This is a genomic window from Alteromonas sp. AWQ4_252 (assembly GCF_056158205.1).
In genome coordinates this window covers 2,306,178-2,363,848 of sequence record NZ_JBSWSV010000001.1, presented here as the reverse complement: position 1 = coordinate 2,363,848, position 57,671 = coordinate 2,306,178, and the positions used below count along the sequence as shown (strand labels likewise).

Annotated in this window: 51 protein-coding genes and 2 tRNA genes (2 of these 53 cut by a window edge); 34 read left to right on the top strand and 19 right to left on the bottom strand. The window is 46.4% G+C overall.

Annotated elements, in window-relative coordinates; translation table 11 throughout:
- Both fadJ and fadI read right to left on the bottom strand, forming a co-directional pair.
- Positions 1-1,820 carry the 5' portion of a fatty acid oxidation complex subunit alpha FadJ gene (gene fadJ, locus ACXACM_RS10470; RefSeq protein ID WP_474821583.1) on the bottom strand. The gene continues 340 nt to the left of window position 1, outside the view, so 1,820 of the gene's 2,160 nt are visible here — the first part of the coding sequence; it begins with the start codon at positions 1,818-1,820; the stop codon falls past the left edge of the window.
- Positions 1,820-3,130 (bottom strand): acetyl-CoA C-acyltransferase FadI, encoded by a 1,311-nt coding sequence (fadI, locus tag ACXACM_RS10465; RefSeq protein ID WP_474821582.1) that lies wholly within the window; start codon positions 3,128-3,130, stop codon positions 1,820-1,822. Before fadI ends, fadJ begins: the two co-directional genes overlap by 1 nt.
- Positions 3,131-3,509: 379 nt before the next feature.
- Between fadI and ACXACM_RS10460 the strand changes: the two genes are divergently transcribed.
- From ACXACM_RS10460 to ACXACM_RS10390, 15 genes are all read left to right on the top strand, one after another.
- Positions 3,510-4,466 (top strand): AAA family ATPase, encoded by a 957-nt coding sequence (locus tag ACXACM_RS10460; RefSeq protein WP_474824307.1) that lies wholly within the window; start codon positions 3,510-3,512, stop codon positions 4,464-4,466.
- 4 nt (positions 4,467-4,470) lie between these two features.
- Positions 4,471-5,418 carry a DUF58 domain-containing protein gene (locus ACXACM_RS10455; RefSeq protein WP_474821580.1) on the top strand — a complete coding sequence of 316 codons (948 nt, stop codon included), beginning with the start codon at positions 4,471-4,473 and terminating at the stop codon, positions 5,416-5,418.
- Positions 5,415-5,927: a DUF4381 domain-containing protein gene (locus ACXACM_RS10450; RefSeq protein ID WP_474821579.1), complete on the top strand. Its 513-nt coding sequence runs from the start codon at positions 5,415-5,417 to the stop codon at positions 5,925-5,927. The genes ACXACM_RS10455 and ACXACM_RS10450 overlap by 4 nt, the downstream gene beginning before the upstream one ends.
- Complete coding sequence (locus tag ACXACM_RS10445; protein ID WP_474821578.1) at positions 5,920-6,936, top strand: vWA domain-containing protein; 1,017 nt, start codon at positions 5,920-5,922, stop codon at positions 6,934-6,936. Before ACXACM_RS10450 ends, ACXACM_RS10445 begins: the two co-directional genes overlap by 8 nt.
- Complete coding sequence (locus ACXACM_RS10440) at positions 6,933-8,852, top strand: vWA domain-containing protein (RefSeq protein ID WP_474821576.1); 1,920 nt, start codon at positions 6,933-6,935, stop codon at positions 8,850-8,852. The genes ACXACM_RS10445 and ACXACM_RS10440 overlap by 4 nt, the downstream gene beginning before the upstream one ends.
- The gene (locus ACXACM_RS10435) at positions 8,852-10,582 is read left to right on the top strand and encodes a BatD family protein (protein ID WP_474821575.1); all 1,731 of its coding nucleotides are present in this window, start codon (positions 8,852-8,854) and stop codon (positions 10,580-10,582) included. Before ACXACM_RS10440 ends, ACXACM_RS10435 begins: the two co-directional genes overlap by 1 nt.
- A gap of 54 nt (positions 10,583-10,636) precedes the next feature.
- Positions 10,637-12,490: a DUF885 domain-containing protein gene (locus tag ACXACM_RS10430; RefSeq protein ID WP_474821573.1), complete on the top strand. Its 1,854-nt coding sequence runs from the start codon at positions 10,637-10,639 to the stop codon at positions 12,488-12,490.
- 130 nt (positions 12,491-12,620) lie between these two features.
- Positions 12,621-13,160 (top strand): sigma-70 family RNA polymerase sigma factor, encoded by a 540-nt coding sequence (locus ACXACM_RS10425; RefSeq protein WP_474821572.1) that lies wholly within the window; start codon positions 12,621-12,623, stop codon positions 13,158-13,160.
- The gene (locus ACXACM_RS10420; protein ID WP_474821571.1) at positions 13,153-13,860 is read left to right on the top strand and encodes a DUF3379 family protein; all 708 of its coding nucleotides are present in this window, start codon (positions 13,153-13,155) and stop codon (positions 13,858-13,860) included. Before ACXACM_RS10425 ends, ACXACM_RS10420 begins: the two co-directional genes overlap by 8 nt.
- Positions 13,861-14,012: 152 nt before the next feature.
- Positions 14,013-15,521, top strand: coding sequence for a sodium/proline symporter PutP (gene putP, locus ACXACM_RS10415; protein ID WP_474821569.1), 1,509 nt, complete (start codon positions 14,013-14,015; stop codon positions 15,519-15,521).
- 254 nt (positions 15,522-15,775) lie between these two features.
- Positions 15,776-16,690, top strand: a complete 915-nt coding sequence (cysD, locus tag ACXACM_RS10410) for a sulfate adenylyltransferase subunit CysD (RefSeq protein ID WP_474821568.1) — start codon at positions 15,776-15,778, stop codon at positions 16,688-16,690.
- A complete protein-coding gene (cysC, locus tag ACXACM_RS10405; protein ID WP_474821567.1) occupies positions 16,690-17,283 on the top strand; it encodes an adenylyl-sulfate kinase in 594 nt (197 codons plus the stop codon). The genes cysD and cysC overlap by 1 nt, the downstream gene beginning before the upstream one ends.
- On the top strand, positions 17,283-18,071 hold the full coding sequence (gene cysQ, locus ACXACM_RS10400; protein WP_474821565.1) for a 3'(2'),5'-bisphosphate nucleotidase CysQ: 789 nt from the start codon (positions 17,283-17,285) through the stop codon (positions 18,069-18,071). Before cysC ends, cysQ begins: the two co-directional genes overlap by 1 nt.
- A 4-nt stretch (positions 18,072-18,075) precedes the next feature.
- Positions 18,076-19,491, top strand: a complete 1,416-nt coding sequence (cysN, locus tag ACXACM_RS10395) for a sulfate adenylyltransferase subunit CysN (protein ID WP_474821564.1) — start codon at positions 18,076-18,078, stop codon at positions 19,489-19,491.
- Between the two features lie 17 nt (positions 19,492-19,508).
- Positions 19,509-21,233 carry an SLC13 family permease gene (locus ACXACM_RS10390; protein ID WP_474821563.1) on the top strand — a complete coding sequence of 575 codons (1,725 nt, stop codon included), beginning with the start codon at positions 19,509-19,511 and terminating at the stop codon, positions 21,231-21,233.
- A 104-nt stretch (positions 21,234-21,337) separates the two neighbouring features.
- On the opposite strand, the gene ACXACM_RS10385 is transcribed toward ACXACM_RS10390, so the two are convergent.
- Positions 21,338-22,531 (bottom strand): ABC transporter permease, encoded by a 1,194-nt coding sequence (locus ACXACM_RS10385; protein WP_474821561.1) that lies wholly within the window; start codon positions 22,529-22,531, stop codon positions 21,338-21,340.
- Positions 22,532-22,533: 2 nt separating this feature from the next.
- Positions 22,534-23,313: an ABC transporter ATP-binding protein gene (locus ACXACM_RS10380; RefSeq protein WP_474821560.1), complete on the bottom strand. Its 780-nt coding sequence runs from the start codon at positions 23,311-23,313 to the stop codon at positions 22,534-22,536.
- A gap of 252 nt (positions 23,314-23,565) precedes the next feature.
- Between ACXACM_RS10380 and ACXACM_RS10375 the strand changes: the two genes are divergently transcribed.
- Positions 23,566-24,270, top strand: coding sequence for a YIP1 family protein (locus tag ACXACM_RS10375; RefSeq protein ID WP_474821558.1), 705 nt, complete (start codon positions 23,566-23,568; stop codon positions 24,268-24,270).
- Here ACXACM_RS10375 and ACXACM_RS10370 read toward each other — a convergent pair.
- Positions 24,267-25,145, bottom strand: coding sequence for a DUF3025 domain-containing protein (locus ACXACM_RS10370; protein WP_474821557.1), 879 nt, complete (start codon positions 25,143-25,145; stop codon positions 24,267-24,269). The genes ACXACM_RS10375 and ACXACM_RS10370 overlap by 4 nt on opposite strands.
- A gap of 70 nt (positions 25,146-25,215) precedes the next feature.
- Here ACXACM_RS10370 and ACXACM_RS10365 point away from each other — a divergent pair, with 70 nt between their 5' ends.
- Complete coding sequence (locus ACXACM_RS10365) at positions 25,216-26,883, top strand: M28 family metallopeptidase (protein ID WP_474821556.1); 1,668 nt, start codon at positions 25,216-25,218, stop codon at positions 26,881-26,883.
- Positions 26,884-26,936: 53 nt separating this feature from the next.
- Here ACXACM_RS10365 and yjeH read toward each other — a convergent pair whose 3' ends face one another.
- Positions 26,937-28,193 (bottom strand): L-methionine/branched-chain amino acid transporter, encoded by a 1,257-nt coding sequence (gene yjeH / locus ACXACM_RS10360; protein ID WP_474821554.1) that lies wholly within the window; start codon positions 28,191-28,193, stop codon positions 26,937-26,939.
- A gap of 200 nt (positions 28,194-28,393) precedes the next feature.
- On the opposite strand from yjeH, the gene ACXACM_RS10355 reads away from it, so the two are divergent.
- Positions 28,394-28,813 carry an Lrp/AsnC family transcriptional regulator gene (locus tag ACXACM_RS10355; protein WP_474821553.1) on the top strand — a complete coding sequence of 140 codons (420 nt, stop codon included), beginning with the start codon at positions 28,394-28,396 and terminating at the stop codon, positions 28,811-28,813.
- Positions 28,814-29,133: 320 nt separating this feature from the next.
- Positions 29,134-30,807, top strand: coding sequence for an asparagine synthase B (asnB, locus tag ACXACM_RS10350; protein WP_474821552.1), 1,674 nt, complete (start codon positions 29,134-29,136; stop codon positions 30,805-30,807).
- Between the two features lie 61 nt (positions 30,808-30,868).
- Here asnB and ACXACM_RS10345 read toward each other — a convergent pair whose 3' ends face one another.
- Both ACXACM_RS10345 and queE read right to left on the bottom strand, forming a co-directional pair.
- Positions 30,869-31,744 (bottom strand): amino acid ABC transporter substrate-binding protein, encoded by an 876-nt coding sequence (locus tag ACXACM_RS10345; protein ID WP_474821551.1) that lies wholly within the window; start codon positions 31,742-31,744, stop codon positions 30,869-30,871.
- 5 nt (positions 31,745-31,749) lie between these two features.
- Positions 31,750-32,400 carry a 7-carboxy-7-deazaguanine synthase QueE gene (gene queE, locus ACXACM_RS10340; RefSeq protein WP_474824305.1) on the bottom strand — a complete coding sequence of 217 codons (651 nt, stop codon included), beginning with the start codon at positions 32,398-32,400 and terminating at the stop codon, positions 31,750-31,752.
- Positions 32,401-32,515: 115 nt separating this feature from the next.
- On the opposite strand from queE, the gene queC reads away from it, so the two are divergent.
- Complete coding sequence (queC, locus tag ACXACM_RS10335) at positions 32,516-33,184, top strand: 7-cyano-7-deazaguanine synthase QueC (RefSeq protein ID WP_474821549.1); 669 nt, start codon at positions 32,516-32,518, stop codon at positions 33,182-33,184.
- 49 nt (positions 33,185-33,233) lie between these two features.
- Here queC and ACXACM_RS10330 read toward each other — a convergent pair whose 3' ends face one another.
- The 3 genes from ACXACM_RS10330 to ACXACM_RS10320 all read right to left on the bottom strand — a co-directional run bounded on the left by ACXACM_RS10330 (position 33,234) and on the right by ACXACM_RS10320 (position 37,751).
- The gene (locus ACXACM_RS10330) at positions 33,234-34,160 is read right to left on the bottom strand and encodes a LysR family transcriptional regulator (RefSeq protein ID WP_474821548.1); all 927 of its coding nucleotides are present in this window, start codon (positions 34,158-34,160) and stop codon (positions 33,234-33,236) included.
- A 167-nt stretch (positions 34,161-34,327) separates the two neighbouring features.
- Positions 34,328-36,343: an excinuclease ABC subunit UvrB gene (gene uvrB, locus ACXACM_RS10325; RefSeq protein ID WP_474821546.1), complete on the bottom strand. Its 2,016-nt coding sequence runs from the start codon at positions 36,341-36,343 to the stop codon at positions 34,328-34,330.
- Positions 36,327-37,751 carry an MATE family efflux transporter gene (locus ACXACM_RS10320; protein WP_474821545.1) on the bottom strand — a complete coding sequence of 475 codons (1,425 nt, stop codon included), beginning with the start codon at positions 37,749-37,751 and terminating at the stop codon, positions 36,327-36,329. The genes uvrB and ACXACM_RS10320 overlap by 17 nt, the downstream gene beginning before the upstream one ends.
- A 1,035-nt stretch (positions 37,752-38,786) precedes the next feature.
- Between ACXACM_RS10320 and ACXACM_RS10315 the strand changes: the two genes are divergently transcribed.
- The 9 genes from ACXACM_RS10315 to nth all read left to right on the top strand — a co-directional run bounded on the left by ACXACM_RS10315 (position 38,787) and on the right by nth (position 45,557).
- Positions 38,787-38,863, top strand: a tRNA-Asn gene (locus ACXACM_RS10315).
- 20 nt (positions 38,864-38,883) lie between these two features.
- Positions 38,884-38,960, top strand: a tRNA-Asn gene (locus ACXACM_RS10310).
- 133 nt (positions 38,961-39,093) lie between these two features.
- A complete protein-coding gene (gene rsxA / locus ACXACM_RS10305) occupies positions 39,094-39,675 on the top strand; it encodes an electron transport complex subunit RsxA (RefSeq protein WP_474821543.1) in 582 nt (193 codons plus the stop codon).
- Positions 39,675-40,244, top strand: coding sequence for an electron transport complex subunit RsxB (rsxB, locus tag ACXACM_RS10300; protein ID WP_474821542.1), 570 nt, complete (start codon positions 39,675-39,677; stop codon positions 40,242-40,244). The genes rsxA and rsxB overlap by 1 nt, the downstream gene beginning before the upstream one ends.
- A 5-nt stretch (positions 40,245-40,249) precedes the next feature.
- Positions 40,250-42,397, top strand: a complete 2,148-nt coding sequence (gene rsxC / locus ACXACM_RS10295; RefSeq protein WP_474824303.1) for an electron transport complex subunit RsxC — start codon at positions 40,250-40,252, stop codon at positions 42,395-42,397.
- Between the two features lie 3 nt (positions 42,398-42,400).
- Positions 42,401-43,474 carry an electron transport complex subunit RsxD gene (gene rsxD / locus ACXACM_RS10290; protein WP_474821541.1) on the top strand — a complete coding sequence of 358 codons (1,074 nt, stop codon included), beginning with the start codon at positions 42,401-42,403 and terminating at the stop codon, positions 43,472-43,474.
- Complete coding sequence (gene rsxG / locus ACXACM_RS10285; protein ID WP_474821539.1) at positions 43,471-44,118, top strand: electron transport complex subunit RsxG; 648 nt, start codon at positions 43,471-43,473, stop codon at positions 44,116-44,118. Before rsxD ends, rsxG begins: the two co-directional genes overlap by 4 nt.
- Positions 44,111-44,803 (top strand): electron transport complex subunit E, encoded by a 693-nt coding sequence (locus ACXACM_RS10280; protein WP_474821538.1) that lies wholly within the window; start codon positions 44,111-44,113, stop codon positions 44,801-44,803. Before rsxG ends, ACXACM_RS10280 begins: the two co-directional genes overlap by 8 nt.
- A 55-nt stretch (positions 44,804-44,858) precedes the next feature.
- Entirely contained in the window at positions 44,859-45,557 is a 699-nt protein-coding gene (nth, locus tag ACXACM_RS10275) for an endonuclease III (RefSeq protein WP_474821536.1), read from the top strand.
- Positions 45,558-45,619: 62 nt separating this feature from the next.
- Here nth and ACXACM_RS10270 read toward each other — a convergent pair whose 3' ends face one another.
- Entirely contained in the window at positions 45,620-46,414 is a 795-nt protein-coding gene (locus tag ACXACM_RS10270; protein ID WP_474821534.1) for an SDR family NAD(P)-dependent oxidoreductase, read from the bottom strand.
- 213 nt (positions 46,415-46,627) lie between these two features.
- Here ACXACM_RS10270 and ACXACM_RS10265 point away from each other — a divergent pair, with 213 nt between their 5' ends.
- A complete protein-coding gene (locus ACXACM_RS10265; protein ID WP_474821533.1) occupies positions 46,628-47,548 on the top strand; it encodes a LysR family transcriptional regulator in 921 nt (306 codons plus the stop codon).
- Here the strand turns inward: ACXACM_RS10265 and ACXACM_RS10260 are convergent.
- Positions 47,545-48,042, bottom strand: a complete 498-nt coding sequence (locus tag ACXACM_RS10260) for a retroviral-like aspartic protease family protein (RefSeq protein ID WP_474821532.1) — start codon at positions 48,040-48,042, stop codon at positions 47,545-47,547. The two genes, ACXACM_RS10265 and ACXACM_RS10260, sit on opposite strands and share 4 nt — an antisense overlap.
- Before the next feature lie 312 nt (positions 48,043-48,354).
- Here ACXACM_RS10260 and ACXACM_RS10255 point away from each other — a divergent pair, with 312 nt between their 5' ends.
- Positions 48,355-48,714 carry a hypothetical protein gene (locus tag ACXACM_RS10255; RefSeq protein WP_474821530.1) on the top strand — a complete coding sequence of 120 codons (360 nt, stop codon included), beginning with the start codon at positions 48,355-48,357 and terminating at the stop codon, positions 48,712-48,714.
- A gap of 193 nt (positions 48,715-48,907) precedes the next feature.
- Positions 48,908-49,912: a glycerophosphodiester phosphodiesterase gene (gene glpQ, locus ACXACM_RS10250; RefSeq protein ID WP_474821529.1), complete on the top strand. Its 1,005-nt coding sequence runs from the start codon at positions 48,908-48,910 to the stop codon at positions 49,910-49,912.
- A gap of 35 nt (positions 49,913-49,947) precedes the next feature.
- Here the strand turns inward: glpQ and ACXACM_RS10245 are convergent, their stop codons facing one another.
- Complete coding sequence (locus ACXACM_RS10245) at positions 49,948-50,409, bottom strand: CreA family protein (RefSeq protein ID WP_474824301.1); 462 nt, start codon at positions 50,407-50,409, stop codon at positions 49,948-49,950.
- Positions 50,410-50,486: 77 nt separating this feature from the next.
- On the bottom strand, positions 50,487-51,350 hold the full coding sequence (locus ACXACM_RS10240) for a flagellar protein MotY (RefSeq protein ID WP_474821527.1): 864 nt from the start codon (positions 51,348-51,350) through the stop codon (positions 50,487-50,489).
- A gap of 219 nt (positions 51,351-51,569) precedes the next feature.
- Between ACXACM_RS10240 and rnt the strand changes: the two genes are divergently transcribed.
- Positions 51,570-52,205: a ribonuclease T gene (rnt, locus tag ACXACM_RS10235; protein ID WP_474821526.1), complete on the top strand. Its 636-nt coding sequence runs from the start codon at positions 51,570-51,572 to the stop codon at positions 52,203-52,205.
- Positions 52,206-52,233: 28 nt separating this feature from the next.
- Here the strand turns inward: rnt and ACXACM_RS10230 are convergent, their stop codons facing one another.
- Positions 52,234-52,839: a peroxiredoxin gene (locus ACXACM_RS10230; RefSeq protein WP_474821524.1), complete on the bottom strand. Its 606-nt coding sequence runs from the start codon at positions 52,837-52,839 to the stop codon at positions 52,234-52,236.
- 203 nt (positions 52,840-53,042) lie between these two features.
- Here ACXACM_RS10230 and ACXACM_RS10225 point away from each other — a divergent pair, with 203 nt between their 5' ends.
- Positions 53,043-53,237, top strand: a complete 195-nt coding sequence (locus ACXACM_RS10225) for a (2Fe-2S)-binding protein (RefSeq protein WP_474821522.1) — start codon at positions 53,043-53,045, stop codon at positions 53,235-53,237.
- Between the two features lie 14 nt (positions 53,238-53,251).
- Here the strand turns inward: ACXACM_RS10225 and ACXACM_RS10220 are convergent, their stop codons facing one another.
- The 3 genes from ACXACM_RS10220 to ACXACM_RS10210 all read right to left on the bottom strand — a co-directional run.
- A complete protein-coding gene (locus tag ACXACM_RS10220) occupies positions 53,252-56,140 on the bottom strand; it encodes a TonB-dependent receptor plug domain-containing protein (protein WP_474821521.1) in 2,889 nt (962 codons plus the stop codon).
- Between the two features lie 252 nt (positions 56,141-56,392).
- Positions 56,393-57,472 (bottom strand): FecR family protein, encoded by a 1,080-nt coding sequence (locus ACXACM_RS10215; RefSeq protein WP_474821519.1) that lies wholly within the window; start codon positions 57,470-57,472, stop codon positions 56,393-56,395.
- A 7-nt stretch (positions 57,473-57,479) separates the two neighbouring features.
- Positions 57,480-57,671, bottom strand: partial view of an RNA polymerase sigma factor gene (locus tag ACXACM_RS10210; RefSeq protein ID WP_474821518.1) — the 3' portion only. 363 nt of this gene lie beyond the right edge of the window; only the last 192 of its 555 coding nucleotides appear in the window; its start codon lies beyond the right edge, outside the window; the stop codon is at positions 57,480-57,482.

The following is a 57,671-nucleotide window of genomic DNA, read 5'->3' as shown; positions in this document are numbered from 1 at the left end:
CCGGGCTTCTTACCTTCGTAATCGTAAAAACCTTTACCGTTTTTCTTACCTTTTCTGCCATCTGCCAGCACTTTATCAAAAGCAGAAGGCGCTTCAAAACGACTGCCAAACTGCTCCACGAGAAACGGGATTATTTTCGTACCTACGTCAATCCCCACCTCATCAAGCAATTTCACTGGTCCCACAGGGAATCCAAACTTAACTAAAGATTTGTCGATATGATCAACCGGTTCGCCAGCAAGTAACAAGCATGCCGCCTCGTTCATGTAAGGTGCCAAAATACGATTTGCATAAAAACCGGCGCCGTCTTTAACCACAACAGGAGTTTTACCTTGTCGGCGGGCAAACTCTACTGTAGTGGAAATAGTCTCATCGGATGTTTGTTCATGGGCAATAACTTCTGCCAGCGGCATTTTGTCCACTGGCGAAAAGTAATGAAGACCAATAACATTTTCCGGCCTGTCAGCTTTTGCAGCAATATCCGCGATGGGGATAGACGAGGTATTAGACGCAAAGATTGTCTTGTTCTGCGTGTTAGTTTCTACATCGCTTACCATTTGCTGCTTAAGTGACACATCTTCGAACACGGCTTCGATAACCATGTCAGCATCCTGGAAACCACGATAATCGAGACTTCCCGTCAACAGGGACATCTGCTTTTGCATTTCGCTTTTGCGCATAAAGCGTTTTTTGACTTTCTTGTTTAAGATGTCGTAGCTGTACTTCATGGCATTGGCTATGCCTTCTTCACGAACATCCTTGATCCGCACAGGCACACCAGCTTTTGTTGCAGTGACGTAAGCAATGCCACCGCCCATGAGGCCGCCTCCCAGAACACCAACTTTGTCAACTTTCTGAGGTTTAACGCCTTCCACACCATGTTCTTTTTTCATTTCTGTGGTAGCGAAGAAAATTTGCCGTAATTGGTAAGATTCCGGTGTCATGACTAATTTGCCGAATGCATTGGCTTCAGCCTCATAGCCTGCTTGCAAGCCTTCGTTCATGCCCGTTTCAATGACGTCGATAATCATCAGAGGGGCCGGATAATTCCCTTTGGTCTTGGCAAAGGTCGCTTCCCGTGCCTTTTTGAACATCAGGTTTCGACCGTAACGGTTCTGTTCAAGAACTTTGTTCATCAGTCCCTTTTGCGGCGCCTCCCGATGCGGCTTGGCTTTCAATGCAAATTGTTCCGCAACAGTGATCAGTACACTGTGAGGCACCATATCATCTACGATGCCGTATTTTTTTGCTTGTTTGGCTCGGGCTGGTGCACCGGTAAGCATCATTTTCATTGCCTGCTGAACACCAATCAGGCGAGGTAAACGCTGTGTGCCTCCACTGCCGGGTAGCAAGCCAAGCTGCACTTCCGGAAGCCCCAATTGGGTTTTTGGTGAGTCAGTACAAATTCGGTAGTGACATGCCAGAGCAAGTTCTAAACCGCCCCCTAACGCGGGACCGTGAATTGCTGCAACAAAGGTAGCGCGCATTTTCTCAATGCGGTCAAACACAGCCTGTCCACCGGCCGCCAATGCGCGGGCATCCGCTTCAGTTTCACAGGCAGCCAGCATGGAGATATCAGCACCAGCCACAAAGGATGAAGTCTTTCCACTTGTCAGCACTACACCTTTTATAGATGAATCCGCTTCAATCTCATCCAACATGGCAGTGATCTCATCGCCGAATTCAGCTTTCAGCGTATTCATAGACTCACCGGGTACATCCATGGTCAGGATAGCGACGCCATTGTCCTGACGCGTCAGCGTAAAGGCACTTTGAGTTTGTTCAGTCACGTTTACTTCCTGCTGTTCTTGATTCGTCATTATTCTGTCTCCACAATCATGGCGGCACCCAAGCCACCGGCTGCACAAGCTGTCACCAAACCTGTACCACCGCCGCGACGGTTAAGTTCGTTCAACATTTGCGTGATCATACGGGTACCTGTTGCAGCAAATGGGTGGCCATAAGCAATTGAACTTCCCATCACGTTAAATTTGTCCATATCAATTTCACCGGTTGCTTTGTCCCGACCGAGTTTTTCCTTGGCAAATTTATCACTGGCAAACATCTTCACATTGGCCAGCGTCTGAGCAGCAAAGGCTTCATGCATTTCAATTAACGTCAAATCATTTAACGTCATCCCCGCTCTATCCAAGGCGATTGGTGTGGCATAAGACGGGCCCATGAGCATGTCTTCCCATACGTCTATGGCAGAGAAAGCGTAGCTGCGAATATATCCAAGAGGCGTGTAACCAAGTGCTTTTGCTTTACTCTCAGTCATCATAAGTACTGCCGAAGCACCATCGGTAAGGGGGGTAGCGTTGGCCGCAGTCACCGAGCCGTATTTCTTGTCGAACACCGGACGCAGTTTGGCATAGCCTTCAACTTTTGAATCGAATCGAACGTTGTTGTCTTTGCCGAGGGCACCTTTAAAAGGTTCTGCGTAGGCAGTCATGACTTCATTGTCAAGCTTACCATCGTTCCAGCTTTGCGCTGCTAATGAGTGTGAACGGTGCGCCAGTTCATCCTGTGCCTTGCGCGTGATACCATGACTTTTCGCCATTTGTTCTGCCGTTTGCCCCATTGACAACCCCGTGGAGTATTCAGCCACAGCGGGAGGCACAGGCATGAGGTCTTTCAAACCAAGGCGACGAAAAATCGCCCATTTTTGCCCCAGTGTTTTAGCTTTTTGCAGGTCAACCAAGGCTCTGGCGAGGTTCTTCGATACGCCAATGGGTGAAACTGAGGTAGAATCTGCACCACCAGCGACACCAACTTCAACAGTACCCGCCATCATACTCTCAGCGATATTTACTGCACTTTGAAAGCTGGTTGCACAAGCCCGTGACACACTGTACGCATCAGTGTGCACATTCATCCCAGTACCCAGTACAATTTCCCTGGCAATATTAGGCGCTTCAGGCATTTGGACGACCTGGCCGTATACCACCTGATCCACCAGTTCAGGTGCCACACCATTTCTAATGAGCAATTCATTAACGACCATTTTGCCCAAATCTACCGCTGGAACACCGTGAAAATATGTTGCCATTTTAGCGAAAGGCGTACGCAAACCCGCGACAATCGCGATTCTGTCACCGTTTCTGGTTGTGACTGATTGTTTAGCTGTCATATTGCACCTAAATTATTGAGACCCAAGTGGTCTGACCTGTAAAGTATGAGATTTTTACAAACTATGAACAAAATAGCAAATAAAGCCATGGGTGAATTTATCTCTGTATATAGTCGTTTTAGCGATATAGTGTGAACTTTTTGCTATTTTAACAGACAAAAATCTGCAAATTCAGGCAATTACTTATAGGCCGTGCCACATGGTCAACGATTAACCTGAACATAAAATATTGCATTTTTTACCTTGAACCCCAGACAGTAGCCCTAATATATTGTCAGAATAATGCCGTTTGCATGTGGGGAATGGCACAACAGCGAATTTTAAAACCGCTGATATTAATCATGTTTACATCAACGAAAAGAAAGTGGATTACATCACTATGTTAGTAGAGCAGTTCAGAGACCTTCACACGTATTTGGATTCACAAATCATTGGCCAGTCCGGTCTCACTAAAAGCTTACTTATTGCTCTACTAGCAGATGGTCACATGTTGGTGGAAGGTCCGCCGGGGCTGGCAAAAACCAGAGCTATCAACGCCCTTGCCAACGGTATTGATGGCGATTTTCACCGTGTTCAGTTTACACCAGATCTCCTTCCAGCCGACCTCACAGGGACTGATATCTATCGCCCCGAAACCGGTGAGTTTGTTTTTCAGCAAGGCCCGTTATTACACAATTTAGTGTTAGCAGACGAAATTAACCGTGCGCCGGCAAAAGTACAATCGGCATTACTTGAAGCGATGGCAGAACGGCAAATAACAGTGGGTAATAAAACCTATCCGCTTTCCCCGTTGTTTCTGGTTATGGCCACCCAAAACCCGTTGGAGCAAGAAGGTACTTACCCACTTCCTGAAGCCCAACTAGATCGCTTTTTGATGCACGTTACCATTGACTATCCCGGCGCTGATACTGAGCTTTCCATTCTCCGCCTCACCCGTGACGAAGAGCTGAAAACGCCTACGCCAACGCCACCAAACCTCACCCAGGACGATATTTTCAAAGCCCGTAATGAAGCACTGGCATTGCACATGTCACCAGAGCTTGAGCACTACTTGGTGCAACTCATTATTGCTACCCGGAATCCCGCAGCTTATGACGCCAAAATGGCAGATTGGATTGCTTTTGGTGTTAGTCCACGGGCGACCATAGCCCTGGACCGCTGTGCCAGGGCACACGCATGGCTGGCAGGCAGGGATTTTGTCGGTCCTGATGATATACAGTCGATAATGCACAACGTACTTCGCCACCGCATTATTTTATCTTACGAGGCGGAAGCTGAAGGGATTACCGTAAATCAGGTATTGGATAACATTTTAAATCTGGTTCCTGTGCCGTAACGCCATGCAAAATTACACCAGTATTCTGCGCCACCTTCAGTCTGACGGGATCCGACTGGGATTACCTGAGCTTGTTCGCTATCAGCAACTTGCCAGACAAGTAAATCTCAAACCGTTAACGCCGCCAAAGGCGATGATGTCTGGTGCGTATCTGACACGGGCGAAGGGTCGCGGCATGGAATTTGACGAAGCTCGGCACTACCTTCCTGGCGATGATATACGCGCAATAGACTGGCGCGTCACCGCCCGAACGGGCAAAACCCACACAAAGATATACCGGGAAGAGCGTGAGCGGCCGGTATTTATTCTCTGTGACTTGAGCTACCCCATGCAGTTTGGCTCTCAACTGCTACTCAAAAGTGTTCAGGCAGCCCATACAGCTGCCATGTTAAGCTGGGCTGCTTCGGAACGGGGTGATAAAGTTGGCGCGCTTATATTTAATGACGCTATGCACCGGGAATGTAAACCCCTGTCGAGAAAACGAGCTGTACTGTCGTTGTGTCATCAATTGCAACGTATTCAAACCATGCCCGTCACGGCACCAAACCCCACAGCACTCGGAGACGCTTGCCAGCGCCTGAGGCGACTGGCTAAACCCGGTAGCCTGGTTTACCTCATTTCAGATTTTCAGGCGATGCAACCTCAGGTAGAGCAACATCTTACTCAGTTAGCCAGGCACTGCGAAGTACATGCCATTCGTATTTACGACCCGCTGGAAACGTCCCTGCCAGAGATGGCCGTTTCACAACAGGTCAATGTCACCGACGGACAGCAGACCCAAGAGTGGCAATTAGGTGACAAACAGTTGGCCGAACGTTACGCACGCTGGCGATCTGACATCACATCTGCGTTAAATCAGCGTTTCAAACAAGCACGGATTGTGCATCACGACATTTCCGCCAGCCAACCTTTGGATGCACAAACCGGTATTTTTCGGAGTAGTCACAGATGAACGAAAACCCTCTGTCGCAACTTCATAGCATTCATACACCCGACGCTGTAAGCGCCTGGCCACTCGCTTGGGGTTGGTGGTTACTTATGGCAGTGTTTGCGGCTCTCAGTGTTCTGCTGGTAGTTTCGGTGTATCGACACATTCGCTTTAATAAGGCTAGACGGCAAGCCATACTCGCCGCAAGCCATCTCGATATCCATAGCGGCAATATGGCAAATCAACTAAATGAGCTGTTAAAGCGCCTTTGCCTTCATTACGGCGATCCGTCTGTGGTAGCAAAAATGAATGGTGAACCCTGGGTAACATACTTGCTTGGCGCAGTTAAAACCGGGGTCGCAGATACCCTGCGAAGTGACTTATCTACAATGCAAGGGTTTCTTTATGCTCCAGTGTCAGCTTCTTCGACTCAAAATAGACAGTTTCAGCAAGCCGTTATGACCTGGATGAAAAAAGCCGATATGTCTGCGCTGAACAAAAATAGTTTTGCTGGGAGTATTACCCGTGTTTGAGTTTGCATGGTGGTGGGTATGGTTTGCACTGCCTTTACCCTTTTTGTTCTATTTCTTACCTCCAATTGAGCGTTCCGCTGGCGCAGCGTTACGACTCCCTGCTCTAATGCCTTCAGAAACACTTGTTGGCCGCACTCAACGCCGTTCTCGCTGGTTATTATTGTGCGCCACAATAGTGTGGATATGCCTGTTGGCGGCAACAGCTCGACCTCAGTGGTTGGGTGAACCTGTAAGTATTCCCAACGAAGGTCGGGAGCTTATGTTAGCGGTAGATCTCTCCGGTAGTATGAAAATTGATGATATGGAAGTGAACGGCCGTCAGGTGAATAGACTCACAATGATAAAAACCGTGCTCAATGAATTTATTAAACGTCGGGTTGGCGACCGTCTCGGCTTGATCCTGTTTGCGGATACAGCTTATCTGCAAGCGCCACTAACCTATGACCGGGACACAGTTGCAACCCTACTCAATGAATCTGTTATCGGCTTAGTCGGTGAGCAAACTGCCATTGGCGATGCCATTGGTTTATCGGTGAAGCGTTTTAAAAAGCGGGAGAATTCAAATAACGTCGTTATTTTACTTACTGATGGCCAAAACACAGCAGGAAATATCACGCCGGCACAAGCAAAAGAACTGGCCATAGAGAGCGGGGCTACCCTGTACACAATTGGTGTTGGCGCCGACAAAATGATGATCCGCAGCTTTTTTGGCAGCAGACAGGTAAACCCGTCCCAGGAGCTGGACGAAACGATGCTGACAGATTTGGCCGAATCTACCGGCGGTCAGTATTTCAGAGCGAGAAATGCCCAGGAACTGGAAGCCATATATCTAACGCTGGACAAACTAGAGCCCATTGAAGGTGAAGCAAGAAAAATGCGACCACAAACCGCCCTTTTCTATTGGCCACTTACCATCGCCTTGGCATTCAGTTTGTTTCCAGCACTGGTTTATGGCGCTCAGAATTTGCGATTCAAGGTCAGGCATTTACGCAAAGGGGGAGTAGAGTGACTGAGTTACCCATTACTGATTTTCATTTTTTACGCCCGCTTTGGTTTCTTGCGTTGATACCTCTTGGGTTGCTTCTGGTCTATATCAAACAAATAAGAAAAACCCATTCAGGCTGGCAAAGTGTGATTTCACCCCACCTTTACAGTCATCTGGTTTCAGGAAAGCTTGAAAAATCAGGAAATGGCCTACTCAGCCTGTTAATGCTTGGATGGGTGTTGGTTACCACTGCCTTGGCGGGCCCCTCCTGGGAGCGATTACCACAACCAGTTTTTCAGGTACAAGAGGGCCAGGTTATCGTTATCGATATGTCCCTTTCAATGCGAGCTACTGATATCACGCCAGACCGGCTAACCCGGGCAAAATACAAAGCGATAGATATCGTAAAAAGTATTAGCGAAGGAGAAACAGGTCTGGTGGCCTATGCTGGTGATGCTTTTACTATCAGCCCTCTCACCACCGACGCCAGCAATCTCGTTGCGCTATTGCCCAGTTTAAGCCCTGAGATCATGCCGGTTACCGGCAGTGATCCATACCGTGGTCTGGCCGAAGCGCAGTCTTTGTTGGAGAACGCCGGATATCAAAAGGGAACTATTTTCTGGATAACCGATGGCATTGAACGAGATCAGCAGCAGGACATATCCACACTCATCAATAGCATGCCATATACTGTTAACATACTTGGTGTGGGCACAAAAGATGGTGCCCCCATCCGCCGCCTGGATGGTGAACTGGTTAAGGATCAGCGCGGTCAGATTGTTATCCCAAAACTGCATGCTTCCGCATTGCAATCACTTGCCCGTCAATCCGGTGGTATGTTTACCTCAATTTCATCTAACGATGCAGATGTGAAAAAGCTGGTCACGAAATCTGCCTTCGCCGCAGAAGCAGAAGCGACGGACGAAAAAACCTCTGCTGACGGCGACCAATGGGAAGAACTTGGTCCATGGTTATTGCTCATTCTACTGCCCTTTGCCGCCTATGCATTTCGGCGGGGAATTGTTGCTGCCATACTCATTGCTCCCATGGTACTGTGGGATTCGCAACCAGTTCATGCACAAACTGATGCAGGTGCGGAATCTTCAGAGCAACAAGTGCATACACCCTGGTTTAAACGCCCTTTCCTCAATCAGGACCAACAGGGTATGGCTGCTTATGAAGCCCAGGATTTCTCTCAGGCCGCAAACACGTTTGATGATCCACAGTGGCGCGGCGCAGCAGAATATGAGGCGGGAAATTTTGCCGCAGCGCTGGAAGCCTTTTCTTCATCGGATACGCCAGAAGCCCTTTATAACCAAGGGAATGCACTGGCGCAACTGGGTGAATATGACGACGCTATTTCCCGCTATGACGAGGTGTTAGCTCAAGAACCTGACCACCAAGACGCCGCTGCAAATAAAGCACTCCTTGAAGCATTAAAAGAGCAGCAGGAAAAGGAGCAACAGCAGCAGGAACAACAACAAGACGGTCAGGACAGCGAACAAGATCAGCAAAATGGCCAGCAACAGCAAAACGGTCAGGAACCACAAGACGGGCAGAATTCTCAAGAGGGAGAGCATAGCGATAACCAACAAGAGCAACAGCCCGGCCAACAGTCACAACAAAACGCTGGCGATGAAGGTCAACAGGGCGACGGCCAGGGTGAGCAATCCACCGACGAAACGGAGCCATCTCAGGAAGCCAGTGAAAACAAGAGTAAAGAGGCCGAACAAGGCGCGCCTGGTGATGAACAATCAGCGCAAGCTTCACAAGCTCAGATGGGTGAACTCACCGATGAAGAAAAAGAAAAAATGCAGCGGTTGGAAAACATGATGAAGAAAATACCGGATGACCCTGCCTTCCTGCTAAAGCGAAAAATGCAACTGGAAGCCCAGAAACGTCGCAGACAGGGTCCGCCTTCAAACCGGAGTGATTGGTAATGAAACGCTTTTGTACGATGTTGAGTTTATTAATGAGCTTGTCTGTGGCGCCAGCTTTTGCTGAGGTGGAAAGAGTAGAAGCCACTATCGATAAGAACCCCGTCATGGTAGACGAGGCTATTCAGCTTACAGTGGTGGCCCACGGCGACCCAGACAGGGATGCCTTTGACAGTTCACCACTACTTAAGGATTTTGTCGTTGGCAGAACCTCGGTGAGCACACAAACCCGCATTATCAATTTTGACAAGGAAGAAACCACCACCTGGACAACCACCCTATTTCCCCGCGGGGAAGGAAATTTTACGATCCCGGCACTTTCTGTTGAGAACAAAAAAACACAGCCAATCACCGTTAACGTCATTCCCGTTAACACCGGCAATGCTCAAACCGCTCGTGATTACTATGTGACAACGGATATTGATACCCGCGAGGTATACCTGCATCAGCAATTGATGTATACCGCAAAGTTGTACCTCGCCACCAATATCGAGCGAGGTAGTCTTCAGGCTCCTGAATTGCAGGGCGCACAAATTCAACAATTAGGTGACGATAAACAGTACACCGATATTGTTAATGGCAAGCGCTATCAAGTTATTGAGCGCACTTTTGCGGTTGTTCCCCAGGCTTCCGGAACATTTACCCTGCGCGGGCCCGTTTTTACCGGCGAGGTGATGGTAAATGATCCCAACGGACGATTCGGTTTTTTTAATCGTACTAAGCAGATAAATCGACTCGGCCCAGACATTTCCATCACAGTAAAACCAATTCCTGCCGACATTGATTATCCGTGGCTACCAAGCGAATATGTCACTTTGAACGAAGAGTGGCCACAACCCGATAACTTTACCGTGGGTGAGCCAATAACACGCACTATTACTCTCACTGCAATGGGTGTTGTAGAGGAACAGTTACCAGCATTACCGCAGCATTATCCACCCAGCTTCAAGCTTTATCCCGACCAGGCTAACACAGCTACGGTGAATAAAAATAATACGCTTATTGCTCAGCGTGTAGAGTCGCTAGCCATGATTCCGACGCAGCCAGGTAAAGTGGTACTCCCGGAGATCACAGTGCCGTGGTTTAATGTGCTTACTAATGAAACCGAATACGCGACGCTTCCTGCCCGCTCCGTATCTGTTTTGCCGGCACCCGACGCACCGGTAAATCAAACACCTTCACTTTCACCATCGACTGGCCTCGAGGCAACCGACACACAAGCGCCCCCAACTCAACCCGAGTTAACACCAACGTCTACTCTGGCTGACCCGCATCAGAACTGGCTTATCTGGGTATTACTCGCCTTGTGGTTAACGACCCTTGCTGGGTGGTTTGCAACCATACTCTGGTATCGCAAACGTCTGTCACAACAACCACCAGTAATTGACCGCCCATCGGCAACGCTTCCGGCGAACGAGGCACAGGCTTTTGCCGTATTAACCCAAACGATACAAAATGGCACTGCAGGACAGATACAACATGTCCTCGCCAATTGGCTCGCCATCCAATTTCCCAATGCCAAAGATTATAGCCGGGCAGATAACTTCGCCGAGACTGCCTGTCTTCAGCCGCAAATTGACGCAATGTTGTCGAGTCAATATGGCCATTCCCCCTCTCAATGGGATAGAAAGGGTTTAATAAAAAAAGTGAGTGAGGTACGTTCGCAGTTGGATAACAAATCCACCGCGTCAACGTCACTTCCTCCACTTTATCCGGAAGGCATTGCACCTTAATGTTGATGTCTTCCGTATCACAATAATCACAATAAGACAGGGAGACATTTTTGCATGCAACACCTTTCAACAAAACTCACCACATTGGCTGTTATGGTTGCAGGCCTTTGCGCCTGCTCTCCTGCTCCCAAAGAGCAAGTATCAACACCTGCCCCTGCCGAAGTGCAGAACACAGTTGCCAACCAGACCGAATCAGAAAGGCTAAACGCTTTTTTTGAACGAACTTTTGAAGAGGATCTGAAACGTTCTCCCATGTTCCAAAGTTATCTGGGCAAGAAATGGAACTACGGAGAATGGGACGACATCAGCGATGAATTCCATGAGCAAACCCTTGCGCTAATGAAAAATCGCCTCCAAACCCTGGAGAGTTTTGATACAAGCCAACTTTCTGAACAGGAAAAACTCAGTCTGCGTCTGTATAAAATGGGAATAGACCGTGACCTTGCAAACGAACCTTTTCGCAACCATCGCTATATAGTTCATCAATTTCGAGCAGCGCACACCTCTGTCCCCAGCTTCCTGATAAACATTCACCGGGTAAGTGATGTTAGTGATGCTAAAGCATATATTTCACGACTTGATAATGTGTCTGGTTATTTCGACCAGGTGATAGCGCAAATGAAAAACCGCGAAAAGGCGGGGGTGTACCCACCGAAGTGGGCCTACGATCAAATGATTGCGGCAGCTACCAATGTAATTACCGGTGCTCCTTTTGACACATCAACATCGCCATCAACGTTATGGGAAGATATTCAGAGCAAAATAGACAAACTGGATATCGATGAGGTTGAGAAACAAACTCTGCTCGGAGAAGCAAAAGCAGCGTTGGTCACCTCGGTAAAGCCAGCTTATCAGGCACTCATCGAAGAATTTGCCCATCAACAAACGTTATCTCCTGAAGGTGATGGAGTATGGCGTCTTCCTGACGGAGAAGCCTGGTATAACAATCGCCTTGCCTGGTTTACTACTACAGATTTAACTGCCGATGAAATTCACCAAATTGGGCTGGAAAATGTTGAGCGTATTCACAAAGCCATGATGGCCATTAAAGATCAGGTTGGTTTTGACGGTGACTTAAACGCGTTTTTTGACTTTATGCGTAGTGATCCCCAGTTCTATTACCCCAATACTGACGAGGGAAGAGCTGCTTATTTAAATGAAGCGAAAGCCGCTGTAGATAAGATGCGTGAAGCCCTACCCGAATACTTTGGTCTCACTCCCAAGGCCGATATGATTGTGAAACGTGTAGAAGCTTTTCGTGAGCAATCTGCCGGAAAAGCGTTTTATCAAAGCCCGTCAGCAGATGGCAGCCGACCGGGGATCTACTACGCGAATCTGTATGACATGAGCGCAATGCCAACTTATCAGTTAGAGGCCCTGGCGTATCACGAAGGTATTCCGGGTCATCACATGCAGCGGGCGATTGCACAAGAGTTAGATGGTATTCCTCAATTTCAAAAGTTCCTCAGTGCCACTGCTTATACGGAAGGCTGGGGCTTGTACAGTGAAGAGTTAGCTAAGGATATGGGGTTTTATGAAGATCCCTATTCCGATTTTGGCCGCCTGGCCATGGAATTATGGCGTGCATGCCGCCTGGTTGTCGACACGGGGATCCATGCTAAAGAGTGGTCCCGGGAAGAAGCAATCGATTATCTACTCGATAATACGCCAAACCCCAAACCAGATGTGGTGAAGGCTATCGAGCGGTACATCGCTATGCCTGGCCAGGCCACTGCATATATGATTGGCAAGCTCAAAATAATGGAGTTGAGGGAAAAAGCGCAGGCTGCTCTCGGGGAAAAATTCACTTACGCTGACTTTCACGATGAAGTTTTAAAAGACGGTCCAGTGCCTTTGTCGGTGTTGGAAGAAAAAATTGATAAATGGATTGCCCGCCAAGCCAAGTAACCATAAAAAAGGCCACCCAATAACGGTGGCTTTTTAACGCACATCTCGTCACCACATCTGGACTTTTTTGTAGTTTCTTTTTATTGCATAGCCCATTACTCTTAAAAAAAATAATTTGAGAAATTTTTTCATGAATAGTCAGGTCTATTCGGACATGAGAGCAAAACAGAAACGGTACGAAGCACTGGTGCATGCTTTTCATGGCGATATATACCGCTATGCGTATTGGTTAACCCGAGACAGCACAATAGCCGAAGATATTGTTCAGGAAACTTTCTTGCGCGCCTGGCGATCTTTAGACTCTTTAAACGATGAAAAATCCGCAAAATCCTGGCTTATTACGATTGTCAGGCGGGAAAATGCAAGACGATTTGAGCGCAGGCAACTCGATCTTGTGGATATTGATGATGTACAGATTGCTGACGAGGCTTACCATTCGGATGCTGGAAGTGAGCAGGAGGAGTTGCGTATTTTGATTAGCCGTTTGCCGATAGACTACAGAGAGCCACTTATATTACAGCTTATCTTCGGTTTTACCGGTGAAGAAATAGCGCAGCAATTAGATTTGAATAAGAATACGGTTATGACACGCTTGTTCAGAGCTCGAAACCAGATTCGGGATATGCTTGAGCAAGAGAATGCTAATGTAAGAGGTCGTTCAAATGGATGATTTAGAATTCAGACGTCGTATTTTCGCCGATCCGAACACCACTGATAGAGAAGTCACAGATGCGGCTCGCCAGGATGACGACAAAGCACAGCTGAAATCTTCACTGCAAAACCTGGATGCAAAACTTAGCCAAGCGGTAAAAGTACCAGTGCCTGACGACTTAGCCTATAAACTTATTTGGCAACAGGCCACCGCTGAGTTTAATCACCACAAAAAGCGAAGTCGCTGGTTTATTGCTATGGCTGCGTCTATCGCTTTTATTATCGGGATCACAGGTACCGTGCTTTACCAGTATGAGCCTGTTGATATGGGAGGCGAAGCTCTAGCGCACATGCGTTATGCTGAAATGGAAGTACCTCATCACGCGATGGACGTTGGATTGCAGCAAGTCAATGCCAAGCTAGCTGGTTTTGGCGGCAGTTTTTCTTCGCCCATTGGCGATGTGGCTGTGGCTAATTATTGTCATCTAAACACTACATTGACGCTGCATCTCATTATGAATACCGATCAGGGTAAGGTTTCAGTATTTGTTGTGCCGCATAAAGACCGTATGGCGATGCCGGACTCCTTCTCCGATGAAAAGTATTACGGCGAGAGTTGGTCTATGATGAAAGCAGATATTATGGTGGTAGGAAGCAAAAACGCTGACCTCAAGCCAGTAATGGAAAAGGTAAAACAAAGCATTACTTTTTCAACTTAACGCCAATACAGCCTGCAGTAACGGTAAGTTGTCCGTTACTGCCCTTCCTTTTTAAATTCAGTGAGCTACTCCCTACTTTTTCTTCAGTGACATAGAGACCTTTCTCACTTCCTGTTAGCATGGTAAAAAAGACAGGAAGGAATACTAATACTATGGCAACTGAAACCCTGATTTCTCTGGGTATCTATTTTGCAGCGATGCTCGGAATAGGGTTATTTTCTTTTAAACAAACCGATACGAGCGTAGAAGGCTACATGCTGGGTGGCCGTCAGTTGGGCCCAGCTGTAACAGCACTCTCTGCCGGCGCCTCTGATATGAGCGGTTGGATGCTGATGGGGTTACCTGGCGCAATGTATGTGTCAGGCATTTCCGCAGGATGGATTGCCGTGGGGCTTGTACTTGGCGCCTTGGCAAACTACCTGTTGGTAGCGCCGCGCCTTCGTATTTATACCGAAATGGCAAATAACGCCGTCACCCTGCCCGACTACTTCGAAAACAGATTTGCCGACAACTCCCGTTTACTGCGCGTAATTGCCTCAGTTGTTATCGTTGTTTTTTTCACCCTCTATACTTCTTCAGGCGTTGTTGCCGGCGGCAAGCTTTTCGAAACGTCATTTGGATTGAGTTATGAAACTGGCCTGTACGTCACCACAGGGGTGGTAGTCGCTTATACGCTGTTCGGTGGCTTTATGGCCGTGTCTATCACAGATTTCGTCCAGGGCTGCATCATGTTTGTATCTCTGGTGATGGTGCCAGCGGTAGTCATTTTCGAACTTGGCGGATTGGGTGACGCAGTATCAGCAGTCAAAACGATTGACCCGACTCTTTTCAATCCATTCACTGATGCGAAAAACGGCACAACACTTTCTTTGGTGGGTATATTATCGCTAATGGCCTGGGGCGTTGGCTACTTCGGACAACCCCATATAATTGTGCGCTTTATGGCTATTCGCTCGGTGAATGACGTGTCGACGGCCCGTAATATCGGTATGAGCTGGATGATAGTATCCATCATCGGTGCTCTTATGACTGGTCTCTTTGGACTTGCTTACGTGTCTGCGCAAGGCGAGTCCATCGACCCTGAAACAGTGTTTATCTACTTGTCACAACTCTTGTTCCACCCTCTTGTCGGCGGCTTTTTACTTGCAGCAATTCTGGCTGCGATTATGAGTACTATTTCCTCACAACTGCTAGTAACCTCCAGTTCGCTAACCAGTGATTTTTACCAAACTTTCGTTCGCCGGGACGCATCTGACAGTGAATTAGTTATTGCCGGTCGAGCATCCGTAGTTATTGTTGCCTTGGTTGCAATCTACCTCGCTTACGATCGCAATAGCACTATATTGTCGTTAGTAAGCAATGCGTGGGCAGGGTTTGGCGCTGCATTTGGTCCGTTAGTGCTGTTTAGTTTATTCAAACGGGAAATGACCCGTCGCGCTGCGTTAGGTGGCATGATTGTGGGTGCGGTAACCGTATTGCTTTGGATTTATCTGCCTGTGCAAATAGATGGTCAAAGCTTAAGTAGCTGGATGTACGAAATTGTTCCAGGCTTTATTCTCTCAAGCATCACCATTATTGTACTTAGCAAATCAGGTAAGCCCAGAGACGGTGTTGTCGAAATCTTCGACGCCTTTGAAAATCAGCTCAAATCCCACAAATAAGCACAAATTCAAACAATCACAACCGTTTATAAATGAAGCGTTGTCGTAAACGGTTGTGGCTGTTTTGAACCACTTTTTCTACAATTCATCGCTGTGGCCACTCTTGAGGGACATGTGGTTATGATAGTTCGGTTACAAAGGTATAAAACGGGTATTTCGTATAGCGAATTAGCATACTACTTTTCCCGCAGAGTATGTTAAGGTTCTATGTATATAATCGTTTAGTATATAAACCTTAACTATCGGACTCGACAATGACTTTAGAAATACCGTCTATTACCCATTTGAAACAACTCGAAGCCGAGAGCATCCACATCTTCCGTGAAGTTGCTGCGGAATTTGAAAACCCGGTTATGTTGTATTCAGTCGGAAAGGATTCCTCGGTGTTACTTCACTTGGCACGCAAGGCCTTCGCGCCGGGTAAAATTCCCTTTCCTTTGTTACACGTTGACACCACGTGGAAATTCCACGAAATGATAGAGTTTCGGGATCAACAAGCCAAAAAGCACGGTTTTGATTTGCTGGTGCACATTAACCAGGAAGGTGTAGACGCAGGTATTGGTCCATTCAGCCACGGTAGTGCCAAGCATACTGATGTCATGAAAACTGCATCGCTTAAGCAAGCGCTTAACAAGTATAAGTTTGATGCCGCTTTTGGTGGCGCACGTCGTGATGAAGAAAAATCACGTGCCAAAGAGCGTGTTTATTCTTTCCGTGACAGCAACCACCGCTGGGATCCTAAAAACCAGCGTCCTGAGCTATGGAACATCTACAACTCCCAGGTAAACAAAGGTGAAAGTATTCGCGTATTCCCTATGTCTAACTGGACTGAACTGGATATCTGGCAATATATATATCTGGAAAACATCGACATTCCTCAGTTGTATCTCGCCAAACCACGCCCTGTTGTAGAACGTGACGGTGTATTGATCATGGTTGATGACGATCGCATGCCTTTGGAAGAAGGTGAAACGCCAGAAATGCGTTCAGTTCGCTTCCGTACCTTGGGTTGTTATCCATTAACTGGCGCTGTGGAATCTACTGCCGCAACTCTGCCGGAAGTTATTCAGGAAATGTTGCTGACCAAAACGTCAGAACGTCAGGGCCGGGTAATCGACCACGATAGTGCGGGTTCCATGGAGAAGAAGAAAATGGAAGGGTACTTCTGATGTCGACCAATATTGTCTGGCATAAACACGAAGTAAACAAACAGTCGCGGGCTAAAAGCCTGGGACAAACACCACGTGTTTTATGGCTCACAGGGTTCAGCGGCTCCGGTAAATCGACGCTTTCCAATCTGCTGGAAAAGAAATTCCAAGAGCAAGGAAAGCACACCTACCTTCTCGACGGTGACAATGTACGCCATGGCTTGTGTGGCGATTTAGGCTTCAGTGACAAAGACAGGGTGGAAAATATTCGCCGCGTTAGCGAAGTGGCGAAACTATTCGTCGATTCAGGCGTCATTGTTTTAACAGCTTTTATTTCTCCATTCCAGGTTGACCGTGACTATTGTCGCAAACTGTTAGATGAAGGTGAGTTTGTGGAAGTGTTCGTTGACGTGCCTCTTGATGTGTGTGAACAGCGAGATCCAAAAGGTTTGTATAAAAAAGCCCGTGCCGGTGAAATTAAGGATTTCACTGGGATCTCCTCTACATACGAAGCGCCGCAAAACCCGGAAATTCATCTAACTTATAAAGACGAGCCCGCCGAAGATACGGCAGAGCGTCTGTATAATATGCTTGTAGAAAAAGGACTTGTGTAATGGCTTTACCTGATCCATTAGCAGAACAGATTGTCAGCATCAGTAAAGAAGCCGGTGCGAAAATCATGGAAATCTACGAAAAAGATTTCGCTATTTATGAAAAAGAAGATACCAGCCCTCTGACCGAAGCGGACCTTGCCGCACACAAGGTCATTGTTGCAGGTTTAGAGGCGGTTTCAGACTTGCCTATTTTGTCTGAAGAGTCTGCTGATATTCCCTGGGAAGAGAGAAAAACCTGGGATAAATACTGGTTAGTTGACCCTCTAGATGGCACCAAAGAGTTTATCAAAAAGAATGGTGAGTTTACCGTAAATATCGCGTTGATTGATGGCGGTAAACCTGTATTAGGCGTGGTATTCGCGCCGGTTTTGAAACGTACTTATGTGGGCATTGACGGCAAAGGTGCATGGTTGGAATCCGACGGTACGCTGGCCCCAATCAGTGCAAAAAAACACCTTGACGGTGAAACCTGGAAAGTCGTTGGCAGCCGCTCGCACCAGAGCCCGGAGATCAAAAACCTCCTTGAACAGCTTGGTGGCGAAGCCGAACTGGTCGCCATGGGCAGCTCGTTAAAGTTGTGTCTTGTCGCCTCCGGTGAAGCACACTTGTACCCTCGTTTGGGCCCCACTTCAGAGTGGGATACAGGCGCTGCGCATGCTGTAGCCACTGCAGCCGGTGCAAAAGTGACGGTACTGGATGCAGCCAACCCGCTGGCAACTGATGCCCCTGACCTGACATACAATCAAAAAGATTCTGTATTGAACCCCTTTTTCTTAGTGAGCGCATAACGCAATGAATGTAGATAACGAATTATTGAAAGAAGACGTACTGGCCTATCTGGAGCAGCACGAGCAAAAAGATCTGCTGCGTTTTTTAACCTGTGGTAGTGTGGATGACGGTAAAAGTACCCTTATCGGTCGTCTACTGCATGACTCAAAAATGATCTATGAAGATCAACTGGCAGCCATCACAAAAGACAGTAAGAAAGTCGGTACAACCGGCGATAAAGTTGACCTGGCACTGCTGGTTGATGGTTTGCAATCTGAGCGTGAACAAGGTATTACCATTGACGTTGCCTACCGTTACTTCTCAACCGACAAGCGTAAGTTCATCATTGCTGACACACCGGGACATGAGCAGTACACCCGCAACATGGTAACCGGCGCATCAACCTGCGACCTTGCAATTCTGATGGTAGATGCCCGTGCAGGAGTGAAAACCCAAACTAAGCGTCACTCATTCCTGGCCAGCTTGTTAGGTATAAAGCACGTTATCGTCGCGGTTAACAAAATGGACCTGATGGACTTCAGCGAAACCGTTTATGAAGACATTAAAGCCGACTTCCTGAAATTCGCAGAAAACCTGAATATTCCGGATATTCAGTTTGTTCCGATTTCAGCTCTTGAAGGTGACAACGTAGTGAACAAGAGTGAGAAATCACCTTGGTTCCAAGGCAAACCACTTATGGAGATGTTGGAAACTATCGAAATCGGTAACGATGCCAACACTGATGATTTCCGCTTCCCAGTGCAATATGTTAGCCGTCCAAACCTGGATTTCCGCGGTTTCGCAGGTACTGTAGTGTCTGGCCAGGTCGCTCCGGGTGACGCTATCACTGCCCTGCCTTCGATGAAGACATCGAAAGTAAAATCTGTGGTCACCTTTGAAGGTGAACAAGATCGTGCTTACGTCCCTCAAGCAGTAACCCTGACACTAGAAGATGAAATCGACATCTCTCGCGGTGACATGATCGTTAAATCAGACAATATGCCTTTGCTTGGTAGTCAGTTCAAATCACATCTTGTATGGATGTCTGAAGAACCCATGATGCCTAACAAGCAGTACATCTTTAAGTTCGCCACCAAAACAACACCTGGCTCAGTGGCCGACGTTGAATACCAGATTGATGTAAACACCCTGGAGCAAACCCAGGCTGCGCACCTCAACCTGAACGAAATTGGTGTGGTGGATTTGAAGTTTACCCAGCAAGTGGCTTGTGATAACTACGATAAGAACCGTGCTACCGGTGCTTATATTGTTATCGACAGACTCACCAATGGTACAGTGGGTGCAGGAATGATCATCGACAAACTTGACGATGACAAACAACACGCTTCGCCAGAGTTCTCAGCATTCGAGCTGGAATTCAACGAACTTGTTCGCAAGCACTTCCCACATTGGAATGCCTTAGACATTTCTAAACTGTAAGAGGCCATTCGGTTTATATGGATGTCAGCCAACTCATGGTGCTGGGGATTTTCTTCAGCACCATTTTTGCTCTTGTCGCATCAAATATGCGGCCATCGACCGTATTCGCCGCAGCCATCTTGCTGTTGCTGATCAGTCAACAACTTACCTTTGATGAAATACTTAACAACCTCACCAACAAAGGTTTAATTACCCTCATATTACTTTTGTTAGTAAGTAGTGCTATTGATAAAACAGCACTGATTAAACAACTTGGCAGAAAGCTGGTAACACCTAGCTTCACCGCATCGTACTGGCGTTTGTTTGGGCTAACATTTTTCTCTTCGGCGTTACTCAATAATACAGCCATTGTGGCCAGCTTGATTGGGCCAGTAAAACAAAATCAATATCATCCTGCATCACGGTTACTTATTCCGCTTTCTTATTCTGCCATACTCGGTGGCACCGTCACCTTAATTGGTACCTCGACCAACCTCATCGTCGACTCTTTTTTACAGGAGCATGGACACCCTGGGTTCGCCTTTTGGGATTTTACGCTTTACGGACTCGTTGCAGGGTTAAGCTGCGGTCTGCTTATGTTTATCCTGTCGTCGTTACTGCCTGACATAGCGAATAAACAAAACAACTATCGCGAATACATTGTGGAAGCGGAAGTAGACGCAGAATCAGAATTGATTGGCAAAACAGTGGAAGAAAACCATTTGCGCAACTTACCTGAGTTATTTTTGGTGGAGATTGTGCGAGACGGCCAATTGATTACACCTGTGTCACCTGAGTTTGTAATCAACCAGGGAGACAAATTGATATTCTCCGGCAATGTGCAAAAACTTGACAGTTTGTCACACATTAAAGGTCTCACGATGTTTGCCGAAGCCGACGGCATCTTGCGCGAAAACCTCACTGAAGTCATTATTTCAAACCGGGCGCAGATCATTGGACAAACCATCAAAGCCCTTGGATTCCGTGCTCTCTTTGACGCCGCGGTGGTAGCAATTCGCCGGGACGGTGAACAATTATCAGGGAAGCTAGGGGAAATTAAACTTCAAGCTGGTGATTTTTTACTCCTGGCAACGGGGCCAGATTTTCAAACCCGTCAAAACCTGTCAAAAAATTTCTTCGTACTGTCAGAGCAAAAGATTTCACGCCCTCTGACAAGTCTGCAGGAATGGATAACCATGGGAGGCTTCCTGGTCACCGTCGCGTTATCTGCCAGTGGTATCCTTGATTTGGGTTTGGGATTGCTGTTCTTTGCCGCTGTATTGGTAGGCGCTAGGGTCACCAGTAACGGGGAAATAAAGCGGAATATGCCGTTAAATTTAATTGTGGTCATTGTGGGAGCGCTCAGCTTGGCGTCTGCTCTTGAAAATGCGGGGGTGATTGCGTTAAGTACCGATGTGTTAATGCCTTACCTATCAGATACCAACTGGTTCATGGCATTGGCTGTCATCTATTTAGCCACGTTGCTGCTCACGGAGTTTGTCACCAACAACGCAGCGGCGGCGCTGATGTTTCCTTTCGCTTATGGTGTCGCCAATCTCATTGGTGCACCTCTGATGCCATTCGCATTAGCCGTAGCTTTTGCGGCCAGTGCCAGTTTTATTTCACCCTATGGTTATCAAACAAATTTACTTGTCTTTAATGCGGCGAATTATCGCTTCAAGCATTTTATAAAAATCGGTTTGCCAATATCTGCCACTTACAGCACTATTGTGTTGTGTTTGCTAAATTGGTCGTATTTTTAAACCAGCGATTTAACGCAAAAAAAAGCGCCGGCTGACTACCGGTGCTTTTTTTGCAAAACGATAAATTACATTCCCGTCCTCCAGGCTCTTTGCCATGTAAATTATCACCTGAATAACACCTTTTCTTTGTTAAACCAATATACGCAAAAACTAATAAGCAATGCAGCAATCAATGCAGTTGAACCGAAAATAGCCACCAGTTGCACATAGTCCATGGTGCCTTTAATCAGCTCCTTTATGGCTAACGCGACATTAGTCAGCGGTACCCAAGCCCAGCCACCTTTTAGCTCTACTCCCGGTAACATAGCCAAAATAACCGGCACAACAGTAAACATAAAAATGGGTGTCATATAACCCTGCGCTTCTTTAAAGCTACGGGCGTAAATAGACAGGCTTAGCAGCAGCGAAGAAAATATTGCTACTACCGGAACAAGCATGAAAAAGATAAGAATGAAATCTAAGGAGCTTATTGCCCCCATAAACTCTGCCACAAGTTGAATAGCCATCCCCTGACTTAGCACAATGCCCCACAAGGCCATACTGCACACAGTCACCAGCGCAGATGTCACCCCGGCAAGCGCGATGGTCAGGAACTTCCCGAGAACCAGTTTGTGTCGTTCAATGGGTGAAATAAGGAGGGTTTCTAACGTCCCCCGCTCTTTTTCACCGGCACCTAAATCTGTTGCGGGTATCATTGCACCCTGTAAACAGAGCATAAAAATAAGGTAAGGAATAAAACCGCCTATCTTTTCCCCCCAATTTTCCCGTTTATCGGCAACATCCACTTTGTCTATCACGATGGGTTTCATCAGTGCAGCTTGTTGCTCTTCATCCAGATCCAACGCCAAAAACGCCTGTAGTTGATTTTCTTTACTGAGCTTGTTGACAATAGCGTTCAGTCGACGCTGAACTAAATTAAGTCCTGCATCGTTCAGATATAAAGTGAGGGTAATTTGCCCCACTGACAGAACATCATCGCCGTAGCTATCCGGCACTACCAAAGCGAAATCTGCCTTTCCCTCCTTTATCCATTGTTTTACATCGCTGTCTTTGGCGAACTGCACTAATGAAAAATCGTCGGAGTCTCTTAACGCTTCAGATAGCTCCGGCGCAAACTCTCCCCCTATTAATACGTATTCAAGCACTTTACTTTCGGCCTGCTGTACGGCTTTGGTAGAAAAGTACGCCACGACACCGAAAATGAGTGGAAAAACCAATATCGGTAACGCAACCATAAAAAACAGAGTTTTGCGGTCTCTGAGAAGCTCTTTCACCTCTTTATAAAACACTAACCACATACTCACAGTTCTCCTTGAAGGGCTGTCATAAAGGCGCGGTTCAATGAACCTGGAGCCAATTCCTGAAATGTCTTGAAACTATCATTGAACACGGTTTTTCCATGGTTTATCACCGACACCCGGTCACACAATTCAGAGACTTCTTCAAGATGATGAGTGGAAAAGATTACCGGCACGCCCTGTTCTTTCAGGGAATGAATAAAATCCAGCACAGTTTGGGCCGCCATAATGTCCAAGCCAGTAGTGGGCTCATCAAGAATAACCACTTGTGGTTCATGCACAACAGCCCGTGCAATGGCAGTTTTTTGTTTCATACCAGTGGAAAAGTGTTCGCAGCGACGATCGAGAAAACTCTCTAACCCGAGAAGAGACGACAGTGCATCAATACGCTTTTCAATCTCAGCCGGAGACATACCGTGTAATTGCCCGAAATAAGCGATGTTCTCCCGCCCTGTAAGTCGTCCGTATAAACCGGTTGCGCCAGATAAAAAACCGATTTTTTTTCTTGCTTCAACGGGCTTGTTCAATACATCTACGCCGCCAATGGTCACCGTACCGGAATCGGGCTTTATTGCCGTGGACAACATGCGTAACGTGGTGGTTTTCCCTGCGCCATTCGGACCTAATAGCCCGAGCACTTCACCGCCGGCACAGTGTAACGTTACATTCTGGACAGAATGAAAAAATTTCCCTTTTAAGCGTGGGTCCTGACGTTCCTGTTCACTGAGCTTTTTAGGGTTATCCACCTTAAATTTTTTAGCCAGGTGACTAATGTCTATCATTACTCTTCCTTCATTTGTGTTTGCCGTTGGCGCTGTTTCCGTGTGGCCTTAACCTTGCTTTACGGGCAATTGCATAAGCTCTTTTATGGTGTAGTCAAGATTAAAGGGGTTTTATTACACAACTCAAGAAATAAAATGACACAGAATATTTCCGCCAACACACTGTACACGCGTCTGCGATTTGCTTTATGGTAAGTCTTCGCAGTAATTACGGAAAACTCCGCTAAATCAGATAGTAGGGAATACAGCATAATGCAGGAAACAGCAAACCCACTGCAAGCAGTTACAGAGGTTTTTTATAAGCCAAATCAGGTTTTTAGCACCTTGGCAGGAAGAGATAACTGGTCTTGGATCCCTTTTATAATCGTATGCACACTCAGTATTCTTCCACTATTTCTTTATTATGAAATGGTTGATTTTGAATGGTTTAAAAACTATCTGACAAACACAACGATGGCCGAAGTCAGCCCCGCTGAACAACAAAACTTCCGAGATAATCTTCACCAAGGTTCGATGAAATGGGGCGCATCTATTGGCGTTTTCGTTATTATTTTGATCATTAATGCCATATACGCTACCTATTTTACTCTGGTATCCCGAAACGATGAGAAATGCGTACAGAGCTTTACAGACTGGTATGGGTTTATGTGGTGGGTTTCACTGCCTGGTATCATTCCAAGTTTACTATCCTTGCTGATACTTTCTATGGCAGATTCACCGCAAATAGTGCCAACGACTATCAATGTTGCTTCGTTAGCCTATTTATTTGATGTCTCGCCTACTTCTAACTTCGCCCGTATCGCCGAATCCATCCGTTTAGATATGATTTGGATGATTTACCTCACCGCTGTCGGCGTGTATCAATGGACGGGGTTTAGCATAAAAAAAGCATGGATTGTCGCTGTAGCCCCTTTCTTGGTGCTGTACGGCCTGTGGTTCATTCTCGCCATGATTTAAACTTTGGAAGGTTTCGGTGAAGACAGGGGTAGTTGAGTGCATTGTCCCGCTCCTTTTCGCAATGGCCGAAAGTAATCTTCATTGCGATAAAAATCACCGGACTGTTGGGCATACCAGCCTGGTATGCCCAACAGCGGAATGGGTTTTAGCATCCTTTTGTCAGTAAAGTCCCCCATCTCCCGGCAACGCTGTAATAGCGCTGCATCCACACACTGGCTTTGTGTCTGGGCTGACATAGAGGCAAAATCGTCATCGACAATCACAGCCAGCCATTTCCCCGTCAAACCTATAAAAGGGTTAAGTAACATTTCCAGGTTCGCATGACCGAAAACAAGAGGAAATACACCATCAAACCATAACGACTTTCGTTCACAAAATACGGCGTTCCAATTATGCAATGCCAAATCAGTAAGCAATTCGTTGGCCTGCGCTATTTTGTTATCAGGCACGGCTAATACCACGCCGCACTCATCAAAATGCGTAATATGGTTACGCCTTGCCGTTCGGGGATGTGCGCCATACTCAGAAATATCTTTTACATGTAATTGATTGAGATAACTTTTGGTATTTGGGAACTGCAGCCATATCAGAGCGTTAAATAAATCATGCCAACTGTTTTCACGGGTAGGCACAACACCGTCCTCTGAAATAATGGTTTCGTAATACCGGGTATCATCCACAGGTAAGTCGTTTTGCCCGCGGAACACAGGCCCCGTCCACCTTTCATGCCACTTCTGCACGCACACATTGAGAGCTTGAGCAGTTGGAAAGGCGTTACTCTGTAAAAGTCCGCTATCAGACAATATCTTGGTAACAGGAAGAGACAGGGAGGCCGATTTTATGGCAGATAACCAGTTCTCTGCGGCAGAATTCATAGGCAATGTATTGGTTCGGTTGGCGTGTTTCTCTATACTGGGTGGGCATTGTAAAACAACGAGACTAATAATGAAAAAAATCCTCTCAGATATGGGTATTCCCGTACTTTTTTGTGGCGCTTTACTCTCTGTCAGCGCCTGTAGCGACAATGAGCCACGTCAGAAACCAAGTGATAATGATGTTATAGAGGCAAACTTTAGCGAAATATATTCAGGTATTTCTGCTGACGACATCCGCGCACCATTGCAAACGCTAGCCTCAGACGAATTTGAAGGGCGAGCTCCGGCTTCCCCTGGTGAACAAAAAACACTGGATTTCCTCGTCGAGCAATTTAAAGCCGCAGGCCTTCAGCCTGGTAATGGTGATAGCTATCTGCAACCTGTGGAGTTAATGGAAATTACTGCCGATCCGAATATGACAATGACCATTGGCGATAAAGATTTAGCCTACAAAGAAGACATGGTTGCATGGTCCAAGCGGGAGCAAAACGTGGTGTCTTTACAAGATAGCGAACTCGTTTTTGTTGGCTATGGAGTGAATGCTCCGGAGTATGACTGGAATGACTACGAAGGTCTGGACGTAAAGGGAAAGACTGTGGTTATTCTTGTGAATGATCCAGGCTTCGAGAACCCACAAAGCGGGAAGTTTCAGGGCACAACCATGACCTATTATGGTCGCTGGAGCTACAAATATGAGGAAGCCAGCAGACAAGGAGCTGCAGGCGCGTTAATTGTCCACGAAACTGCGCCTGCTTCCTACGGATGGTCTGTGGTAGCCAACAGTTGGGGTGGAGCCCAGTACGGTTTGGTTACACCTGATGCGGGCGCAAGCCGTGTTGCCGTAGAAGGCTGGTTGAGCCTGGATGCGGCAAAAACGGTTTTCTCTGATGCGGGCTTAAACTTTGAAGAGGAAAAACGTGCAGCCATGGCTGGCCCCTATCACAAACCCATACCACTTACAGCATCTGTCACGGTTAATAACACCTTTAAAAAGTCGGTCAGTCACAACGTGATTGCCACCCTGCCCGGCGCCAAAAAGCCTGACGAGCATGTAATTTATACTGCACACTGGGATCACCTGGGTAAAGATCCGTCACTAAAAGGCGACCAAATTTACAATGGGGCCCGGGACAACGCAACTGGTACAGCAGCGAGTATCGTTATGGCTCAGGCGTTTAGCAAACTGCAACCAGCCCCAGCCCGCTCAGTAACTTTTCTGGTTGTAACGGCAGAGGAACAAGGGCTACTTGGCTCTAAGTACTATGCCGACAATCCTGTTATCCCATTATCGAACACCGTCGCCAATATCAATATGGACGCGATGAATGTGCTGGGTAAAACAAAAGATGTCAGTGTGGTGGGTATGGGTAAATCTGAAATGGAGATTTATTTGGAGAAGGCAGCTAAAGCACAAGGGCGTTACCTGACACAGGAAGACCGTCCGGAAGCCGGATACTATTACCGTTCTGATCATTTTAGCTTTGCTAAGAAAGGCATACCCGCTCTGTACGCCGACGGTGGCAGCGAACCCTGGGATGAAGAGACCGCACGCTACCGCAAGCGTATGAAAGTTATCGATACAGGCTGTTACCACCAGGTATGTGATGAATTTCGCAAAGAGTGGGATTTATCAGGTATGGTGCAAGACGCACAAATGTTATTCGAAGTTGGTGTGGACGTAGCAAATGCAGACCAATGGCCAGCGTGGAACTCTACCAGCGAGTTTCAACGTCAGTAACAGAACCGGGGCACAAGCCCCGGTTTTCTTATTTGTGCTGTCTTTTTTCAGTTTTACACGTCGCGATTTAATCGCGGCAAGATATGACGCTGTTGATACCATAACAAAGGCGCGCACACAGCGAAAAGTCCAAGGGCGTAAATCATCTTGCTTCCGAGCCCTACGGCGATAGTGCCACAAAATAAGCACCCCAATAGTACCAATGGGCGATACCCAGGTGACAGTAATCGCAACGCCGCCAACATGCTTGCCAGATAAATAAGTACAAATACCCCGTTTACCCAGCCAATGAGATCTTCCAGGTTATGATTACCATAGTGGGTGACGACCAGCGTCAGCGTCATAACTGTTAGTACACACTGAAGTGCCCGTTGAGGCACAGAATAACGGTTCACGGTCTTAAAATAACCTGGCAATACGTTGTCTTTGCTAAGGCTCCACAATAACCGCGATAAGCTGGCAGTATAAACATTCACAGTCGCCAACCCACCAGCCACGCCCAGCGCACCAATTACATACGCACCGTAGCCAGAGAAAATGAGATTAAAAGCGCCAACCATGCTCAACCCGTCAGATGTTGGAGTATCCATCAGCAAATAGGTGCAACCTAAATATATGAGCCCAACCAAAAGCGAACCTGTCATGATAGCCGGCACGAGATCCCGCTGTGGTGATTGAAAATCATCGGCAAGATGTGAAATCGCCTCTATTCCCAAAAAACTCCAAAATGCCAAGCCCATAGCAGCGAGTACAGGGTCGAGAGTAAAAGCGTTTGCTTGTAATTGTGGCGGTGATGTCTCAACTAACCAGGATTGTCCAATCAGCATGGCAATAACAACCAATGCAATGAGAAGCGTTAACATAAGTTGCAACGTTGCCGAAAACTGAATCCCCCGATAGTTAAGCAAAAACAGCAGACCAATCATGCTCAGCTGCACAGGCAGCGCAGAATGTGGCGGCAACCCCAGGAGGGTTTCAATAAACCAGTACGTCATTATGATGGCGGCGGGCGCACCAATTGGCACCACAAACAGGAATAGTAAGCCAATAGTTCGTCCCGCTGATTTTCCAAACGCTTTTTCCACAAAATAAGCTGGTCCACCAGCATGGGGATACCGCGAGGAGAGTTTTGCAAATACCATGGCTACAGGCATGATAGCGAGGGTAAGCAATGCCCAGCTTAACATTGCCCAGGAACCTGCCGTATTGATAGTCATTTGCGGCAAGATAAATACACTGGTACCGAGCAAAGTGGTGGTGAGTAAACCTGCCCCCTGCCAGCGACCTATTTTATTACTATTGTTTAGCATGCGCTTATTGTACTTCCATTGAGGGTAAAAAATTCCGTCGCCAATGCTTCACATGAAAATCAGGTGGAACACTGTGAGAACAAAGCCTAATATACTGTTTTTTTGCATTACAGAACGCGCTTAATAACAAACATTGGGGGTGTTCTCACCGTCATTTTGACGGTTTTGGAACAACTTACCAACACTTTGCCGGAAACCCCATGGATAAATTTGATCACGCCATTGTTGAACAACTCAGACAAAACGCCCGCGCTAGTATTTCTGCGATTGCAGACCATGTGGGCCTGTCGCGCTCTGCAGTTACCGAGCGCATTCGCAAACTGGAGTCGACTAACGTGATTCGGGGCTACCAGGTAATGCTTTCTGAATCACAAAAAGACGGCGTTGCTGCGTATCTCGAAATTCAGCATAAAAGGGCGCGTTGCGCTGATGTGGTGCCTCATTTTCGCGCCATACCTGAAGTAGTATCCTGCTATGGTGTTACCGGAGAATGTGATCTTATCGTATTAATTAAAGCAGAAACCATGCGACGATTACATGAGATAAGGGAGCATATTGACACCATCGACGACATTATAAAAATAAAAACTCACGTGGTGCTGAATCAATGGTTAGGATAATTAGTTGGGTTTATCCCATGTGTTAACGGGTAGGTACTGCGCCACATCCATCCATATGTGACGGTATAAAAAAGCCCTTAGTGCTCGAATTGATTAATTTCCACGCGAATGTGTCAGATTGTCATCTTTATATCCCCAATTACGGAGATATTTTGCTTTTCTGGTCACTTAATCCTTGCAATTTTTTCTCATGCTGGCACATTCAACAGACGCGGAGTTTGCACCCCAAAAAAACAATAAAGTCTCACCCGCGGCCGCGTTAAGCGACCGGACAGAATAAACAATCCTTTTTCAACAAGTCACAAGAGAGAACCCGTTTTATGTGTGGTATTTTCGGTATCCTTGATATCAAAACCGATGTGTCTGAACTCAGAACCCAAGCGCTAGATTTTACAAAGTTGCTGCGTCATCGCGGCCCTGACTGGTCGGGTATCTGGAATAATGACAATACCATCCTGTGCCATGAACGGTTGGCCATCGTCGATGTAGACACTGGTGCGCAACCGCTCATCAGCCAGGATAATCAGAAGATCCTGGCCGTTAACGGTGAGATCTACAATCACAAGCAACTCGCGCAAAACCTTGATACACCGTACAACTTTAAAACTCGCTCCGACTGTGAGGTGATTTTACCCTTGTACGAGCAAAAAGGCGTAGAATTTATTGACGAATTAGAAGGCATGTTTGCTTTCATTCTTTACGATGAAAAAGAAGATGCTTACCTTATCGCTCGCGATCACATTGGCATCATCCCCCTGTACACAGGTTACGATGAGCACGGCAACTTTTACGTTTCCTCAGAAATGAAAGCCCTGGCGCCAATATGTAAAACCATCAGTGAATTTCCTCCAGGTCACTACTTGTGGAGCAAAACAGGCAAGCTGACAAAATATTATCAGCGTGACTGGATGAGCTTTGATGCAGTAAAAGACAACGAGACCAATCTCGACGACCTTAAAGTCGCTTTCGAGAAAGCGGTTAAGTCTCATATGATGTCTGACGTACCTTATGCCGTATTGCTCTCAGGTGGCCTCGATTCGTCATTGGTTTCAGCCGTTGCCGCTCAATACGTTGCCAAACGCGTAGAAGATGAAGATAAATCCGATGCCTGGTGGCCCCGCTTACACAGCTTTGCAGTTGGCCTTGAAGGAGCGCCGGACCTCGTAGCCGCCAAACAAGTGGCGGAAATGATTGGTACTGTACACCACGAAATCCACTTCACTATCCAGGAAGGGTTGGACGCGATTCGCGATGTTATTTACCATTTGGAAACCTACGATACAACAACCATTCGTGCTGCAACGCCCATGTACCTGATGACACGTAAAATCAAGGCAATGGGCATTAAGATGGTGTTATCTGGTGAAGGCTCCGATGAGATTTTTGGTGGCTACCTGTATTTCCACAAAGCGCCAAACGCCAAAGAGTTCCACGAAGAAACGGTACGTAAACTCGACCGCTTGCACATGTTCGATTGTGCTCGCGCTAACAAAGCAACCAGCGCCTGGGGCGTTGAGGCTCGCGTACCTTTCTTAGACAAGCACTTTATGGACGTAGCAATGCGACTCAACCCACAAGACAAGATGTGTATTGATGGTCGTATGGAAAAGTGGATTTTGCGCAAAGCCTTCGATGATGGCAAAACGTTACCTGCTGAGGTGCTGTGGCGTCAAAAAGAACAATTTGGTGACGGTGTTGGCTATTCCTGGATTGACTCCATTCGTGACTTTGTCGATACAGAAATCACTGATCAACAACTGGCAACAGCCGAATTCCGTTTTCCAGTGAACACACCGGATACTAAGGAAGGTTACTATTACCGCACCATTTTTGAAGGATACTTCCCGCAGGAAAGTGCTGCGCGCTGCGTACCTGGTGGTAAATCGATTGCCTGTAGTACTGCTGAAGCACTGGAATGGGACGAAAGTTTCAAAAACAATGCTGACCCATCAGGTCGTTCAATGAAAGACGTGCATGCGGGCAAGAGCCACTAGTCTCTTATTGTTTTGGAAAAGCCCGGTCTAACCGGGCTTTTTTATATCACTACCCATAACTTTATTTTAATTTATCAGGCGCATACCATAGCGCTTTGTTGTCAACAGGCGTTAGGGGGGGAAGTAGCGTATTATCCAAATTAATTGTGTTGCGTTCGTGGAGATTTAAGGATTCGAGAGTTTCCTGGTAAGTCGCCATAAAAAGTGCGTCAAAAGAGCCATCTTCCAATGCCATGTTTAAGCCGGTTTCAATAAGTCTGGCCAATGTAGGGTTACTTTTGTTCACAAAAAAATACATGGCCGTTGGATAATAAATAGCAAGTTTACCTTCCAGAGCAAGCTCCCCACTGAAATCATCACTTTGCATTTCGTTTTGTACTTCAATAACAGAGCGAGGAAAGAAGTCTGCATTTCCTCTTTCTATTACCTCAAAAGCATCCGTATAAGCAGGTACAGTAAACACATTGAAACCGTTGGCCTGGAGAATTTTCGTGTCTGGCCACTCTTCTCCTGAAACTGGAATTTTGCGCAGTAAAGATGTCCGATCCTTAATCTGGCTAAATTCGCTTTTATTAGTTTCATTTACAATAAATACCCGCCAACCAACGAGTCCTTTCGCCAAGGGGATGCGAATAGGTAACAGATCTTTCTCGCGCTGAGTATCGGTCATACTCCACACGATATTAATCTCTCTGTTCTCTTTTAATTGCCTCAGCGCTTTTCCTTGGAGCATTATCCTATCGGAGGGTAAAAGACTGTATTTTACGCCGGTTTTTTCAAGTGCAAGGGACAGCAAGGCCAAAGGATATTCGGTGCGTAAATCTTTATCATCGATTGGTCGTGGATAAGTAATCGACCACAGTGCAGCCTGAGTTGAGAAACAGAAAAACCAGGCAGTTACGACGCTCAATTTTACGCAAAGCGCTTTGAACTTCATTCAGATTACTCTATGCCAATGTATTTATGTGTCTGTAACGATAAACGCCAGTTCCTGGCAATACAAGTAGTAATCGCCAGTTCCGTCGCCCTCTCCTGCTGACTGATGGGTTGCAAACACACTGTCTTACCGGACATATCAGTAATTTGTTGCAACAGGGCATCAAGTTCGTCGATGTGTTTTTGCATGGCTACAGGGTGTTTAATTTCATTTGCCCGCTCCAGCGCACTTGTGAGCACAGGCATACCGCCTTTCATGTTAACTTTCGGCGAAACGGTTACAAAGGTGTGCGCGTCACACAGCACTTCAAATGTGCCGCTGGTCTCAATCTGAGTAGTAAAACCTTCCTCATGTAAACGGCTGGTAAGCGGCCTGAGATCGTACATGCAAGGCTCACCACCTGTAATTACCACGTGAGATGCCGTGTAACCTCGCTCATGGAAAAGCGCTAACAACTCGGTTTCATTTGCAGCAAAATGGGATTCATCTTCCTTATTTTTTTCGATAACAGCGCTGGCTGTTGTCAAAAAAGCGTCGTCAAGAGACCAGGTGTGCTTTGTATCACACCAAGGGCATCCAACAGGACAGCCTTGTAAGCGGACGAAAATTGAAGGTACGCCAGTTTGAACCCCTTCTCCTTGTATGGTTTCGAACATTTCGTTAATTTTTAGCTGTTTTTCTGGCAATGTGGTGGCCCTTTGGATGATTCAGGTTGGGATTTTATCAAGGATCACATAAAATTCTGTCATCTTTTCGCGAAAAAACGAACTTATGTCTGAAAAAGTTGTTGTTATCTACTCCGGTGGAATGGATTCTTTCACCGTTTTACACAAAGCCATTGAGGATGGCAAACAGCCACTCGCCCTGACGTTTAATTATGGTCAGCGTCATAAAAAAGAAATTGATTATGCCGCCCGGGTTTGTAATGAACTGGGGGTTCCGCACAAAGTAGTGGATATTTCTGCCATTAACAGCCTGGTAGGAGGCTCTGCACTTACAGATGATATTGACGTGCCAGAAGGACACTATGAAGAGCCGTCCATGAAAACGACGGTCGTGCCAAACAGAAATATGATTTTACTGTCTATGGCTGTGGGTTATGCGGTAAGTGTAGATGCCACCAAGGTTTACTACGGCGCGCATTCCGGTGACCACGCTATCTACCCCGACTGCCGCCCGGAATTCGTAAGAAAAATGAATGATGTTTGTGCCATAGCTAATTATGAAGCGATAGAAATAGTAACGCCATATTTAGACGTCAGTAAAACAGCAATTCTCACAGACGGTTTGAGAATGGGGCTCGATTATGGAAAGAGTTGGACATGCTACAACGGACGGGAGCACGCCTGCGGTAAATGTGGAGCCTGTGAAGAGCGTTTAGAAGCATTCAGGGACAATAAGGCCATCGACCCGCTCACTTACGAGTCACATGGCCAGTAGCGTTAAGTCACAAAAGCCCGCGATGCGGGCTTTGCTTTACAATACACGGTTATTTTTGACTTTCAGAGATAAAATACGTTAGCTCTTTAATACAATGACGAAGTACCGGATTCAAACGGGTATTCTTGCCATTCATAACGAACAAATCATGATCGAAAGTAAACAAACTTCCTTTGGCTATAGGCACAAGACCTAAACTCGCTCCCTGCTCTTTGGCAATATAGTCGGGCAGCAACCCAATATACTCTCCGGTCATGATGGCAGACAGTGCAGCTTCAAAAGAATCTGAGAACGTTTGAATCGCCAGTCGTTGATCATCATTAATATAATTCGCGGATGAAAGCCCCGAAATACCAATAGCTGGGTATTCACCTATTTTTACGTCTTCAGGTAAGTCTGTATCGCGGTATTTTGCCAATGGGTGCGTGGGCGAACAATACAACCGACCAGAACAGGTGACGTTTACGGGATGAAAAGTCACCGACTCAGGCTTCACCATGTCGTACGTGGAAATGACCAAGTGACACTCTCCTGACAACGCGACGTGTTCAACCTCATTGTAGAGGCGGGTCTGGATATTTACGTGAATATCATCAAACTTCTTCATGGTACTTTTTACGGCTTTACTTACCGCAAGGTGCATAGACAACGGTAAACCGGCCATCATTACCAGCGTGATATGGCCAGAGTAGTCATCGTGAAGTGATTTTAAATTAAATACAAAATTGTCGAAGGCATTAAAAATACGCTTCGTTTCCTGGAAAACCACCTCACCTTCTTTGGTCATCTGGAAGCCACCTCGCCCACGGTGACACAAGACTAAATCCAAACGCTCTTCGAGTTTCTTGATAGCGGCACTGATATTTGGACGTTGCATTCTCAATACTGGCTCTGCAGCGGTAAATCCATTACAACTGGCTACCGCATAAAAAACGCGAAGTAACTTAATATCTGACTCTTGTAAACGATTCAACATGGCGCAATCCGTAAGATTATAGGTATAGTTATAAATACTTGAGCATCATAATAGGTAACTGTTTGTAGGATTACAATGCTCTTTTAGAAGTTTATTTGCGCAAAATTTAATTAAAAGCGAATTTTTACAGATATTTGCCCCTTCTCAGGGAGGAAATGGTCGCCATTTTAAGAAATGGCGACAACTTGTTTGCGCAGGGTCTCGATATCATCCCGTAGTGACGCGGCTTTTTCGAATTCCAACTCCCTTGCACATTCGAACATTTGCTTTTCTAACGTAGCGATTTGTTCCATTAGCTCGGTAGCACTTGCAACTTGTAAATCCTTCTTCTTCTCTGCCACTTTTCGCAGCTTCACTTTTCCTGACGCGGGGTGAGCGCTGTCACCTAAATCCATAATATCCGTAATAGGTTTGTTTAATCGTTGAGGGGTGAGTCCATTGGCTTTATTAAATGCTTCCTGTTTTTCCCGTCGTCGATTGGTCTCATCAATGGCCTTTTGCATTGATTTGGTAACGACGTCGGCGTACATAATCGCTTTACCATTGATGTGTCTTGCAGCACGACCTATTGTCTGAATGAGTGACCGCTCAGCGCGCAAAAATCCTTCTTTGTCTGCGTCGAGGATGGCAACCAGTGACACTTCTGGCATATCAAGCCCCTCCCGAAGCAGGTTAATGCCCACCAGTACATCGAATTTTCCAAGCCGCAGATCACGAATAATTTCTATCCGTTCTACAGTATCAATATCCGAATGGAGATAGCGCACTTTAACACCATGCTCGTTGAGGTATTCACTCAAGTCTTCAGCCATACGCTTTGTCAGTGTGGTAATAAGTACCCGTTCATCTATCAATACCCGCTTATTGATTTCCGACAATACATCGTCCACCTGTGTAGCAACGGGGCGGATTTCTAATTCCGGGTCGAGTAAGCCCGTTGGACGCACCACTTGTTCAACGATCTCACCATCTGACTTTTTAAGCTCGTATTCCCCAGGCGTAGCTGAGACATAAATTGTCTGCGGGGAAATTTGCTCGAACTCCTCAAACTTTAACGGCCTGTTATCCAGTGCTGATGGCAACCTGAATCCGTACTCCACCAGCGTTTCCTTTCTCGATCTGTCCCCCTTGTACATGGCGCCAATCTGGGAGACGGTGACATGAGATTCATCAATGAACAAAAGGCCGTCGGCGGGAAAATAATCAAGCAATGTTGGTGGCGGCTCGCCCGGCGCTCGCCCAGACAGATAGCGAGAGTAATTCTCGATACCCGAGCAGTAACCCAATTCCAGCATCATCTCGATATCAAATTGAGTTCGCTGGGAAATACGCTGTTCTTCCAATAGCTTACTCGTAGATTGCAACTGCTCCTTACGGTCTTTTAATTCCACTTTAATCTTTTCGATGGCATCAAGGATTTTTTCACGAGGTGTCACGTAATGGGTTTTCGGAAATACTGTAGCTCTGATCACTGACTTTTCAACAGCGCCGGTTAAGGGGTCAAACAATGAAATTTTATCTATTTCACTATCAAACAACTCTACCCTTACAGCCTGCTTCTCAGAATCAGCAGGGAAAATGTCGATAACGTCTCCCCTTACGCGAAACGTACCACGTTCGAAAGCCAGGTCGTTTCGCTTATATTGCAATTCTGCTAACCGGCGAAGGATGTCCCGCTGGTCCATAGTGTCACCCTGACGCAAATGCAATAGCATTTTCATGTAGGATTCCGGGTCACCCAAACCATAAATAGCAGATACACTGGCCACGATAACAACATCACGCCGCTCCATAAGCGCCTTAGTCGCAGACAGCCGCATTTGCTCAATGTGGTCGTTTATTGAGGCATCTTTTTCAATAAATGTATCTGTACTGGGAACGTAAGCCTCGGGCTGGTAGTAATCGTAATAAGAGACGAAATACTCAACGGCATTGTGTGGAAAGAACTCTTTCATCTCTCCATACAATTGGGCTGCCAGGGTTTTATTATGAGCCAGTATTAACGTAGGACGCTGTACCTGCTTGATAATATTAGCCATCGTAAAGGTTTTACCAGATCCGGTTACCCCAAGTAATGTCTGACTTGCAAGTCCACTCTCCAGCCCATCGACCAGCGCCTCAATGGCTTTTGGTTGATCTCCCGCAGGCTGGTATTTTGATTCCAGTTCAAATCCTCGACTCATTCGCTTCTTTATCTCCCATTTCGTGACGATGACGTTCCAGCACGCGGTTAAAATACAGATAGGATAAAATGGCCATGCATAAATTTGCTACTACGATGCCCCAAAACAAACCGTACAATTCCCACACCAGGCTGGCGGCGTAAGAAACAGGTACGTAAAATATAAACAACCGGATGACACTGAGTACCAGGGCTGCAATAGGTTGATGCATGGCGTTCAACGAAGAATTGGTTAATATGATAATGCCCTGTAAGCCGTAGCCAAGAGGAACAATCACCAGGAACAGTTGGATCAAAATCGCCACGTCAGGTTCATCAGCAAACATAACTGCAATCCAGTGTGCCAGGGCCCACATCACGACAAATACAGCTAACTGCCACAGCAATACAAATTTAACGGTTATCTTATAGGCATCTTGTACCCGTTCATACAACCCGGCGCCTACGTTTTGACTAATAATAGGTGGTAAAGACATAGACAAAGCCAACACCACTATACTTGCTATTGACTCCATCCGGTTACCCACACCCCATGCAGCTACAGCTTCTGCGCCATAAGTAGCAACAACGGCTGTCATGACGCCGCCGGCAATCGGTGTTAGCATATTGGCGCCCGCTGCAGGCAATGCGATGGTAAGTATCGGTGCACAGCTTTGCTTGAGTTCAGAAAAGCTAAGTAACCTTGCTAGCATCAACTTTTTCTTTACTGCTAATAGCCAAAATATCCAGCCCGCGCCAATTAACCATGCAATAAGTGTTGCTAACGCTGCGCCCTGAATTCCCATTGCAGGGATTGGACCCATACCAAAGATGAGGATTGGGTCAAGAACAGCATTAATGGCTCCACCAGTAGCCATGATGATACTGGGAGTGCGGGTATCACCACAGGCTCTCAATACGCTGTTGCCCACCATGGGTAGTGCTAAGAAAATACTGGAAACGTACCAGAGATTCATATAATCGCGAATGTACGGCATCAGCGATTCATCTGCATTGAGTAAAGAGAAAATAGGATCAATGGTGAGATAGCCAATAAAAGCTAGCGCGCCAACCATCGAGAAAGATAACACCATTGCGCTCGAAGCATAAAGCCGGGACTTCTCAACACTTCTCTCGCCCTGTAACTTCCCAATTATGGCAGACGTGCCTATTCCCAGCCCAATATTCAGACTTATCACGGTGAACGTCACCGGAAAGGTAAAACTAATAGCAGCCAAGGGATCAGTTCCCAATAAACTGACGAAAAACGTGTCCATCAGACCAAAACTCATCATCATGACCATGCCGAGTATCATGGGAATCGTCATACGCTTTAACGTCTGTCCTACATCACCCTCTGTAAGGCTCCGGATGCGGTTACTGCTGTCATCTTTGATAACTGTATTCCTAGGTTGTACTTCACATCGCATCAAAGACCGATATGAGAGAATAAAAGTAGAATTGTACGTTACTGCCTATTCAGTTGCACTAACATCCACCGGTTTCAGGCTAACACTCGCCTACCATTTTTTGACGGTTCAATTTCTTCGGCGCTTAGTATGGTGTAATATTTTGAAAACTGGGCAGGTCATTTTCAGATTTTAATTTGACCAAACGCAAGTTTTATTCTACCACAACGCTAACGGCTAAAATTCGTAGTTTTGTTGCTAATCCAAACTGCAACTTTTACAGTAAATAAAATGACAATAGCATGACAGCTATTTGACACTCAGTGTCATACAAATGACTTAAAAACCTCATAATGTCAGTGCAGAAGTTGAATAAACAATGTTATATTTTTGTAAACACCTTAAAACAACACAACTTCATTGTCCGACATTCGTACAAAAAGAATTAATTAACACACAACAGTGACAATGTGTGACCACAACGCTTCCTTATTGAACTGACGTTTTGCAAAATAATTTAAATTACTGATTTACAACAACTTAAGCGGTTACCTCACTTTCTCTACACTGCGTTGTAATAACATAATACGAGCAATAATCACGCAACTCCCCCAGCTATCAACATAGTTATCCACAGATTTAGTGGATAACTGCCTAAAGCCCAGCAATGGCGGGGCGTATTCCTCTACTACTGCATTTTTTAGTAAGTAGTGACTAACCTTAAGAGTGCCTCATTAACGTGACATTATTATGAATAACTGTACTTCAATACAGTAGTCAACGTTTTTTTAATACTCGTTTTTCCCTAAAAAAGACTTTCTAGTTATAAGGGAGAATATGGAAAATTTGATTTGCTACGCCATTACAAAGCCCTACTTATTTTCAATAACTTAGCGTTACCTATACAACTAAAGTGTACTTTTTGCTCTTTTTGTACGTTTTTTAGCTAGAAAAGCTTTAAATAGTCATTTTTTGAGCGAACAAACAAAAATATTGAAAACGGTTGTTGACAGGGGGAACGTACGTCATTAATATTCGCCTCCGTTGAAAAGCCGGTCCCCCTTAGCTCAGTTGGTTAGAGCGACGGACTGTTAATCCGCAGGTCCCCCGTTCGAGTCGGGGAGGGGGAGCCAACTTTTCAATGTACTTCGGTTCCCCCTTAGCTCAGTTGGTTAGAGCGACGGACTGTTAATCCGCAGGTCCCCCGTTCGAGTCGGGGAGGGGGAGCCACTTCACTTATCTCCAGTTAATTATTTCTCATCTACTCAAAGTTGTTTATCTATTCGCAAAAAGCGATAATATCCAAATAGGTAGCTGATTTATTCTCTTTTTCGCGACATTTTCGCAACTTACACTGGGATTTATGACTGACTTTTTCTTACTTCTTGTAGGCACTGTCCTTGTCAATAACTTCGTACTGGTAAAGTTTCTTGGCCTCTGCCCTTTCATGGGTGTATCTGGCAAGTTAGAAACAGCCACGGGCATGGCAATGGCAACCTCATTCGTTCTGACGTTGGCATCGGCCTCCAGTTATCTTGTGGAAACCTATTTACTCATTCCTTTGGGTATTGGCTACCTTAGAACCCTGGCGTTTATACTCGTTATAGCTGTAGTCGTCCAGTTCACCGAAATGGTCGTCCACAAAACCAGCCCTACCCTTTATCGGTTACTCGGTATTTTTTTGCCACTGATCACTACAAATTGCGCCGTATTAGGTGTCGCTCTACTTAATTTAACCGAGCAACACAATTTTGTGGAAAGTGTCATATACGGATTCGGGGCATCTGCCGGTTTTTCGCTGGTGCTGATCCTTTTTGCCGCAATGAGGGAGCGCCTTGCTGCCGCGGACGTGCCCGTCTCATTCAGAGGCGCGTCTATCGCAATGATAACAGCCGGACTCATGTCTCTGGCATTCATGGGTTTTAGTGGCTTGGTGAAGATGTAATGAGTATTTCGGTTGCACTAATCAGTATAGGGCTCCTGGCACTCGCTTTCGGGTTACTTTTAGGGTACGCCAGTATTCGGTTTAAGGTTGAGTCTGATCCATTAGTTGATCAAATCGATGACATCCTTCCACAAACACAGTGTGGACAGTGTGGTTATCCCGGTTGTCGGCCCTATGCAGAGGCCATCGCCAACGGTGATGATATTAATAAGTGTCCGCCCGGTGGCGAAACCACTATAAAAAAACTCGCCGACCTTACTGGTAAAGAAGCGAAACCACTTGATTCTGCTCATGGCGAAGAAGAAGCCAAAAAAGTGGCGTTCATACGAGAAGATGAGTGTATTGGTTGTACAAAATGCATCCAGGCATGTCCCGTGGATGCCATTCTCGGTGCAGCTAAACACATGCATACCGTTATCACAGAAGAGTGCACAGGTTGTGATTTGTGTGTAGATCCGTGCCCGGTGGATTGTATAGACATGGTTCCCTTACCAACCAGCACAGCCTCCTGGGCCTGGGACTTTGACAAAACTCCTGTAGGAGACATTCCGGTTAAAATGGTGTCCTGATCGTGTTGCAACCAAGCTTCGAAGACATTATCCAAAGACTGGAAAGCGGTCATTTGTACCAATTCCCAGGCGGTGTTCACCCTGAAGACAGAAAGTATTTGTCATGTAAGAGCGCCGTAGCCACGCTGCCTTTACCTGAAAAACTTATCATCCCTGTTCGTCAGCACATAGGAATTGAGGGTAGCTTATTGGTCAAAGCCGGCGATAAAGTATTAAAGGGTCAACCGCTTACACAAAGCGGTCAGCCCTACTCTGTGCCTGTTCACGCCCCAACTTCCGGCGAGGTATCTCGCATTGGCGATCACGTAACCGCCCACCCCAGCGGGCTGTCAGAGCTATGCATAGAAATCACGCCTGACGGTAAAGATACCTGGGGGCCGTTATCTGCCATCGAAAACTACCAGTCAGCCACTTCTGAACAATTACTTTCTCACATTTGTGAAGCGGGTATTTCCGGTATGGGTGGCGCGGGTTTTCCATCCCATATTAAAGCGTCGGCAAGTAAGCCCGTAGAATTTCTGGTCATAAACGGTATTGAATGCGAACCCTACATTACATCTGACGATCGCTTAATGCGTGAGTACGCTGGTCAAATTATTGAAGGTGTGGATATTCTTCGCCATTTGCTGGCCCCAAAATGCATTATTGTGGCCATTGAAGACAACAAACCGGAAGCCTTGGCTTCATTTAGAAATATAGCCGAAGTTAGAGCAGATATAAAAGTCATTGCTGTTGAAACCAAGTATCCTGCCGGCGGAGAAAAGCAGCTCATCGAGGTGCTCACCGGACGTGAAGTACCGGGCAATGGACTTCCCATCGATATTGGGGTAACCATGTTCAATGTGGGCACCTGCTACGCAATTGCAGACGCCGTTATTCACGGCAGGCCCTTACTACAACGGATTGTAACCGTTACAGGTGAAGCCGTGGGAAAACCTGGTAACTACTGGGCTTTATTGGGAACGCCGATTAATCACCTGCTAAGTCAAACAGGCTACCTCGCCGATAAGCAAACATCGCCCCAGGTTATTATGGGTGGCCCAATGATGGGGTTTACCCTAAACGATGCGGCGGTACCTGTTGTAAAAACGACCAACTGTCTGCTTGTGCCAGCAACAGGTGAACTTACCCAGGGTGAAAACGAACGCGCCTGTATCCGATGTAGCGCCTGTGCTGACGCATGCCCGGTATCACTTTTACCCCAACAACTGTTTTGGCACAGTAAGGCAAAAGAATACGAGAAAGCCGAAGACTACAATCTTTTTGATTGTATCGAATGCGGCGCATGTGCCTACGTATGCCCCAGTGAAATTCCACTTGTTCACTATTACCGCAAAGCAAAATCAGATATTCGGTTGCAAAGAGACGAAAAGAATAAAGCAGAAAAAGCCAAGGAACGCTTTGAAGCCAGAAAAGCCCGCTTGGAAAAAGAAAAGCGCGAACGGGAAGAAAAACACCTCAAAGCAAAAGCTGCCAGGGAAGCCTCAGCCGTAACCCAAGAAGCATCGTCGAAGAGCGCCTCGCCATCATCTAAAGATAAAGTGGCAGCGGCATTAGCGAGAGCAAAAGCCCGCAAAGCAGCCCAAAGCAGCGACAACGAGACGGCAACATCTGATGACACCACTGCGCCAAAAGATAAGAAAGCAGCTGTAGCCGCTGCCGTAGCGCGAGCGAAAGCCAAAAAAGCCCAACAAGCGTCACAACAGGCTTCAGCTGAGCCAAAAACAGACGCTGCTAATAGTAATCCTCACACCGACGAAGCGCCGGCCAGCGCCGAGGATGAAAAGAAAAAACGCATTGCCGCTGCCGTAGCGCGGGCGAAAGCCAAAAAAGCCCAACAAGCGTCACAACAGGCTTCAGCTGAGCCAACAACAGACGATGCTAATAGTAATCCTCACACCGATGAAGCGCCGGCCAGCGCCGAGGATGAAAAGAAAAAACGCATTGCCGCTGCCGTTGCGCGGGCGAAAGCCAAAAAAGCCCAACAAGCGTCACAACAGGCTTCAGCTGAGCCAACAACAGACGATGCTAATAGTAATCCTCACACCGATGAAGCGCCGGCCAGCGCCGAGGATGAAAAGAAAAAACGCATTGCCGCTGCCGTTGCTAAAGCCAAAGCAAAACGTGCCGCTAAACAACAAGAGAGCGACTAAGTCATGAAGTTAACCTTGTCCAGCTCACCGCACCTTCGCGGACAACGGGATACTTCACAGATAATGCTGTGGGTTATCCTGGCCATGATCCCGGGAATTATAAGCCAAATATACTTTTTCGGCTGGGGCGTTATTGTTCAAATATTTTTAGCAACACTAACAGCATTGCTGACAGAAGCTGGGATCCTTACACTTCGTAAAAAAAACGTGGAACGCAATATCACTGACTACAGCGCAGCCCTTACCGCCTGCTTGCTCGCTGTGAGTATTCCTCCCACATTACCCTGGTGGATGACCGTCATCGGCGCTTTTTTTGCCATCGCCATTGTAAAACAATTATATGGTGGGCTTGGCTATAATATCTTTAACCCCGCCATGGTTGCCTATGTGGTGTTACTGGTATCGTTTCCTGCCGCCATGACTCAATGGGCTCCTGCAGTCTCAAACGGCACTGGGCTTAGTTTTACCGATTCTTTATGGTTAATATTTACCGGCTTTACTCAATCCGGCATGGACACAACCCAACTCAACACGTTGGTGGATGGCGTTACTTCAGCCACCCCCCTTGATTACGTGAAAACAGGGCTGACTCAATCGCTGACATACAGTGAACTACTGTCTTCTGCACTATTTGAGGGTGGCCCTTTCCAAAGCAGTGCCATCGGCTGGGCCTGGGTAAGCACCGCTTACTTAATCGGTGGATTAGTGCTATTACAACGTCGTGTTATTAGCTGGCACATCCCCGGAAGTATGATTCTGTGTGTGGTGGCTTTTTCAGCTGTACTCCATTTACTGGACGGTGACCGCTTTGCCTCTCCCTTGTTTCATTTACTTAATGGCAGTGTCTTGTTCGGCGCATTTTTCATTGCTACAGACCCGGTATCCGCATCCACAACCAACAAGGGCCGTCTTATTTTCGGCGCCATGATTGGATTTTGGATAATTATTATCAGAAACTTCGGTGGTTATCCTGATGCTGTCGCCTTTGCTGTCATTATTATGAATATGGCTGTTCCCCTGATTGACTACTACACCCGGCCGAGGACTTACGGCCATAAGCAAGGGAAAGCACGATGAATACGATAAGTAAAAACGGCCTCATGCTTGGCGCTTTCGCCGTGGTGACTACAGCGTTAATCGCTTTTACATTTTTTGGCACAGAAGCGAGAATTAAAGAGCAACAACGAAAGCGACTTCTCAGTGTACTGAATGAAGTGGTACCAGCTCAACTTTACGACAACAGGCTGTACGCAGATTGTACCGAAGTTATTGACCCGTTACTGGGTAATACAGGGCTTCACCACGTGTACCGCGCACGCTTGCAAAACACACCTTCTGCCCTCGCTCTGGAAGTTACTGCGCCGGATGGATACAGTGGCAATATAGAACTGGTGGTCGGTGTTGACACCAGCCTGACTGTACTCGGTGTGCGTACCGTAGAACACCAGGAAACTCCGGGGTTGGGAGACAAAATCGACATCGCAGTAAGTGATTGGATCACCACCTTTAATGGCGAATCCTTATCCCCTTCATCAATGCAAAAATGGCAGGTAAAAAAGGACGGTGGGCAGTTTGATCAATTCACAGGTGCAACCATTACTCCAAGGGCCGTTGTCTCTGCGGTGAAGCGGGCATTACAATATGTCGAAGCGAATAAGAACAGCTTGTTCGAGCAACCCGCAAGCTGCTATTCATTAAATCGCGGAGAAACACATGAGTGAAATAAAAAGTCTCACCATAGACGGCTTGTGGAAAAATAATCCCGCCTTAGTTCAGCTACTCGGGCTTTGCCCACTATTGGCAGTAACAGCAACGCTTATCAACGGGCTGGGTCTTGGTTTAGCTACCACCCTGGTTCTCATTGGCAGCAATGTCACTGTAAGTCTGGTTAGGAACGTCGTTCGCAATGAAATCCGCATACCCGTTTTTGTGATGGTGATTGCGGCATTTGTTACCATTGTCCAATTACTGATGAACGCCTTTACCTACGAACTTTATCTTACCCTGGGAATTTTCATTCCACTGATTGTAACCAATTGCGCCATTATTGGCCGTGCAGAGGCTTATGCTTCCAAGAATCCAATACTTCCCTCAGCTCTTGATGGTCTCATGATGGGAGCGGGTTTTACTTTTGTTCTCATGATTCTGGGTGGCATGAGAGAAATACTGGGTTCTGGTACCTTACTGGCTGGTGCTGACAGGCTCTTTGGCCCGGTTGCAGCAAACTGGACACTTACCCTCTTTGCCACCGATCACCCATTTTTACTGGCTATTTTACCTCCCGGCGCATTTTTGGGCATGGGCTTGTTAATTGCGTTAAAAAATATCATTGACGCGAAATTAGCAAGCCGCCAACAACCAGAAGAAAAAACGGTTACCCGCATACGGATAACCAGCGAAAGCTGATACCCTGATAGTAAGAGAAAAAGATGCCGCTGATGTATAACAAGAGATGTACTAAATGAGCGAACACACGCCCTCACTATCAAAAAAAGAGAAAGTCCAGGCAATAATTGCCATTCTCGATGAACTTTATCCGGAAATTCCAATTCCATTGGATCATAAAGATCCCTACACACTCCTTGTTGCGGTTTTGTTGTCTGCTCAGTGCACGGATGAACGCGTTAACCAAATAACCCCCAAACTATTCGCCAGGGCCGATAATCCATACGACATGGTCTTGCTTAGCATTGAAGAAATTAAAGAGATCATTCGACCTTGTGGACTCTCACCAATGAAATCGAAAGGGATTTGGCATTTATCAGAGATGATCATTAAGCAGCACAATGGACGTGTTCCAGCAGATTTCGCTGCCCTAGAAGCCATGCCTGGTGTAGGCCACAAAACGGCGTCTGTGGTCATGTCCCAGGCGTTTGGCATTCCAGCTTTCCCGGTGGATACACATATTCACCGACTGATGTACCGCTGGGGTCTTTCAAATGGGAAAAGCGTCGAACAGACTGAGAAGGATGCAAAACGACTATTTCCAAGAGAAAAGTGGAATGATCTTCACCTTCAGATCATTTATTACGGCCGGGAATACTGTCCTGCCCGGGGATTTTCTTTGGACAAATGCATTATTACCCGTCAGTTCGGCCGCCGTAGCTTTATAAACGATGTGTTGAAGGAACAAGCAATAAAACAAAAAAAGCGCAGCTAATATTAGCCCGCGCTTTATCTTTGTCTGTTGTATCGTGCTTCAGGCCGTCTGGCAAGAGGCACTTACTCGTATAGGCTGTGAATGGCATCAACCACTGCTTTCACGGTGCTTTCATTGGCTGCATCTCTGTGCGGCGCAGCAAATTGGCGGTTATCATTGTCGAAGTATTTTCCCGAACTGTTTTCGAATCTCGCTGATGTCAGCGCTTCCTCGAAAATTGTCGCACCGATGGATAAGTCATTACCTGCCACACCAAATCCCTCTTTCACCATTTTACTAGCCAGTAGTGAACCAGGATTAACGGCGACACTCACCTGCCCCTCTTCGAGCTGTGTGGCCAACCATTGTGACCACATAGTTAGCGCTAGTTTGCTTTGTGCATAGGCCTGAAAATCATCCTGAGTCTTGGAGTCACCTTTGAGCAAGGCAATACTTACCGGCGCTTGTGCTGCCGATGATACATTGACAATGCGCCCTTGCGCAGTCAAAACGGAAAGTAGCGCTTCAGTAAGTAGTGCTGGAGCAAGGGTGTTAACTACAAACCTGGCATCCAGACCATCAGCAGTTTCCGGATTTGGCAATTTAAACACACCGGCATTATTGAGTATTCCATCAAGCTGTTCGCCGCTGTGCTTCACTTGTTCGGCAAGAGTTCGAATCTCCTGAAGGCTCGTTAAATCCGCGCGAAATGAATGCACTTTAGCCTCTGAGGGTATTGCCATTAACGCTGCCTGGACACGGGCTATTTTCTCTTCACTACGACCATGGAACAAAATATTGTGACCTGCACTTCGAAGACGCTTTACCGTCTCAAAACCAATGCCGTCTGTGGCACCTGTGACTAAAAATGTTTTCATAAAGCCTCCTTCAAGACATTAAACCCCGCATCTCAATGGTTATTGGAAGCGAGAGCATGAGCATAGTAAATACCGCCATAGCTGCTCTTGTTTTTTCATTCGACTAAACGCAATTAACAAAGAAACAACGGACTTATTGTTGAAAGTATAAAGCCAAGCAGATAAATTGATAATCCATCACAAAGAATAATCACTTTTCTGATTTTTTTGATAATGAATATTGCTCACTTACAACTTTTTATACGCATTGCGTCAACACAAAATATCAGCGCAGCAGGAGAAGAATTAGGTCTATCACCTGCCGTAGCCAGTGCTCATATCAATAAGCTGGAAAGTACCCTTGGTGTACGTTTACTTCACCGAACGACGCGAAGTGTATCTCTTACCGAAGAAGGAAAAGCGTTTTTACACCACGCAGAAGACGTACTCGACAGTGTGGAAGCTGCAAGAGCTTCCGTTGGTGCCGGCAGTACTTCTCCATCCGGAACACTCAGGATAACCGCACCAGCATCGTTCGGAAGAATGCACTTATTACCCGCGCTAAAATTGTTCATGCTGGAATACCCCAAACTTACTGTCGATTTAAAGCTTTCAGATACCATTGTTGACTTGGTTGAGGGGGGATTTGACATAGCAATTCGAAATTCTGAACTAAAGGATTCCAGTTTAATTGCGAGAAAATTAGTGGAAGACAGACGCGTATTGTGCGCATCACCTGAGTATTTAAAAAATAACGGTATACCCAAGGAACCCGCGGATCTAAAGCAGCACGATTGTATCGTGCTTTCAGGAATGGATACATGGCACTTCAAAGACGGCAATGAAGAACAAGGGTTGAAAGTTTCTGGCACATTTAAGGCTGACAACGGTGAAGCAATAAGAGATGCCTGTGCCATGGGAATGGGTATTACCGTAAATTCAACCTGGAGCGCTTATGAGGAACTGGTAAAGGGCAAGCTTGTGCAAGTCCTTAGTGAGTATCCATTAGTATCACACACAGCGATATGGGCTGTTTACCCGTCCTCAAGGCAACTCGCACCCAAAGTCAGGGCTTTTATTGATTTCTGCTCCGCCTATTTCAGCGGTGTACCTCATTGGGAGAAAGTATTGCTTGGGGAAGACAAAGTGCGCTAACGATTAGTTTGTTGGGCAATCACAGTAGAGCAGCCATCTAGAGCCAACATAGATGGGGTGATGGTAACAGGCGCGGCTTTCATCAATGCATTAATGCCGAGTATATTAGCGCCACCTGGCATTACGGCCACATCAATAGGACCAATTTCACAGCGACCATTGATGCTTACGGAGCTTATTTGATACCTGGTGACCTTTTGAATCTTGCCATTAGCCAAACGCGCAGCCATGGGAGCGAGCGCAACGACTTCAGCGTTTTCTCTCCATTCATTAAATGTAGTTTTGTTGAGGGTCAGTAAACCCGACCCTGTGTCAACCAAGAAAGGGGCTGTTACCTTGTTATCAATGACGACATCAACATAAAGAGTCCCTCCACTGTGCCTCGATAAAGTAAATGTCTCCGCCCGGGCAATAACGGGGCTAATTAACGTAAGGCAAATTACTGCACAAATCACATGAAAACTTGTGCCTTTCGGTTTGCTGATAGTGATCACTTAAACATCCACGAGCAAGTTTCTCAATGTAAGTATAGACAGCAATACTGAGGCCACTTGTTAACGTACTGTTTATTTTAAATAAAACTATCTGCGTTCTCCGTGTTTGCACTATTCAAGCGCGTTTTATATCGATACAAATCACCAAAAAGGTGCACACTGATACTATCAAGTTGATCTTAGCTAATACCCAGGTTGCAAACAGCACAAACTGATAGAAAAAAACTATCACGAGGAGCGCTATTTAATAATCAATCACAAATAATATACTACTAAAGGTTAATATTGACGTAACAACAAAGGACACATGTAATGAAATTGTTAACACTTTTCATTTCTTCAGCACTCACTTTTTCTGTAGTTGGTGCACCTGGCTCAACCCATTCATCCATTTCTCAGGACACGGTAAAAGTACAAGTCGTAGACTACTCAGGGAAGCCTCCTTTTAAGAGAGAAGTCATGCAACTTTCTGTCACCGATGTAGCAAAATTAGAACAAGTTCGCGATGGAAGCCCAGTGGAATATGCAGAAGTCAGAACAGTTGTCATGCGAGGTAAACCCCCCTACAGAAGAATGGTAGAAACGCTCCCTGTGTATGATGTAGCTCAGCTCGAGGTATTAGACAGCTCCAAATCGATCAAAGCTGGAAAGCCGCCCTTTAAACGCCACTAATCACCTTTCTTTTCTTAGCTGCCAGCTTTCACTCTCCCTGCCTGATTGCTGGCGTTTTTCGTTTTTATGGGTAACAATTTTGTCTTTTTCATATGGTAAGGTGCTGATTTTACAGTGTCATTGATGTCCTAGAGGAAGCCTTAGGCAAGTTAGTGCGCTTTGATAACAGAAAAACGTATGCAAAGGAAATATAATGAGATATCGCCGCTTACAGATATGGTTGCTATTAGTTGCCAGCTCCTGTCATTTACCCGCAGTTGCTTTTGACGTCATTGCTCACAGGGGCGCATCCGGTTATCTCCCCGAGCATACACTTGAAGCTACTACCCTGGCTTTTGCCCAAGATCCTGATTACATAGAACAGGATGTGGTCATTACAAAAGACGGTATCGCCGTCGTGCTACACGACATACACCTCGAAACGGTAACCGATGTTGAAGAGCGCTATCCACACCGAGCCAGGGAAGATGGTCGTTGGTATGCCCTGGATTTTACGCTTGAAGAGCTTAGAAAGCTCAGCGTACACGAACGGACCGACAATAAGGGGAACCCGGTTTTCGCAAACCGTTATCAGGGAAACCACGCTCAGTTTCGCATCGCCACACTCGACGAGCACATTGAGTTAATTGTGCAACTAAATCGCGAACTTGGTAAAGATATTGGCTTTTATACAGAAATAAAATCACCGGCCTGGCACCGTGCACAGGGAGTAGATATCTCCGCCATTGTTATGCAGCAACTTAAAAAGCACAACCTAGACAAACCCGATTCCAATATCATTATACAGTGTTTTGATTTTGCCGAGGTCAAGCGACTTCGTACGTCGCTACATTTCAAAGGAAAATTGGTGCAATTGCTGGGAGACAATAGCTGGGGTGAATCGGATACTGATTACGGTGCGCTGATGACCAATGAGGGAATGCAGGCCCTCGCGAAGTACGCCGATGGTATTGGTCCCTGGATCCCCCAACTATTTTCCTCTAGTCCTGAAAACTCGGATACTGTCACTGCACCAGACTGGCTGGGTGCAGCGCAATCACTTGATATGATGGTGCATCCTTACACTTATCGCAGTGACGCTCTTCCCCCTGGAACAAACGCAGAAAAGTTGCTTCAGACGTTGAAAGATGAATTAAAAGTAGACGGTGTTTTTACTGATCAAGTTCCACCAGTAAAAGCATTTCTGCGCTCTCACTAAGCACCAGTATACAAGCGTGCTTATACTCATTTGTATTACTCAGGCTGAGTATAAGCGCCGGTTTGCCACAAAGGAACCGTAGACAAACTGTGTTTAAAGCTCCCCGACGTTTCTTTGGTGCTATAGGTAAGATAAATCAGTGTTTGCGCATTTTCATCATAAATGCGCCTAAGCTTCATATTTTTGAAGAACAGGCTTTTTGATTTTGTGAAAATAACTTCACCGGAGTCAGATTTATCGATAGTTGCCAGCATCTCTTGGGTGATAGGCCCTGTCTGTCTGCACGCAATGGCACTGTCGGATGGATCAGATACATCCAGGTTTGCTTCTATGCTAGAAATATGACACGTCACACCGGTTATAACCGGGTCCTGAAGCGCGTCTATTTTAATGTCTTTGGTCGTGAAAAGACCTAATGACACATCGCCTACTTCATTGTCGCTGCAACCTGCCAGAAACACCATAGTGACAGCCATAAGTGTCAGCGCTTTGTTCATGTTGAATCGCATTTGTTGTCTCCTGTTACAAAACAACAGGGTAAACGATTTCAACCAGGTTTCGCCAGTGGAAACGGCTAGCTTTTAGACAGCCTGACGACAACCCTGCGGTTCAAGGCCCTGGCATCACTATTGGTGTTTTCAGAGATGTGCCTTTTTTCACCATGTCCCGTCACTTCAATACGCGATGCGTCAACACCCAAAGCCGTAAAATACGCTTTAACCTGATTAGCCCGGCGTACAGACAACTGCTCATTACTCCACCGTCCCCCGTAGCTATCGGTATAACCATCAAGAAGTACCAGTTCCAATGCACTGTCTTCCTTGAGGTATTCACCTATCATGTTGAGTCGCTTCTGGGAATACTTGCTAAGTTCCGTACTGTTTTTTTCGTAAGACAGTACTGTGTATGCAATGTCGTCAAAACTATACGGCAGCAAGTTAGAAACGCAATTGACAAAATCATGATATGCCGGAGCAAAATTACTGGCATTAAGTGCTACCGCCACCTTGTCGTAAGTGTTGTACCAATCCTGATAATAAATAGTAGGCCAAAAGCCTTTCTCCAGCTCACTGAGCATTGTCCAGGCTGCATCTTCGGGCAGGTCGCCATTGTACTGTGTGCGCAAGGTCATATCGGCGATAGTTTTTGGCACTGCACCTGGCATCCATTTTGGCGGAACCGAATAGACAGCTGCCACCCCAAATTTTTTGGGCAACAAACGCATGTCCAATTCAAATTCCATGTTCAATTGCTTAGATGCAACGCTGGAAAAAAGCGCTTCACCATACCCTGGCACCGGATGAGTCAGGGTACACTGGAGCCTGCTTTGTTCCTGCATAGCCCAATCAGATGACTCCACCGGTGCAGCGTACTGACGCATTGCGCCATGGCTAAGTGCTGAGAACAGCAAAAGAGCTACGGTGAGAGTGCTTTTCATAGTTGCATCCTAAAGCGTGAACGAACAGTCAATATGGTTATCGTCATCTTGCAAAAAAAGTTTAGCACAATGCGCAGCAGCCTGTCAGATGACGTTTCCACTCAGATATTCCATACAACGGTAGATACCTTTGGGTTATCCTGCGATAATCACGTTTTTACGAATATCGCTTAATCGAAACGTATTTACACGCCAATTGTGAAAGGATAGTCAAACTCTATGTCTGATAGTGCTGCGGCATTGAAAAGTCGCTTCAGAGGGTATTTCCCTGTCGTTATTGATGTTGAAACAGCAGGGTTTAACGCCAGCTCAGACGCATTGCTTGAGATCGCTGCTGTCACACTTGCCATGGATGAAAAGGGTATACTGCATCCCGATCAAACCATCCATCATCACGTTAAACCCTTCGATGGTGCAAATTTAGAAACTGCAGCATTGGAATTTAACGGTATCGATCCACATTGTCCGTTGCGCGGTGCAATTGATGAGTGTGATGTCATGAAAGATCTTTGCAAAAAAATAAGAAAACTGCAGAAAGATGCTGATTGCCAGCGTTCGGTGATTGTTGCTCACAACGCGGCGTTTGATCAGGGATTCGTGAATGCCGCAATAGCGCGAAGTGGTATAAAGCGCACCCCGTTCCATCCTTTTGTATCATTCGACACGACTACGTTAGCCGGGTTGGCGGTCGGGCAAACAGTATTGGTAAAAGCGTGTAGAGAAGCAGGCATTGCCTTCGACCAAAGCGAAGCTCACAGTGCCTTGTATGACGCACAACGCACCGCCGAACTCTTCTGTTTTATCATCAATCGATACAAGCAACTCGGCGGATGGCCACTCTCAATTCAAGAGTAAAAAGCCGGCTAAAATGCCGGCTTCCTTCTTATAACTTGTCTGCTTCTTCTGACAGATATTTTGCTACGCCGTCTGGAGACGCGTCCATACCCGCTTTTCCTTCAGTCCAGCCTGCCGGACATACTTCACCGTGCTCTTCATGGAAGCTGAGGGCATCTACCATACGCAACATTTCGTCGATGTTACGACCCAAAGGCAAATCGTTTACCACCTGGTGACGCACCTGACCTTCCCCATCAATTAGGAATGAACCACGGAAAGCAACGCCTGCTTCAGGATGCTCAACGTCATATGCCTGGCAAATCTCATGTTTTACGTCGGCTACCAGAGTGTATTTCACTGGACCAATACCACCTTGATTTACCGGTGTATTTCTCCAAGCATTGTGTGAGAACTGTGAATCAATAGACACACCAATAACTTCAACGCCACGCTTTTGGAATTCTTCATAACGCTTGTCAAACGCAATAAGTTCGGAAGGACAAACGAATGTGAAATCCAGAGGATAAAAGAAAATTACTGCTTTTTTACCTTTAATAGCATCACTCAGTGTAAAGCTATCAACAATTTCACCACTTCCTAGTACTGCTGCAGCAGTAAAATCCGGTGCCGGACGACCTACCAATACGCTCATAATATTCTCCATCTATAGTTATAATACCCAAGAAAGGTATTTGTAATATGTGTACGCTTAACAAAAAGCCAAGTGTCCACTTAAAGTTTATTTTATTACATTTCAATGAAATAAAACTATTTGCTCCCCCCCCCTCATCGTCCTCTTGCGTTTGACACTAATAACAACTATTATCATTAACGATTAGATTTCGAGGATATTTCATGTACGTGTGTATGTGTTACGGTGTAACAGACAAAGACATTGCTCAAGCAGTTGAACAAGCTGGTGTTGGCAACATGCGTGAACTCCGTGCTCACCTCGACGTCGGCGCACAATGCGGCAAATGTGTTCAAATGGCTCAACAAATCATTGATGCCACCATCATAGACGAATCCTTATTCAAAGAAGTCTGCTAACATTTGAGCAATTTCTAGAACGCCATTCTCGCCTGAAAGTAAGCAAAACCGCCATTAATTCCAGAAGGTGATGTTGACGGATACAACGCCCCCGCTACACCTGAATATGGGTTTTCATCAGGGAACTGATTAAATAAATTCGACGCGCCAATCACCAAGGTGGTGTCTTCAGAAAAATGCCAGGTAAATTCAGTGTCCAGGGTTACGGTACTGCCACTGCTAATATCCAAGCCTGCCGCTGCGTCTAAATGATCTTCATAAAAACTGCCAAAATAATTCACGCGCCAGAGTAAAGTAAATGCATGCCAATGCTGACGAAGGGTCATGTTACCACGAATTGCTGGCAGATTTTCTTCTAGCATACGCACCCGTTGCGGTGTCAGGCTAGGTACAAGAATACGCTCACCGCTTGCTGACACTTGCGGAAAGTATGACAGGCGTTCAACACGGGTATCCGTCCAGTTGACTGATGAGGTAAAGGCATGGGTTAGTCCCGCTACGTCAAAGCGATAATTAAAGACTAAATCGATGCCCTGAGTTCGAGTGTCAAAATCGTTTGCAAAGTATTTTATGGCACTGTAATTCGCCGCCTCGGCATGGCCCTGTGCCACTAAATCTGCTATTGCAGAGTCTGTCAGAGGAATGGGGGAAGTGGTACTGATGCGGTCGGAAAGGTATATGTTAAAGTAGTCAAGTGTAAGATAAAGATCATCACCCCAGAATGCCACCAGCCCCATGCTGAAATTTCGCGAAGATTCTGGCGTTAATGGTTCAGCACCTAATGACTGTGAGATAGGATGTGTTGGCGGCAATGTAGCGTGATCCTCTAAACCGGTAGAAGAAAATGCCGTGGTGATGTTGATGACATTACTTTGCCCCACCGTCGGAGCCTTGAATCCTGTGCTCACTGAGCCTCGCAACGAAAAAATATCACTCAATGCATACCTGAGATTAACTTTCCCGTCGAGGGTAGAGCCAAAATCTGAAAAGTGCTCTCCTCTTAGTGCTACCGCCCACTGCCAATCTTCAGTAAGATGAAACTCAAGATCACCATAAATCGCCCAGTTTTGACGGCTCCAATGCCCCTGTGATACAGGTTGATAACCTGGAAAACCGTTTGAACCAACGCTAAAGCCCGGCGCGCTGTTTTCGCCTTTCACTTGCGCAAAAGGACCGGTTACCCATGACGCTTCGTCGCCTTGTGTTTGACTATAAGTCTCTCTGCGCCACTCAGCGCCCAGTGCAATACTGACAGGCTTGGACGTCCAACCCGAGAAGAAACGCGAAAAATCCAGGTTGATGGTTCGTTCAACCTGGCTCACTGCACCTGGGGAAAAACGTGTGGGTGACGCAGGCCCCAGCGAAGGGTTTACTGTATCTTCAAGATTGAATCGAACATTGGAGTAACCGACACTACCACTAAAATCAAACAACCAATCGTCAGTTAATGCGCCACGAACACCAGCAAACAATGCACCATCTTTTATTATTCCGCCAAATTGTGGAGTGAAGCCGCCGGGAAACCACTCATTAAAGACAAAACAGTTCCTGCCCACATCAGTGTTCTGGTCAGCAATAAGCAAAAAAGCCGGATCATCTAAAACATTGTTATCAACAATAGGTACGCGAGGACACGAAACACCCTGCCCTGTACCGTCGAGGTCAGCAACTAACAATTCACTCGTGGGGCTACTCGGGTCGAGGAATACCCCTAAACGCAATTGTGGGTGGCGGTAATAGAAACCGCCACTGACTTCTCGCCGAGCTGCGGTACCAAAGGAATAAAACGCGAGATTATCTGTTAACGCTTTCTCACCGTTAAATGCGAACTTCCATTCACTGTCAACTTCAAGGGCTCCCCAATTCTGGGTAGGTGAAGCTACATAAGCATTTCCGGCATCAATAAGTGCTTGTGCATCATCTCGTTGAACGGAACGGTGGGTATCATTTTGTTGTCGGTACTCGGTCGTAAAATTGAGAAAACCGTCAGACAGACCAAAGCCCTTGTTAGCCTGAAGTTGTAAAACTTCTCCATCTCCCTCAAGGTGCTGGCCTGTTTTAATGGCGAAATAACCCGACTCAGGGTCGTCATCGAGAGCAAAATTGATGACGCCGGCGATGGCATCAGAACCATACTGTGCCGCAGCACCGTCTCGCAACACTTCCACCTGCTTCATGCCTGCAGCAGGAAGAACAGATATATCTGGGCCTTGGGCGCCATCTGACAAGCCACCGCCAAGAAAGGTAATAACGGCCGAACGATGGCGTCGTTTGCCATTAACTAAGATAAGGGTATGGTCGGCAGCCATTCCCCTTAAGTTTGCCGGGCGTACCAGGCTGGCGGCGTCGTTGATAGGTTGATCATTTACGTTTAATGATGGAACCGTTGCTGACAGCATACTCAATACATCCGTAGCCCCTTGCGACTGCAAAGTATTTGTACTGATAATATCAATTGGTACCGGTGACTTTACCACAGAGCGCGGTGTGCTTCGTGTACCCACCACAGCAATCCTCTCAATTGAAAAGCCGATATTGTCGTTGATTCTTGGAACCGGCCCACGGGTGGTTAAAGGCTGAGGTTTTTTTGTCACTGATTTGACGACCAACATACCGGTGGCATCTATCTGAACCGCCAGCGGCGTGCCTTGCAATAACAATTGCAGACCTTCTTGCAGGGTAAATGTACCTGTCAGACCATTGGCTTTGATTTGCTCCGCCAATTCAATGGGAAACAACAAGGTCGTATTTGCTTGTTTAGCAAATTCTGTTAGTGCTTCATCAGCCTGCTGTGAATTTATATCAAACTCAAAGGTTTGCTGTGCGAGGGAGTGCCCACTCAAACTGGTCGTGAGTAGTAATAAGCCTATTGAAATAAGACGCTTGAAATTAATGGATCTCATCGAGGCTTAACAATATTTCCAATTAACAGGTATAAGAAAATCCCCGCCTTCACTTTGTGACGCTTCGTTACGTGGCATGAGTTTAGTGACTTACAAAGTAAAAGGCATGTCATGTTTGGCAAGCCCTAAGGCTATTCCAGTGTAATAACCTCTTAATATACTATATAAAAGGCGGGAAAGTGTAGACCGGAATTATCATCCATTCTTACTTTACGGTAAGGAAGTGTATCAAACGTTGCGCTCAATGAGGTATTAAGCGCCACCATCAGTTTTTTGTTCAGATAATTGAATCGTCATAGGGTCGAGACGCTTGTGTTCAATATTAAAGCTATTTTTCAAAGCAAAAAGCAACCCGCTTATATCTCCCACTTTGAAATACCCTGCAACCCGTTTTTGTTTAAGGGATTCGCCCTGAATTTCGAAATCTACCGCGGTGTAACGCTCAATTTCACGCAACGCATCTTCCAGTGCCTCCCCTTTAAATACGATCATGCCTTGTTGCCAGGCAAGATCTTGTTCCAAGGCACTGTCATCAAGGTTTTCTCTATCGTTAACTGTACCGGCGACGTTGGCTTTCTCCCCCGCGTCCACTAACCGCGCCTTCTGAGATGTGCTGCCATGGGTGATGGCATCGGCAATTTCTTCACGGGTAATGGTTGCTTTCTTATCCTGCACCAGAACACGGCCCTCAGTTACCACCAGTTCGAAAACATCGTCATTGGTATACTGCATATTGAATGCTGTACCAATTGCCGTCACTGAGTTTGCTCCTGCATTAACAGTAAACGGGCGAGACTCATCGTGAGCAACAGTAAAATGGGCTTCGCCTTTTATCAAATCGATTTTGCGCTGGGCGTCATTGAAGTAAATATGGATAGCGGAATTGGTGTTTAAATGCACCACAGAACCGTCGTTGAGCGTCAGCGTCTTTTGCTCTCCAATAGCAGTACCGACCCGTTGGACTAACTCATAAGCACTGTCATTTCGTCCAAACCATTGAGAGTCAATCATCATCAGTGCTGCGGCTGCCATAAGTATAAAACCGGCTGCCACGCTCCAACGCGCATGTCGCAACGTTTTTCTCGCGCTTAATGAGTCCCCTTTGTGGCTCGTTTTAAGTGGAAACAAGCCTTTTAACTCATTAAGTACGCTGAGATCATCCCATAACTGGGCAAGCTCAAACAAGATGCGTCTGTGACTTTGGCTTGCAGCCATCCACTTCTGCAGATGAAGAGTTTCTTCGGATGACAACCCACGATCGATGCGGCTTACCCAAAGACTCGCTTCTTCGTGTATTTCGTCCTTACTGGAAAACTTACTGACGTTACTCATGCCTAAACTACTTTGATTGTCCTGATGGTGAAGCACTGATGGTTTCCGACCCATCCACCTGTTCGGAAGAGGCCAGGAAACGGGCGCATTGAAGTAACCCCTTGGCAACATGCTTTTCAACGGTGCTCTCGCTCAACCCCACCAATTCGGCGATGTCGCGCTGGCGCATACCGTACACCTTTTTTAACAGAAACACCCT

What these genes read in the sequence shown, in the direction of transcription:
- yjeH (WP_474821554.1), bottom strand. Translation starts at nt 28,193, where the DNA reads ATGCTAAACAATAGTAATAAAATAGGTCGCTGGCAGGGGGCAGGTTTA.
- ACXACM_RS10455 (WP_474821580.1), top strand. Translation starts at nt 4,471, where the DNA reads ATGCAAAATTACACCAGTATTCTGCGCCACCTTCAGTCTGACGGGATC.
- rsxG (WP_474821539.1), top strand. Translation starts at nt 43,471, where the DNA reads ATGAATACGATAAGTAAAAACGGCCTCATGCTTGGCGCTTTCGCCGTG.
- ACXACM_RS10390 (WP_474821563.1), top strand. Translation starts at nt 19,509, where the DNA reads ATGGATGTCAGCCAACTCATGGTGCTGGGGATTTTCTTCAGCACCATT.
- ACXACM_RS10345 (WP_474821551.1), bottom strand. Translation starts at nt 31,744, where the DNA reads ATGAAGTTCAAAGCGCTTTGCGTAAAATTGAGCGTCGTAACTGCCTGG.
- ACXACM_RS10430 (WP_474821573.1), top strand. Translation starts at nt 10,637, where the DNA reads ATGCAACACCTTTCAACAAAACTCACCACATTGGCTGTTATGGTTGCA.
- nth (WP_474821536.1), top strand. Translation starts at nt 44,859, where the DNA reads ATGAGCGAACACACGCCCTCACTATCAAAAAAAGAGAAAGTCCAGGCA.
- cysN (WP_474821564.1), top strand. Translation starts at nt 18,076, where the DNA reads ATGAATGTAGATAACGAATTATTGAAAGAAGACGTACTGGCCTATCTG.
- ACXACM_RS10225 (WP_474821522.1), top strand. Translation starts at nt 53,043, where the DNA reads ATGTACGTGTGTATGTGTTACGGTGTAACAGACAAAGACATTGCTCAA.
- rsxB (WP_474821542.1), top strand. Translation starts at nt 39,675, where the DNA reads ATGAGTATTTCGGTTGCACTAATCAGTATAGGGCTCCTGGCACTCGCT.
- cysD (WP_474821568.1), top strand. Translation starts at nt 15,776, where the DNA reads ATGACTTTAGAAATACCGTCTATTACCCATTTGAAACAACTCGAAGCC.
- ACXACM_RS10280 (WP_474821538.1), top strand. Translation starts at nt 44,111, where the DNA reads ATGAGTGAAATAAAAAGTCTCACCATAGACGGCTTGTGGAAAAATAAT.
- ACXACM_RS10270 (WP_474821534.1), bottom strand. Translation starts at nt 46,414, where the DNA reads ATGAAAACATTTTTAGTCACAGGTGCCACAGACGGCATTGGTTTTGAG.
- rnt (WP_474821526.1), top strand. Translation starts at nt 51,570, where the DNA reads ATGTCTGATAGTGCTGCGGCATTGAAAAGTCGCTTCAGAGGGTATTTC.
- ACXACM_RS10385 (WP_474821561.1), bottom strand. Translation starts at nt 22,531, where the DNA reads ATGTGGTTAGTGTTTTATAAAGAGGTGAAAGAGCTTCTCAGAGACCGC.
- queE (WP_474824305.1), bottom strand. Translation starts at nt 32,400, where the DNA reads ATGTTCGAAACCATACAAGGAGAAGGGGTTCAAACTGGCGTACCTTCA.
- ACXACM_RS10265 (WP_474821533.1), top strand. Translation starts at nt 46,628, where the DNA reads ATGAATATTGCTCACTTACAACTTTTTATACGCATTGCGTCAACACAA.
- uvrB (WP_474821546.1), bottom strand. Translation starts at nt 36,343, where the DNA reads ATGAGTCGAGGATTTGAACTGGAATCAAAATACCAGCCTGCGGGAGAT.
- ACXACM_RS10240 (WP_474821527.1), bottom strand. Translation starts at nt 51,350, where the DNA reads ATGAAAAGCACTCTCACCGTAGCTCTTTTGCTGTTCTCAGCACTTAGC.
- ACXACM_RS10420 (WP_474821571.1), top strand. Translation starts at nt 13,153, where the DNA reads ATGGATGATTTAGAATTCAGACGTCGTATTTTCGCCGATCCGAACACC.
- rsxA (WP_474821543.1), top strand. Translation starts at nt 39,094, where the DNA reads ATGACTGACTTTTTCTTACTTCTTGTAGGCACTGTCCTTGTCAATAAC.
- ACXACM_RS10375 (WP_474821558.1), top strand. Translation starts at nt 23,566, where the DNA reads ATGCAGGAAACAGCAAACCCACTGCAAGCAGTTACAGAGGTTTTTTAT.
- ACXACM_RS10370 (WP_474821557.1), bottom strand. Translation starts at nt 25,145, where the DNA reads ATGAATTCTGCCGCAGAGAACTGGTTATCTGCCATAAAATCGGCCTCC.
- ACXACM_RS10355 (WP_474821553.1), top strand. Translation starts at nt 28,394, where the DNA reads ATGGATAAATTTGATCACGCCATTGTTGAACAACTCAGACAAAACGCC.
- ACXACM_RS10330 (WP_474821548.1), bottom strand. Translation starts at nt 34,160, where the DNA reads ATGTTGAATCGTTTACAAGAGTCAGATATTAAGTTACTTCGCGTTTTT.
- glpQ (WP_474821529.1), top strand. Translation starts at nt 48,908, where the DNA reads ATGAGATATCGCCGCTTACAGATATGGTTGCTATTAGTTGCCAGCTCC.
- putP (WP_474821569.1), top strand. Translation starts at nt 14,013, where the DNA reads ATGGCAACTGAAACCCTGATTTCTCTGGGTATCTATTTTGCAGCGATG.
- ACXACM_RS10230 (WP_474821524.1), bottom strand. Translation starts at nt 52,839, where the DNA reads ATGAGCGTATTGGTAGGTCGTCCGGCACCGGATTTTACTGCTGCAGCA.
- ACXACM_RS10435 (WP_474821575.1), top strand. Translation starts at nt 8,852, where the DNA reads ATGAAACGCTTTTGTACGATGTTGAGTTTATTAATGAGCTTGTCTGTG.
- ACXACM_RS10320 (WP_474821545.1), bottom strand. Translation starts at nt 37,751, where the DNA reads ATGCGATGTGAAGTACAACCTAGGAATACAGTTATCAAAGATGACAGC.
- queC (WP_474821549.1), top strand. Translation starts at nt 32,516, where the DNA reads ATGTCTGAAAAAGTTGTTGTTATCTACTCCGGTGGAATGGATTCTTTC.
- ACXACM_RS10245 (WP_474824301.1), bottom strand. Translation starts at nt 50,409, where the DNA reads ATGAACAAAGCGCTGACACTTATGGCTGTCACTATGGTGTTTCTGGCA.
- cysQ (WP_474821565.1), top strand. Translation starts at nt 17,283, where the DNA reads ATGGCTTTACCTGATCCATTAGCAGAACAGATTGTCAGCATCAGTAAA.
- cysC (WP_474821567.1), top strand. Translation starts at nt 16,690, where the DNA reads ATGTCGACCAATATTGTCTGGCATAAACACGAAGTAAACAAACAGTCG.
- ACXACM_RS10380 (WP_474821560.1), bottom strand. Translation starts at nt 23,313, where the DNA reads ATGATAGACATTAGTCACCTGGCTAAAAAATTTAAGGTGGATAACCCT.
- fadI (WP_474821582.1), bottom strand. Translation starts at nt 3,130, where the DNA reads ATGACAGCTAAACAATCAGTCACAACCAGAAACGGTGACAGAATCGCG.
- ACXACM_RS10220 (WP_474821521.1), bottom strand. Translation starts at nt 56,140, where the DNA reads ATGAGATCCATTAATTTCAAGCGTCTTATTTCAATAGGCTTATTACTA.
- asnB (WP_474821552.1), top strand. Translation starts at nt 29,134, where the DNA reads ATGTGTGGTATTTTCGGTATCCTTGATATCAAAACCGATGTGTCTGAA.
- ACXACM_RS10215 (WP_474821519.1), bottom strand. Translation starts at nt 57,472, where the DNA reads ATGAGTAACGTCAGTAAGTTTTCCAGTAAGGACGAAATACACGAAGAA.
- rsxD (WP_474821541.1), top strand. Translation starts at nt 42,401, where the DNA reads ATGAAGTTAACCTTGTCCAGCTCACCGCACCTTCGCGGACAACGGGAT.
- ACXACM_RS10425 (WP_474821572.1), top strand. Translation starts at nt 12,621, where the DNA reads ATGAATAGTCAGGTCTATTCGGACATGAGAGCAAAACAGAAACGGTAC.
- ACXACM_RS10460 (WP_474824307.1), top strand. Translation starts at nt 3,510, where the DNA reads ATGTTAGTAGAGCAGTTCAGAGACCTTCACACGTATTTGGATTCACAA.
- ACXACM_RS10450 (WP_474821579.1), top strand. Translation starts at nt 5,415, where the DNA reads ATGAACGAAAACCCTCTGTCGCAACTTCATAGCATTCATACACCCGAC.
- ACXACM_RS10365 (WP_474821556.1), top strand. Translation starts at nt 25,216, where the DNA reads ATGAAAAAAATCCTCTCAGATATGGGTATTCCCGTACTTTTTTGTGGC.
- ACXACM_RS10255 (WP_474821530.1), top strand. Translation starts at nt 48,355, where the DNA reads ATGAAATTGTTAACACTTTTCATTTCTTCAGCACTCACTTTTTCTGTA.